At 42.2% G+C, this 57,671-nt stretch carries 54 protein-coding genes and 1 riboswitch (2 of these 55 running past the window's edge); of the genes, 18 read left to right on the top strand and 36 right to left on the bottom strand.

The annotated features are described in order from the left end of the window. On the top strand, nucleotides 1–691 hold the 3' portion of the coding sequence (gene sdaAA, locus P0G38_RS06690) for an L-serine ammonia-lyase, iron-sulfur-dependent, subunit alpha (protein WP_081118463.1). The gene continues 182 nt to the left of window position 1, outside the view; the window shows 691 of its 873 coding nt (coding positions 183–873); its start codon lies beyond the left edge, outside the window; its stop codon occupies nucleotides 689–691. A 152-nt stretch (nucleotides 692–843) separates the two neighbouring features. Here the strand turns inward: sdaAA and P0G38_RS06685 are convergent, their stop codons facing one another. The 4 genes from P0G38_RS06685 to rpmG all read right to left on the bottom strand — a co-directional run bounded on the left by P0G38_RS06685 (nucleotide 844) and on the right by rpmG (nucleotide 3,459). Beyond that, nucleotides 844–2,334: a DUF1576 domain-containing protein gene (locus P0G38_RS06685; protein ID WP_015509956.1), complete on the bottom strand. Its 1,491-nt coding sequence runs from the start codon at nucleotides 2,332–2,334 to the stop codon at nucleotides 844–846. Between the two features lie 128 nt (nucleotides 2,335–2,462). After that, the gene (gene nusG, locus P0G38_RS06680; protein WP_005229769.1) at nucleotides 2,463–3,005 is read right to left on the bottom strand and encodes a transcription termination/antitermination protein NusG; all 543 of its coding nucleotides are present in this window, start codon (nucleotides 3,003–3,005) and stop codon (nucleotides 2,463–2,465) included. A 118-nt stretch (nucleotides 3,006–3,123) separates the two neighbouring features. Beyond that, on the bottom strand, nucleotides 3,124–3,294 hold the full coding sequence (gene secE / locus P0G38_RS06675; protein WP_005229766.1) for a preprotein translocase subunit SecE: 171 nt from the start codon (nucleotides 3,292–3,294) through the stop codon (nucleotides 3,124–3,126). A 12-nt stretch (nucleotides 3,295–3,306) separates the two neighbouring features. Further along, the gene (gene rpmG / locus P0G38_RS06670; RefSeq protein WP_005229764.1) at nucleotides 3,307–3,459 is read right to left on the bottom strand and encodes a 50S ribosomal protein L33; all 153 of its coding nucleotides are present in this window, start codon (nucleotides 3,457–3,459) and stop codon (nucleotides 3,307–3,309) included. 155 nt (nucleotides 3,460–3,614) lie between these two features. Here rpmG and cbpA point away from each other — a divergent pair, with 155 nt between their 5' ends. Then, nucleotides 3,615–4,253 (top strand): cyclic di-AMP binding protein CbpA, encoded by a 639-nt coding sequence (cbpA, locus tag P0G38_RS06665; protein WP_005229762.1) that lies wholly within the window; start codon nucleotides 3,615–3,617, stop codon nucleotides 4,251–4,253. An 85-nt stretch (nucleotides 4,254–4,338) separates the two neighbouring features. On the opposite strand, the gene P0G38_RS06660 is transcribed toward cbpA, so the two are convergent. Next, complete coding sequence (locus P0G38_RS06660) at nucleotides 4,339–4,848, bottom strand: QueT transporter family protein (protein ID WP_005229760.1); 510 nt, start codon at nucleotides 4,846–4,848, stop codon at nucleotides 4,339–4,341. A 504-nt stretch (nucleotides 4,849–5,352) separates the two neighbouring features. On the opposite strand from P0G38_RS06660, the gene P0G38_RS06655 reads away from it, so the two are divergent. Then, nucleotides 5,353–5,805 (top strand): hypothetical protein, encoded by a 453-nt coding sequence (locus P0G38_RS06655; protein ID WP_275854661.1) that lies wholly within the window; start codon nucleotides 5,353–5,355, stop codon nucleotides 5,803–5,805. Nucleotides 5,806–5,978: 173 nt separating this feature from the next. Here P0G38_RS06655 and P0G38_RS06650 read toward each other — a convergent pair whose 3' ends face one another. Continuing rightward, entirely contained in the window at nucleotides 5,979–6,362 is a 384-nt protein-coding gene (locus P0G38_RS06650; RefSeq protein WP_081343849.1) for a sunset domain-containing protein, read from the bottom strand. Nucleotides 6,363–6,419: 57 nt separating this feature from the next. Continuing rightward, complete coding sequence (locus P0G38_RS06645; protein ID WP_275854659.1) at nucleotides 6,420–6,677, bottom strand: hypothetical protein; 258 nt, start codon at nucleotides 6,675–6,677, stop codon at nucleotides 6,420–6,422. A 390-nt stretch (nucleotides 6,678–7,067) separates the two neighbouring features. On the opposite strand from P0G38_RS06645, the gene P0G38_RS06640 reads away from it, so the two are divergent. Next, nucleotides 7,068–7,595, top strand: a complete 528-nt coding sequence (locus P0G38_RS06640; protein WP_005229754.1) for an FUSC family protein — start codon at nucleotides 7,068–7,070, stop codon at nucleotides 7,593–7,595. Between the two features lie 60 nt (nucleotides 7,596–7,655). Here P0G38_RS06640 and bsh read toward each other — a convergent pair whose 3' ends face one another. Continuing rightward, the gene (bsh, locus tag P0G38_RS06635; RefSeq protein WP_151195002.1) at nucleotides 7,656–8,630 is read right to left on the bottom strand and encodes a choloylglycine hydrolase; all 975 of its coding nucleotides are present in this window, start codon (nucleotides 8,628–8,630) and stop codon (nucleotides 7,656–7,658) included. Between the two features lie 646 nt (nucleotides 8,631–9,276). Here bsh and P0G38_RS06630 point away from each other — a divergent pair. Then, nucleotides 9,277–10,248 carry a diacylglycerol/lipid kinase family protein gene (locus P0G38_RS06630; protein ID WP_060792252.1) on the top strand — a complete coding sequence of 324 codons (972 nt, stop codon included), beginning with the start codon at nucleotides 9,277–9,279 and terminating at the stop codon, nucleotides 10,246–10,248. Nucleotides 10,249–10,301: 53 nt separating this feature from the next. Here the strand turns inward: P0G38_RS06630 and P0G38_RS06625 are convergent, their stop codons facing one another. The 3 genes from P0G38_RS06625 to P0G38_RS06615 are packed head-to-tail and all read right to left on the bottom strand — an operon-like array spanning nucleotide 10,302 to nucleotide 13,553. Further along, nucleotides 10,302–11,474, bottom strand: a complete 1,173-nt coding sequence (locus P0G38_RS06625) for an ABC transporter permease (RefSeq protein ID WP_010749441.1) — start codon at nucleotides 11,472–11,474, stop codon at nucleotides 10,302–10,304. Next, nucleotides 11,461–12,606, bottom strand: a complete 1,146-nt coding sequence (locus P0G38_RS06620; RefSeq protein ID WP_275854655.1) for an ABC transporter permease — start codon at nucleotides 12,604–12,606, stop codon at nucleotides 11,461–11,463. Before P0G38_RS06620 ends, P0G38_RS06625 begins: the two co-directional genes overlap by 14 nt. A gap of 14 nt (nucleotides 12,607–12,620) precedes the next feature. After that, a complete protein-coding gene (locus P0G38_RS06615; protein WP_015509966.1) occupies nucleotides 12,621–13,553 on the bottom strand; it encodes an ABC transporter ATP-binding protein in 933 nt (310 codons plus the stop codon). A gap of 86 nt (nucleotides 13,554–13,639) precedes the next feature. Here P0G38_RS06615 and P0G38_RS06610 point away from each other — a divergent pair, with 86 nt between their 5' ends. Both P0G38_RS06610 and P0G38_RS06605 read left to right on the top strand, forming a co-directional pair. Then, the gene (locus tag P0G38_RS06610) at nucleotides 13,640–14,749 is read left to right on the top strand and encodes a sensor histidine kinase (protein ID WP_420842489.1); all 1,110 of its coding nucleotides are present in this window, start codon (nucleotides 13,640–13,642) and stop codon (nucleotides 14,747–14,749) included. Next, entirely contained in the window at nucleotides 14,746–15,369 is a 624-nt protein-coding gene (locus P0G38_RS06605; RefSeq protein WP_275854650.1) for a response regulator transcription factor, read from the top strand. The genes P0G38_RS06610 and P0G38_RS06605 overlap by 4 nt, the downstream gene beginning before the upstream one ends. Before the next feature lie 103 nt (nucleotides 15,370–15,472). Here the strand turns inward: P0G38_RS06605 and P0G38_RS06600 are convergent, their stop codons facing one another. The 5 genes from P0G38_RS06600 to P0G38_RS06580 form a co-directional block, all read right to left on the bottom strand. Further along, nucleotides 15,473–15,700 carry a hypothetical protein gene (locus P0G38_RS06600; protein WP_005229738.1) on the bottom strand — a complete coding sequence of 76 codons (228 nt, stop codon included), beginning with the start codon at nucleotides 15,698–15,700 and terminating at the stop codon, nucleotides 15,473–15,475. Nucleotides 15,701–15,801: 101 nt separating this feature from the next. Then, a complete protein-coding gene (gene recD2, locus P0G38_RS06595) occupies nucleotides 15,802–18,456 on the bottom strand; it encodes an SF1B family DNA helicase RecD2 (RefSeq protein ID WP_275854648.1) in 2,655 nt (884 codons plus the stop codon). Between the two features lie 20 nt (nucleotides 18,457–18,476). Then, nucleotides 18,477–19,130: a histidine phosphatase family protein gene (locus P0G38_RS06590; RefSeq protein ID WP_015509969.1), complete on the bottom strand. Its 654-nt coding sequence runs from the start codon at nucleotides 19,128–19,130 to the stop codon at nucleotides 18,477–18,479. A gap of 17 nt (nucleotides 19,131–19,147) precedes the next feature. Continuing rightward, complete coding sequence (trmL, locus tag P0G38_RS06585; protein ID WP_015509970.1) at nucleotides 19,148–19,651, bottom strand: tRNA (uridine(34)/cytosine(34)/5-carboxymethylaminomethyluridine(34)-2'-O)-methyltransferase TrmL; 504 nt, start codon at nucleotides 19,649–19,651, stop codon at nucleotides 19,148–19,150. 353 nt (nucleotides 19,652–20,004) lie between these two features. Continuing rightward, on the bottom strand, nucleotides 20,005–20,847 hold the full coding sequence (locus P0G38_RS06580; protein ID WP_005229724.1) for a methyltransferase domain-containing protein: 843 nt from the start codon (nucleotides 20,845–20,847) through the stop codon (nucleotides 20,005–20,007). A 102-nt stretch (nucleotides 20,848–20,949) separates the two neighbouring features. Here P0G38_RS06580 and P0G38_RS06575 point away from each other — a divergent pair, with 102 nt between their 5' ends. Further along, nucleotides 20,950–21,591, top strand: coding sequence for a copper homeostasis protein CutC (locus P0G38_RS06575; protein ID WP_275854644.1), 642 nt, complete (start codon nucleotides 20,950–20,952; stop codon nucleotides 21,589–21,591). Between the two features lie 61 nt (nucleotides 21,592–21,652). On the opposite strand, the gene P0G38_RS06570 is transcribed toward P0G38_RS06575, so the two are convergent. Together P0G38_RS06570 and P0G38_RS06565 are read right to left on the bottom strand one after the other, a co-directional pair. Beyond that, a complete protein-coding gene (locus P0G38_RS06570; protein ID WP_275854642.1) occupies nucleotides 21,653–23,434 on the bottom strand; it encodes an ABC transporter ATP-binding protein in 1,782 nt (593 codons plus the stop codon). Then, nucleotides 23,421–25,172, bottom strand: a complete 1,752-nt coding sequence (locus P0G38_RS06565) for an ABC transporter ATP-binding protein (protein ID WP_275854640.1) — start codon at nucleotides 25,170–25,172, stop codon at nucleotides 23,421–23,423. Before P0G38_RS06565 ends, P0G38_RS06570 begins: the two co-directional genes overlap by 14 nt. 144 nt (nucleotides 25,173–25,316) lie before the next feature. On the opposite strand from P0G38_RS06565, the gene P0G38_RS06560 reads away from it, so the two are divergent. Continuing rightward, on the top strand, nucleotides 25,317–26,153 hold the full coding sequence (locus tag P0G38_RS06560) for an AraC family transcriptional regulator (protein WP_275854638.1): 837 nt from the start codon (nucleotides 25,317–25,319) through the stop codon (nucleotides 26,151–26,153). Between the two features lie 52 nt (nucleotides 26,154–26,205). Here P0G38_RS06560 and mgtE read toward each other — a convergent pair whose 3' ends face one another. The 4 genes from mgtE to yjbM are packed head-to-tail and all read right to left on the bottom strand — an operon-like array spanning nucleotide 26,206 to nucleotide 29,963. Further along, nucleotides 26,206–27,570 carry a magnesium transporter gene (gene mgtE / locus P0G38_RS06555; protein WP_010749430.1) on the bottom strand — a complete coding sequence of 455 codons (1,365 nt, stop codon included), beginning with the start codon at nucleotides 27,568–27,570 and terminating at the stop codon, nucleotides 26,206–26,208. A 17-nt stretch (nucleotides 27,571–27,587) separates the two neighbouring features. After that, nucleotides 27,588–28,487 (bottom strand): RluA family pseudouridine synthase, encoded by a 900-nt coding sequence (locus P0G38_RS06550; RefSeq protein WP_074932946.1) that lies wholly within the window; start codon nucleotides 28,485–28,487, stop codon nucleotides 27,588–27,590. Between the two features lie 4 nt (nucleotides 28,488–28,491). Then, nucleotides 28,492–29,289, bottom strand: coding sequence for an NAD kinase (locus tag P0G38_RS06545; RefSeq protein WP_262120036.1), 798 nt, complete (start codon nucleotides 29,287–29,289; stop codon nucleotides 28,492–28,494). A 5-nt stretch (nucleotides 29,290–29,294) separates the two neighbouring features. Then, a complete protein-coding gene (yjbM, locus tag P0G38_RS06540; protein ID WP_005229708.1) occupies nucleotides 29,295–29,963 on the bottom strand; it encodes a GTP diphosphokinase in 669 nt (222 codons plus the stop codon). Between the two features lie 196 nt (nucleotides 29,964–30,159). Between yjbM and P0G38_RS06535 the strand changes: the two genes are divergently transcribed. Further along, nucleotides 30,160–30,735, top strand: a complete 576-nt coding sequence (locus P0G38_RS06535) for a CYTH domain-containing protein (RefSeq protein WP_151194996.1) — start codon at nucleotides 30,160–30,162, stop codon at nucleotides 30,733–30,735. A 108-nt stretch (nucleotides 30,736–30,843) separates the two neighbouring features. Continuing rightward, nucleotides 30,844–31,500 carry a ClpXP adapter SpxH family protein gene (locus P0G38_RS06530; protein WP_142968249.1) on the top strand — a complete coding sequence of 219 codons (657 nt, stop codon included), beginning with the start codon at nucleotides 30,844–30,846 and terminating at the stop codon, nucleotides 31,498–31,500. A gap of 130 nt (nucleotides 31,501–31,630) precedes the next feature. On the opposite strand, the gene pepF is transcribed toward P0G38_RS06530, so the two are convergent. The 5 genes from pepF to P0G38_RS06505 form a co-directional block, all read right to left on the bottom strand. Then, a complete protein-coding gene (pepF, locus tag P0G38_RS06525; RefSeq protein ID WP_016610833.1) occupies nucleotides 31,631–33,448 on the bottom strand; it encodes an oligoendopeptidase F in 1,818 nt (605 codons plus the stop codon). A 68-nt stretch (nucleotides 33,449–33,516) separates the two neighbouring features. Beyond that, a complete protein-coding gene (locus tag P0G38_RS06520; protein ID WP_275854632.1) occupies nucleotides 33,517–34,506 on the bottom strand; it encodes a competence protein CoiA in 990 nt (329 codons plus the stop codon). Nucleotides 34,507–34,606: 100 nt separating this feature from the next. After that, nucleotides 34,607–35,257, bottom strand: coding sequence for an adaptor protein MecA (locus P0G38_RS06515; protein ID WP_275854630.1), 651 nt, complete (start codon nucleotides 35,255–35,257; stop codon nucleotides 34,607–34,609). 152 nt (nucleotides 35,258–35,409) lie between these two features. Then, nucleotides 35,410–35,808: a transcriptional regulator SpxA gene (gene spxA, locus P0G38_RS06510; RefSeq protein ID WP_003127030.1), complete on the bottom strand. Its 399-nt coding sequence runs from the start codon at nucleotides 35,806–35,808 to the stop codon at nucleotides 35,410–35,412. Nucleotides 35,809–36,517: 709 nt separating this feature from the next. Further along, the gene (locus P0G38_RS06505; protein ID WP_275854623.1) at nucleotides 36,518–38,254 is read right to left on the bottom strand and encodes an ABC transporter ATP-binding protein; all 1,737 of its coding nucleotides are present in this window, start codon (nucleotides 38,252–38,254) and stop codon (nucleotides 36,518–36,520) included. 244 nt (nucleotides 38,255–38,498) lie between these two features. Here P0G38_RS06505 and P0G38_RS06500 point away from each other — a divergent pair, with 244 nt between their 5' ends. Further along, nucleotides 38,499–39,233: an HAD family hydrolase gene (locus P0G38_RS06500; protein WP_275854621.1), complete on the top strand. Its 735-nt coding sequence runs from the start codon at nucleotides 38,499–38,501 to the stop codon at nucleotides 39,231–39,233. A gap of 46 nt (nucleotides 39,234–39,279) precedes the next feature. Here P0G38_RS06500 and P0G38_RS06495 read toward each other — a convergent pair whose 3' ends face one another. Genes P0G38_RS06495 through P0G38_RS06485 form a run of 3 tightly spaced genes read right to left on the bottom strand, consistent with a single transcriptional unit; the run spans nucleotide 39,280 to nucleotide 46,713 of the window. Further along, nucleotides 39,280–42,444 carry a DEAD/DEAH box helicase gene (locus P0G38_RS06495; RefSeq protein ID WP_275854619.1) on the bottom strand — a complete coding sequence of 1,055 codons (3,165 nt, stop codon included), beginning with the start codon at nucleotides 42,442–42,444 and terminating at the stop codon, nucleotides 39,280–39,282. A gap of 16 nt (nucleotides 42,445–42,460) precedes the next feature. After that, nucleotides 42,461–45,589, bottom strand: coding sequence for an AAA family ATPase (locus P0G38_RS06490; RefSeq protein WP_275854617.1), 3,129 nt, complete (start codon nucleotides 45,587–45,589; stop codon nucleotides 42,461–42,463). 2 nt (nucleotides 45,590–45,591) lie between these two features. Beyond that, the gene (locus P0G38_RS06485) at nucleotides 45,592–46,713 is read right to left on the bottom strand and encodes an exonuclease SbcCD subunit D (protein ID WP_275854615.1); all 1,122 of its coding nucleotides are present in this window, start codon (nucleotides 46,711–46,713) and stop codon (nucleotides 45,592–45,594) included. Between the two features lie 254 nt (nucleotides 46,714–46,967). On the opposite strand from P0G38_RS06485, the gene anmK reads away from it, so the two are divergent. The 3 genes from anmK (at nucleotide 46,968) to P0G38_RS06470 (ending at nucleotide 50,655) form a co-directional block, all read left to right on the top strand. Next, on the top strand, nucleotides 46,968–48,128 hold the full coding sequence (gene anmK / locus P0G38_RS06480; protein WP_275854613.1) for an anhydro-N-acetylmuramic acid kinase AnmK: 1,161 nt from the start codon (nucleotides 46,968–46,970) through the stop codon (nucleotides 48,126–48,128). Nucleotides 48,129–48,149: 21 nt separating this feature from the next. After that, a complete protein-coding gene (locus tag P0G38_RS06475; protein ID WP_005229683.1) occupies nucleotides 48,150–49,445 on the top strand; it encodes a PTS sugar transporter subunit IIC in 1,296 nt (431 codons plus the stop codon). A gap of 118 nt (nucleotides 49,446–49,563) precedes the next feature. Then, on the top strand, nucleotides 49,564–50,655 hold the full coding sequence (locus P0G38_RS06470) for a DUF871 domain-containing protein (RefSeq protein WP_275854611.1): 1,092 nt from the start codon (nucleotides 49,564–49,566) through the stop codon (nucleotides 50,653–50,655). Nucleotides 50,656–50,708: 53 nt separating this feature from the next. Here the strand turns inward: P0G38_RS06470 and P0G38_RS06465 are convergent, their stop codons facing one another. Continuing rightward, nucleotides 50,709–51,344 carry a lysophospholipid acyltransferase family protein gene (locus P0G38_RS06465; protein ID WP_005229679.1) on the bottom strand — a complete coding sequence of 212 codons (636 nt, stop codon included), beginning with the start codon at nucleotides 51,342–51,344 and terminating at the stop codon, nucleotides 50,709–50,711. Between the two features lie 137 nt (nucleotides 51,345–51,481). Between P0G38_RS06465 and P0G38_RS06460 the strand changes: the two genes are divergently transcribed. Further along, nucleotides 51,482–52,216 (top strand): tRNA1(Val) (adenine(37)-N6)-methyltransferase, encoded by a 735-nt coding sequence (locus P0G38_RS06460; protein ID WP_142968257.1) that lies wholly within the window; start codon nucleotides 51,482–51,484, stop codon nucleotides 52,214–52,216. Continuing rightward, nucleotides 52,206–52,484 (top strand): GIY-YIG nuclease family protein, encoded by a 279-nt coding sequence (locus P0G38_RS06455; protein WP_060792234.1) that lies wholly within the window; start codon nucleotides 52,206–52,208, stop codon nucleotides 52,482–52,484. The genes P0G38_RS06460 and P0G38_RS06455 overlap by 11 nt, the downstream gene beginning before the upstream one ends. An 86-nt stretch (nucleotides 52,485–52,570) precedes the next feature. Here P0G38_RS06455 and P0G38_RS06450 read toward each other — a convergent pair whose 3' ends face one another. Then, nucleotides 52,571–53,263 (bottom strand): hypothetical protein, encoded by a 693-nt coding sequence (locus P0G38_RS06450; RefSeq protein ID WP_142968258.1) that lies wholly within the window; start codon nucleotides 53,261–53,263, stop codon nucleotides 52,571–52,573. 231 nt (nucleotides 53,264–53,494) lie between these two features. Beyond that, nucleotides 53,495–53,567: riboswitch (Fluoride riboswitch) on the top strand. Nucleotides 53,568–53,658: 91 nt separating this feature from the next. Here P0G38_RS06450 and P0G38_RS06445 point away from each other — a divergent pair. Then, nucleotides 53,659–54,870, top strand: coding sequence for a chloride channel protein (locus P0G38_RS06445; protein WP_142968259.1), 1,212 nt, complete (start codon nucleotides 53,659–53,661; stop codon nucleotides 54,868–54,870). A 58-nt stretch (nucleotides 54,871–54,928) separates the two neighbouring features. Here the strand turns inward: P0G38_RS06445 and efp are convergent, their stop codons facing one another. The 4 genes from efp to P0G38_RS06425 all read right to left on the bottom strand — a co-directional run. Beyond that, complete coding sequence (gene efp / locus P0G38_RS06440) at nucleotides 54,929–55,489, bottom strand: elongation factor P (RefSeq protein WP_005229668.1); 561 nt, start codon at nucleotides 55,487–55,489, stop codon at nucleotides 54,929–54,931. 74 nt (nucleotides 55,490–55,563) lie between these two features. Next, on the bottom strand, nucleotides 55,564–56,502 hold the full coding sequence (locus P0G38_RS06435; protein WP_005229666.1) for a cation diffusion facilitator family transporter: 939 nt from the start codon (nucleotides 56,500–56,502) through the stop codon (nucleotides 55,564–55,566). 103 nt (nucleotides 56,503–56,605) lie between these two features. Continuing rightward, entirely contained in the window at nucleotides 56,606–57,175 is a 570-nt protein-coding gene (locus P0G38_RS06430) for a DUF2179 domain-containing protein (protein ID WP_005229664.1), read from the bottom strand. Between the two features lie 362 nt (nucleotides 57,176–57,537). Next, on the bottom strand, nucleotides 57,538–57,671 hold the 3' portion of the coding sequence (locus tag P0G38_RS06425; RefSeq protein WP_275854603.1) for a WxL domain-containing protein. It continues 2,884 nt past the right edge of the window; 134 of the gene's 3,018 nt are visible here — the last part of the coding sequence; its start codon lies off the right edge, out of view; it ends in the stop codon at nucleotides 57,538–57,540.

The following is a 57,671-nucleotide window of genomic DNA, read 5'->3' as shown; positions in this document are numbered from 1 at the left end:
GGTGACGGGATTGACCGGCGGCGATGCGACACGTATGAACGACTACCTTGCTGCCGGTGATTTTTTAAGCGGAGAAACCATTCTACAAGCAGTCCAAAATGCCATTGCAGTCAACGAAGTCAATGCGAAAATGGGCTTGATCTGTGCAACACCGACTGCCGGTAGTGCGGGTGTTGTTTCTGGTGTCTTGATGGCCGTACGTGAACGTTTAGCACTGACTCGAGCGCAACAAGTCGACTTTTTGTTTACAGCCGGTGCCTTTGGTCTGGTGATTGCTAACAATGCCTCGATTTCTGGAGCCGAAGGCGGTTGTCAAGCGGAGATCGGTTCTGCTAGCGCAATGGCAGCAGCAGCTTTGGTTTGTGCAAAAGGTGGCACCCCTCACCAAGCGGCTCAAGCGGTGGCGATCACCCTCAAAAATATGATGGGCTTGATTTGTGACCCTGTCGCGGGCTTAGTCGAAGTCCCCTGCGTGAAGCGCAATGCCCTGGGATCTTCCCAAGCCTTTATCTCTGCCGACATGGCACTGGCAGGAATCGAAAGTGTTATCCCACCTGATGAAGTGGTCTTAGCGATGTATCAAGTCGGTCGCCAAATGCCTAGCATTTTCAAGGAAACGGCTGAAGGCGGTCTAGCCATGACACCGACTGCCCAACGCTTGCAGGCAGAAATCTTAGAAGCCAATCGTTGATTTTTTTAGAAACGAACACGAATAAAAACCAACCAAGAACAACCAATCGTTGCTTGTTCTTGGTTGGTTTTCATTTTCCCATGATTTCCAGCGACGAAAAGACAAGTAATCCACACTTGTTAAACAAGTAACAAACGACATTGGCGGTTTTTCTACTCCCACTCGCCTAACCTATAGTGTTTCTTTTGGGCAACGGGTTTTAATACCTTCACAGGCTCGGAAAATTTAGGTTTCCCTTCTGTTTGATCCAACGTGACCAATGGCTGCTCGCTTTCTTGTGCTTTCAAGTCCATTTGTGGTTTTTCTTCCTGGGTAGCTTGTGCCTGATCGGCTGATTTTTGCCAGAGCTGTTTGCTGAGATCCAATAAGGGAATGATCATCATGGCGACGAGCCCGCCAGAAAAACCATTGTTATACAGATTCAAACCTCCATGTAAGAAATCAATATTCAGTACCATTGAGGCGTGGACAAAACCGACCACCAAGCCGCCTTTCCAGCCATAGGCATTTGTTACTGCACAGAGCATCATCGCAAAAATCGCTGACGTGACTGTAACCGTCTCGTTGATGGTGTATACGCTCAATAGATTGGCGATCGTCACCCCTGCCAATAAAGGCAGCGAGTTAAACACATGAGAGCCACAAGCAGAAAAGCCGATGACACAAAAGATCGCACCGATAACTGGTCCATTTAAAACCGCACCAATACTGACAACGTAAGCCACTAACAAGAATGTCATTAACCCCATATTGATCATCGTATTATAAACGCCAGTATCCCTTAAAATATCGCGCTCGATTTTGCCACTATGCGACCAAATCGCTCGCATATTCAATCGTTTTTTCTTGATCGCCATCAACAAGCCATAGCCGACGAATACCCCTCCTAAAACCAGCATCATAAAAATCAATCGAGGTTGCTGCTCTTGAGATACTAATGTTCTTAGCTCGATCGTCAAGCCAAACATTCGGCAGATGGCAGCGACCAGTGTACATAGCATCCCTGAAGTAAATCCCGCACTGTATAGACTGACGCTTTGAAACAGCGCTTGAAAGTATAAGGCCATAGGAACCATCAAAAAACCGGTGAAGATCCCAATGCCATACCCCATCACTAGACTAAAGTATGGTGGTAAGGAATCATTGAAAGCAAAATAGCTGACGATTGGGGAAACCGATGACCCATAGAGGGCGATCAACAGAAATTTTTTCAATGGTTCGTTCATAAAATACGAATACAGGCGAACGCCTAAAAATATTGGGATAAAATTCAGGAGATTTTTCCCAAAAAAGCCATAGCCAGTCACCATGAAGATCGCAGAGACTGCACCGCCCGTGATCGGTACCCGATAGTGATAGCAAATCGAGATCGCTACAAAGGTCATCAGACTGCTATTTAACAAAGCCGTTCCTACCGAGGTCATGGCAATATAATCGGTGACTAAATGACTTTCCGAAAACAAAATCAACTTGAGCTCTTCGATTGCCACCATTGGATCAAAAAACAACATAGCAAAGAAAAATAGCAGCAAATTGAAAAGAAATAACAAGCTATATCCATTATGTACAGAGATCATCCCTTTACCATGGGGATGAAAATCATTGTGAAACTTTACTCTAAAAAAAGTGACTAGTTTTGACATAGGACCCCTTCCTCTTATAAAGCGCTTACTGATTTTGAGAAAAAAAGTGGGCCAACGAATTGGTCCACTTTATTCTCATTACTGTTATTTTACCGTAAAAGAGTCATTCTTGCTAGTGAATCCAGTAGTTAAATCTTATCTACTTGCTCAAAATCAAGTTCTGTACTCGTTTCACGACCGAACATATCGATGTTCACTTTTAGTTTTTGTTTTTCTTCATCGATTTCTGCTACTTGTCCTTCTAGACCAGAAAACGCACCTTCGATGATTTTGACGGTTTCGCCAATTTCTACTTCCAGTTCAACTGTCCGAGTGCTCATACCGATCGAACGTAAAATTGAATTGATTTCTTCTTGTAATAAAGGCGCTGGCTTGCTTCCTGCACCATGGGAACCAACGAAACCTGTTACCCCAGGAGTATTACGTACAACGTACCAAGATTCATCCGTCATGACCATTTCAACTAATACATAGCCAGGAAATGTTTTATGAACGATTTCTTTGGTTTTGCCGTTTTTTTCTTCTGTTTCTACTTCTTCGGGAACGACGACACGGAAAATATAATCACCCATACCCATGCTTTGTGCACGTGACTCTAGGTTCGCTTTTACTTTGTTTTCATAGCCAGAATACGTATGCAGTACATACCAATTTTTTTCAAAAGATTCCATTTTTTTCGGACTCCCCATCTTTTTGTAAAATAAAAAAACCTCAGCTGCACCGAAGTTTTTCCTCAAAGCGATTATAGCATGATTTGCGATAAATGACTAGCGCTATCAGTAAGAAGTCTTACTTTAGGATCCAATTGAAGACTGTTTGAATCAGTGTGTCCATCACAAAGAACATCAATGCAAAAATAATGGTTGTTTGAATCACCACAAAGGTATCTTTACGTAATTGCTTTTTCGATGGCCAAGAAACGTTTTTCATTTCTTCAACAACATTTTTCAAAAATTTCATTTGATTCCCTCCTTACTTCGTTTCACGATGCAACGTATATTGATTACAATACTTGCAAAATTTGTTGATTTCAAGGCGTTCGCCTTTTTTACCTTCACTGACTGATTTTGAATAGTTGCGGGATCCGCAGACAGAACAAGCCAAAGCAGCTTTTTTTGTTGCCATCTTAGTGTCCTCCCCCTTTTTATAAAGTTTTCCAACACTAAAAATACCATTTATTTAAGAATGTGTCAATTTTTGATTTTCTGTCGTAAAAATATAGTTTCTTCTAATTTTGTGGTATGATAATGGTGTTAAATGGGTATTTGGGAGGGAAAATTATGTTATTAAAAACAATGGTTTACAAAAAACGCGATTTAACAACGGTAAAAGAAACAGCTACTTTAGAAGAAGCGCTGGCAATTTTGGAAGAATCTGGTTATCGTTGTGTGCCTATCCTAGATGAATCAGGCAAGATTTTCAGAGGAAATATTTATAAAATGCACATTTATCGCCACAAAGCAAACGGCGGCGACATGACTTTGCCAGTCACTTATCTACTAAAAAATGCGACCAAATTTATTTATGTCAATTCTTCTTTCTTTAACGTTTTCTTCACGATCAAAGAATTGCCTTATATTGCTGTATTAGATGAAAACAATCAATTTTATGGCATCTTGACACACAGTTCTTTGTTGAACATGTTGTCACAGTCATGGAGTGTTGAGCAAGGAAGCTATGTGTTGACGATCGCATCAACTGGTCAACAAGGCGACTTAGCAGTCATCGCAAAAATAATCGCAAAATACAGCAGTATTGCCAGCTGTATCACACTGGATATCGGTAAAGATGAATTTATCCGTCGTACGATGATCACTTTACCAGCGAACACATCAAAAGAATTATGCGACAAGATCGTTTCTCAACTGGAAGCAAAAAATTTCAAAGTTGTGGAGATCGAAGACCTAAAAGCAGAATAAAACAAAAGATCATTCCTAAGAAAGAAAGGAATGATCTTTTTTCTTGTTTTTTGAGAACCATCAAAGCAAAAAACAAGATTTTTTTTTAAACGCGTTTATCGAAACGAACGGCACGATTGATGATATACATCACAGGTGCAGTGATCGTCATCACGATAAATTCACTCAATGCCGTTGTTGCAAAGGTTGGCCAGAAAGGTAATGCTAAGGTGATGTTTAGCATAATCGCAATCAGGAACATGCTTAATGAAAAAACAATTGTATTAAATGCGAGTCTTAAGAAAACATTTGGAATCTTCTTATGTACCAAGGCAGTTGCTCCTAAGGCTAAAAAGCTTCCGAAACCGCCGAATACGACATCCAAGATCCCCATTCCAAAGAACAAGTTATACACAACGACCCCACCGACGACACCCCACATCAATTTTCTGTTGAAAACGACTAAGTGATTCAACCCTTCAGATATTCTGAATTGAATCGCTCCTGAGGCGACTGGTGCGACCAGAACCGTTACAGCAACATAAAGTGCCATAATGATCCCATTGGCTGCGACGACACGCAAACGTTGATTGGTTAGATTTGTTGATTTTTCCATTTGATCCCTACTTTCTCCGAGTTTTGATTACGCGGGATGGTTGATGAACCGCGGTGCGCTTCGCACAAGTACTTATTATACACATTAATAGCCATATATCAATGTTAAACCAGCCAAATCCTTTTCTAAATCACCTTAAAAGCTTTTTCTAAGTCAAGTTTCTCACCGATTGCCATTCATTCAGTGCTTCTTTATTCTACTTAAACAAGCTAGTCACGACTCATGGGGTAGCTTTTCTTTTTGGCTTCCAGTAAAAGCATACTTTTGGAAAGCAAACTCAATGAGAAATACTCTTGCAAAGCCTACGCTTACTAATAAAAAAGTACCGCTAGTCATGCTGATCTTTCAGATAGAAAACTAAAAAAAGAAGGGAGAGAAGCACTTGTAATCGATGTCGCAAATCACGTGATGGATAATCATATTTTTTTACTTTAACGAGGTACGCAATAAATATGTTACAATATACTCATATAAACAAAAACAAAAGGAATAAAAGGTGTAATAATGAAAAAAATAGCAATAAAATTAACAATTCTCCTTCTGATGGTCATAGCTGTTGGTTGTGGAAATGGTAATGGTAATGAAAATATCACAAAAGAAGACTTACAAAAAAATGACTGGCTTATTGAGATAGATGATGATGATGGTGAGTATGCAGTGATGACAGCCACATTTAGTGAAACGAATCTTACTATTGGTACCGATAATAGCTCGCTACAATCAGAAGAAGATGATGAACTGGAAGAGCTTGGAGTAGCTTTTGATGGGGTAGTCTGGGAAGAATTCGAGTATACCTACAACTATACCCTTGAAGACAATCAGCTAGTGATGCAAGATCCAGAATATGAAACTGAGATGTCCTACTTCTTCCTTGAAAGAGATGGTAAAAATATTATTTTTACGTTTATTGAAGGAATGAACGATGAAGATGGTAGCTTTGTGCTGAAACCTCGCTAAAAAAAGGATCAGCCTATAAAGAGGGCAGCCAGTAAACTACTTTGTGAATCCTCATATCTAGCAAAAAATACTATGGAATAAAAAACTCCTTTCCCGCTGAGGGGAAGGAATTTTTTATAGTGATCGAACCAGTTTCAAATGCCCGATTGTGTACACATTGACTGAGTCCTTCTCTATTTAGCTGGTCGAAAGCCCGCTTTGTAAGCTTCCACCTCTGTCTTGAACATACGAATCGGACTGGTCGTTTTCTTATAATATTGACTGCCCGGCAGGTGATAAATCTTTTGTTTTGACCCTTTGATCAACCCTTTGCCCCGTTTATCTACATATTTTTTTCGTCCATCTCGAAAGCCATTATTCGTCGTTCCAGGTGCTTTCCCACCTTTTTTTACCAGCTTAATCTGAATTGCTTCCAATTGAAAGCCAAAGCCAGAAGTTCCTGAGGACTGCCCGTTTTTTGCCCAGCCCATCCAGCCAAATTGTTGTGCATTGACTCGATAATAGACATCATAATATTTAGCGATCTCACCGGTAAGTTTGATTTGGATCGCTTCCAAACGTTGCCCCTTACCGCTTGTACCAGATAGCGCACCATTTTTTCTAAAAGATTTTTCTCATCCTTGTTTCTGAATGGATGTTTTATATTCAATACTTCCTTTATATTTTTCGTTTGTAATTTTTATTTTGATTGCTTCAAGTCGCTTCCCTTTTCCTGTAGTCCCTGGCGTCTGAGCGTTTGTTTTCCATGATTGCCACCCTTGAGACTGGACATTCGTTTGATAGCTCACGCTCGGTGAAGAAGCAGCGAAAACTGTCACTGGAAAAACAACAAAACCAAGTAAGAAAACAAGTAATACAGAAACTTTTTTCATTTTATCCCATCCTTATTTTTGATTATCTCAATATAATATCTAAAAAACAAACTTTTTATAAACAATAAGTAGTTTTTTATCAAAATAACTTATATAAATGATAACAGGACTGAAAAATCAAAAGAAGGATCACTCATGGAAATGGAAAGGAGCTTTAAACGAGGAATGCGAAAATCAATTCATTTTAAGTTAGGTTTACTTATTGTATTCCTTTCAATACTCAAAGTTGAAAAGTGCATAGGATAAAACTAGCTTTTCGACTACTGGTAGAATTTACCTCTCAACGCACGATGAAAGAATCGTTGTTCATTTTTCTGAAAATCTAAAATATGAGTGCTTGCGATATGGTATAATCTATTTCGTTGAAATTGTTTTGAGAGGATGGCATGATTGAAATTATTTGGATTGACCTTTGGCTTAAGAAATGTAAAAACTGGCATTAGTGTATTTCTATGTATTTTGATTAGTTTTCTTTTGAATCGTGAAACGTATGTTGTATCGACGATCACAGCTGTTTTCACATTACGAGAAGACCATGAAAACACTGTCAAATACGGGAAACATCGGATTGCCGGCAACAGCTTTGGCGCAATCGCTTCCGTGTTTTGTATTGCGATATTTAACTTTTTCGGACATTCGTCCGTTATACAAATCATTGCGATCCCTTTAGTGATCATGTTGATGATCGCTTTATTGGTCAAATTTGATTACTCCGAGGGAACAGTTGGCGCCTGTGCCACACTATTGACGATTTTATTTATGATTCCTCAAACTGAATCATACTTGTATGCCTTTAATCGGATTGTTGACAGCTTCATAGGCATGACGATCGCCATACTGGTGAATCGCTTTTTCCCATTCCCCAATAAACGCACTGCACAAACGAAGGCAACACCGAATCAGAGCGATTCGGTTTGAAACAAAGCAGAAAAAGAACCCCATCTCAAAACGGCATTGAGATGGGGTTTTAAAAATGGATCAGTTACTGAAAAATACTTGTTGGTCTTCAACTAATGGATACGAGATCGGTACATTGCCTTCCAAATCTTCTTTATTCATATCGACTGCAACGATTTGACTATTTTCATACGTACGATAGTAATAGATCCCTTTGTCTGTATTGCAGCAAGAAGTATAAATCGTGTATTCATAGTTTTCATTTCCAATATCACATAGTCCTTTTTGCTGTTCGACAGAACCTAGAATATGGAAAAACTGACTAATGCTTTCGGATTCAGATTCTCCAGAAACGGAATTCAATCGGGTAAATGCCGCTTTGACAAAACGGGACATTGAAGAAAGATCTCCTGGCAGACCTAAGCCCCCCATTCCACGACTGTACTCATCAAAATCCAGCTTGTCAGAAAAATGCGTTTCTGGTGTTTTCGATGATAACACACGGTAGTTATTCAAATTGAATAACTGGTAGTCAAATGGCGGATTATTCGTTAAGACCCCTACCGGATTTTCATGAATATGAAGACCATCACTCATACTCTCAACAACGATGGCACTTTTTTTATCAGCAATCATCCAATGCAATGGCGATAATGGTAGTTCTTCACTAAAATTGATCTTTACCAGATTAACCTTCGTCAACAGGGCTTTTGCCTCTTCCACGGTAGCGCATTGTCCTAGTAACCATGGGATGAATTCAAAAGGCGTGACGTTTTCTTTCCCTTCTTGAAACTCATTGTATACAGCATTTTCTGGAAAATTCAAACCAGCGATACCTAAGCCTTTTTCGTTGACCGCATCATAATAGAGTGGGTATTGAGCGACTCCAGCAGCAATCCCGATCATCGCATAATGGTGATCTATTTCACTTACTTTGCGAAATTTCAATTGGTAATTTCTCGGAGTAATGGTCACCACTTCTTTATAAGAAACATCGTAATCAAAATTTCTGCCAAAATAATGATCCTTCGTTACATACGTTAGCGCAGTACACATCCTAATTCCTCCTAAAATAAGTTTTTTACACCTTTAATTTACTCCTATCGCATTTTTTTAACAAGTAAAACGGAAGAAATATTAATAAAAAGATAATTAGACATTTTATAATTATTTTAATATGAACTAAAATTCAAAAAAAAATTTCAGCTTAAATGCCTGCCTTCTCACAGCTTGCTCACTTCGGGAACACTTGGACGACAGCTTCCGAGTTTGGTGCGAAAAGAGGAAGTTGCTATTATTTTTACCTTTCCTTTAGAAAGTTTAAAATTCTCTAAAATGCACAAAGTAAACATTGTAAGCGATTGCTAAAATAGGAAAACCTGCTATACTGTAAGTGTAAGGAGCAAGGATTCCCAGTAAAGCAGACGAAGCAGGTTCTGCAAGAAAAGAATTGTTGTCAACTTAGAATAAAAGACAAAGGATGTGGGAATTTGAGTTACTCCTTACTAATTGAATAGGATTCGGCGATGGGCATCGTTACCTGAGGATCAAAGTGGACATAAGAACCTTTGAGAACCTAGAAAGCACAATCGTCGAATCTATTTTTTTGCTCTTTTTTTCAGGCATCGTCCCCCCTCCTTCTGTCGAAACATGCTATAATTAATCGCATTGAACGAAAAAACGATATGGAGCTATTCATAAAATGAACTATTATTATCACTTCCTCGTGAACCCTGTCTCAGGCAGTGGACGAGGAAAAAAAGCGGTGGAACGTGTGCAAAAAATCGTAAAAAAACATCGTTTCCCCCATCAAGTCTATTTAACAAAGTCTCCAGGTGATGAACGAACGATTACACGAAAACTCTTAAAAGAGCGCCTCATTCCTTGGGATGAGGTCTATTTAGAAAACGGCGAGATGCTTTATCCATTATTGGTGGTTATCGGCGGTGATGGAACGTTGCACCAAGTAGTATCAGAGTTACAACTTGAACAACAACAAATCCCCGTTGCCTATATCCCTGCTGGTTCAGGAAATGATTTTGCTCGGAGTATCGAGTTGCCGCGGGAACCAGAAAAAGCATTTTGGAAAATTGCTGGTACTACTAAGCCTCAAGAATTGACCATTATCCGTTATGAGGAGCAGATCCAAGAAGAAAATGGCATTGCTCTTAATAATGTCGGAATTGGTCTTGATGCGGCAATCGTCTATACCACCAATCACTCTGTGGCAAAAAGCAATCTAAATAAGTTTAATCTTGGCTCCTTTTCCTATATCGCTGCGATTATTCGGGTTTTGTTTCGCCAAAAAGGTTTCCCGATCTTAGTTGAGTGCAATGGGCAGCAGTTCAGTTACAAAAAAGCTTTTTTATGTACCACGACCAATCATCCTTACTTTGGCGGCGGTGTGGCGATTGCTCCAACCGCTTCAGTCAAAGAGAAAAAGTTTGATTTCGTTCTTGTCGAACGTGTGTCGCTTTTTAAGATTTTTTGGCTGATCGGCTTACTGATGCGAAAGAAACACATGAATTCACGTTACTTTCACCATCTTTCCACTTCGAAGCTGAGAATCATCTCCCCCGTTCCTCAACATGGACAAGAAGATGGCGAGGAAATGGGGCAACGCCCCTTTGATATTACCTTTACCACGGCTTCACAATTATTTTGGTGCCCATAAAAAAACGATACAAATCGCTGCTGATTTGTATCGTTTTTCTATCCGTTCGATCATTAATTTTTCGCCGAATGGTATTGCCAACGACGGCTTCCTTCTCTTCCCAAAATAAATTGGAGCATTGAAAATACGGCAGCAAAAGCAACTAGTACGAAGCCATTGAACCAAAAAGATTCTGTGAACGCTTGATTATAAGTGAGGGTTTCACTGATCAATGTATTGTTTTGTACAAACCAATAGGTTGGCGTAAACGCTGCAATTTTATTGACGATATCTGGCAGGAAATTCGCGGATACAAAGACACCACCGACAAAACAACTTCCTGTTATGAAGATATTGCTGATCCCACCGATTGCTTCTGAGTTTTTCACCAGGGAAGTGACACAAGCTGAAAAGCTGATAACTGGCAATAAAAACAAGAACGTATTCAAAATGTGGTACCAGGCTGCTGTATCCCAAGACGTGCGAATCACTAATAACACCATCAGTAGTAGAAAGCCGAAGGTCAAGAGTAGCGAGTAGCTGATCAAACTTAGAAGGATTTTCCGCTGCAATACACGCTTCGGAAGTGGTGCACTCTGGTTTCGCTTGCTGATTTCTTTGCGATTGAATGCCAAGTTGATCACACCAAACCCGCTAAATACCGAGAGAAAGAGCCCATAAGACAATAAGTTAAAGGTCATGCCAGTCAACAGTTTTTTCATTCGCTGCCCATACTCTGCACTCAGCTTCACATCCCCTGTGACCGCTAGTGCAGATTGCGCTTGTTCTATCGCCGCTGCGACGGTTTTGCCTTCCTCCTGAAACAAAAGGACTGTTTGTAAAAAAGTGTTCACTTGCTGAGTGACGACTGTTTTAGAAAAGGCATCGGGTCGACTTTGAATCTCGATCGTCGGCATCTTGCCTGCCTCAACTTGATAAGTGAAATCTGCTGGCACATGCAAGACAATGTTTACACGATTAAAATAAAGCGCATCATCAATTTCTTTTTGCGAGGTGCCATCCAACGTGACCAAGGTTTGCTTTTCTTTTAAATAGGCTCGGAGACCATCCACGACAGGCGACTCCTCCTCACTGATCAAAGCAATTTTTGCCTCTTGCAAAGAGGTGTTTTCGACATCGATGCTTTGTGCATAAAAGAATGTGACAACAACAGTGATCAATACCCCAATCAGTAAGTTCGACTTATTTGCTTTAAGCAAAGTCCAAATCGTTTTATAAAGCGTCATAGCGCACCCCTCTTTCGATCCAAGCATTCCCGATGGCAAATAGGACGATAAAGCCAGTCAGCCATAGAAGATTGGTATAAAAGCTAGTCAAATCTGTATAGTAGTACAATTGATACAGGCTTTCACTGATCAAATTGACGAGATTCACTTGCCCCAACAGTGGCACATGCAGATCAAGCCAATACTTGATTTGTTCCGAGCCCATCATCCCGGCAAAAAAGCTCATTGCCATCGTCACGGAGACCAAAATTCCGTCCTTTTGCACCAAATTCATTTTTGGTGTCAGATTCCCAATCAATGTCCCTAGCAAAATCGCACACAATGATCCTAATGCGGCAACCAGCAGTAACCACTGCCAACGTTCGCCGAAGTCTACTTGATAGACAAAACGAAAGACGGCTAAGATAAGATAGATTTCGACTAACACAATCGTAAAACTTGCCGCTAAATTCGCACTTGAAACCAATGTCCGTTTCCTTGGTATCAAGGAAAGCCGAATACCATTCGCGGATTGATTGGCTTGCTGATCCTGGACATTGCGGACACCCCACATCGTCCCGTAGAGGATCGCCATCCCGATCAACGTAAAGAAATAGAAACTTTTGAAACTCATGTCACGATCAGCATTCACTTCTTGAAAAGTCGCTTCCTGCTCAAAAGCCGATAGAATTGGTGCCAGATCAAGGTTCTCAAGTTCTGCCGCTTTACTAGCGATGATCGCTGTGCGTTGTAAAAATTGATCCATTACGTTTTTCATCAACGACTGGCTCATGCCCGCTTGGCCCACATGCAGAGAAATGGTTTCATCATCAATCAGATAATACCCAGCTAAATCACCAGCAGTCAGCTTTTCAGCTGCCTCTGCCTCTTGTAATTCCTCGAGTTCAAATAATGGTTTTTCATTGATTTTTACTTGTTCAAGGACGGTGGAAAAATTTTCCGAAAGCGCTGTTTGATCTCCAGTCTTTACGATCCCCGTTGTGATCGTTTCAAGATTGCCCGCTTGATCGATCTCCCCGAAGGCAGCCATAAACATTAGACCTAAGAGGATAGGAAACGCCAACGTCCAAAACAGCATGGATTTATTTCGCAGCAGCACTTTTGTACGGTATTTATAAAAATGCCAAAACATTGTGATTCCCTCCTTTAGTCTCTCAATTCCTTGCCCGTGATCTCTAAAAAGACATCATTCAAAGTGGCTTCTTTGGTTGCAATTTTTCCATACGTGATATGCTCTGCTTGTAAGAGCGTCAGAATCGGTAATAAAACTGTATTCAGCTCCGTCGTTGTTACTTCAAGCTGACCGTTTTTATAGGCGATCCCATCAGAAGCAATGGTTTGCTGAATCGTTGTCAATACAGGCTCAGGTAGTAAGGGGATATCGATGGTCAAACGATCCGCTGTCCGTACCATATCTTTTAGAGATTCCTTGGTTCCTTTAGCAATCACCTGTCCTTGATCCATAATCACGATCTGATCACAAAGAATCTCCACCTCTTCCATGTAATGGGTCGTATAAACAATCGTCGCTCCTTGACGATTCAGTTCTTTGATACTTTCTAAAATTTTGTTCCGACTTTGAGGATCGACCGCTACCGTGGGTTCATCTAAAAAGATCAAGCGCGGCTTATGAGCGATCCCGCAGGCGATATTCAATCGTCGCTTCAACCCACCGCTGAGCTCGCCTGGGTGAAACGTCACAAAATTTTCCAATCCCACTAATTGAATCACTTCTTCGATCAAGGCTTGGCGTTTCTGTTTGTCAGCAACATATAAACCGCAAAAGTAATCGATATTTTCTTGCACACTAAGTTCTTCAAAGACGGCAACATCTTGAGGAACGACGCCAATCATTGCCTTGACGGCATAATTTTCCGGCGTCATGATTGATCCAAACAGTTTAATGGTGCCTTTGTCATAATTTAACAAAGAGAGCATACAGTTGATGGCGGTGGATTTTCCGCTTCCGTTTGGTCCCAATAATCCTAAAACTTCTCCTTCTTGAACTTGCAGATCAAAATGGTTCAACGCCACAAAATCACCATAGCGTTTTACTAATTTATCAATTTCGATAATCATGATGAAAAACTCCTTCCAAATTTCTTGTTAATCTGACTATAATAAAGTTCAAGGAAAGAAACTAGTGACGATTGGCTAAACCAACCATGACATTTGTCACAATGAAGGAGTCTCCTATGACGAACTATCGACCACTCACCGAAGCGGGCTTTTTCCTCGCTATCTCATTGTTCTTATTGGTAAACCAAGGATTTGTTGCTGTGCAAGTCATCTATCTGCTGATCGCTGTTTTATTTACTGGCGTCAGTTATTTGCTGCCTAAGAAACCAAGCTGGTTTTTTCAAGTTATTCTGTTGCTGCTATGTGCCTTTTGGCCAGCGCTTGCCCTCTTTTTGCCCGCAATGATGCGGGTGATCGCTCCAAAAGAAAGACAAGATGATGGTTTATTCCTATTAGGTTTTTTGTTGATTTCGACGGTTGGCAACCATTCACCCACTGAGCTCGCCTTTATCATCCTGCTACTGCTTTTCGCTTTTTATTTACGAAAAAAAGAGCAGCGAATGATCGATCTTGAGAAAAAATATATTGCTTCAAAAGATACCCATTGGGAAAAGGAGCAGCAGTTATCGGAACAAAACAAAGCATTAGCCCTGTCACAAGAGACAAAATTAGCCTTACAAATCGCGGAAGAACGAAATCGAATCGCGCGAGATATCCATGACAATGTCGGCCATCTACTTTCGAGTGCCATTTTACAAATTGGTGCGCTTGAAATGATCAATCAAGAGCCGAAATTAAAGGTGCCGTTAGCAAATTTAAGTGCAACGGTTCACACTGGGATGGATCGCATTCGGCAAAGCGTTCATGATCTCCATGAAACATCGATTTCTTTTCCGCAGGCCATAGAGTTTCTGATTACTGATTTCCCCTCTTCCGTAACGATTGAAGGAAACTTGTTTGAAGGATTGAACGATGCCCAGCAAAACTGTTTCTTAATGGTCATCAAAGAAGCCTTGACCAACAGCATCAAACACAGTCATGCCAAAACCGTTGTCGTGCATTTTCGCACGCTGCCCGCCTTTTACCGTCTGCAAATCACCAACGAGGACGTCAAATCACCCCAAACTGCAAACAACGGGATCGGTCTGAAAACGATGCGTCAACGGGTCCAGGAGCTGCAAGGTCAAGTTCATATTTTGCAAGAAAACCAACGCTTTCAGTTGACGATCATTTTACCAAAGGAGGAACACCAATGATTACTGTAGTCATTATTGATGATGACCCGTTTGTGACGACCTCATTGCAAACCATTTTAGAAAGTACAGAAGAGATTCAGGTGTTGGGTATCGGTCATTGTGCTAAAGACGCCATTGATCTCTACGAAGCCCATCGTCCTGACGTTTTGTTGACCGACATCCGTATGCCGGAACAAACTGGGATCGCTGCTGCCAAAGAAATACTGGCTAAATTTCCGCAAGCGATCCTCTTGCTTTTGACCACCTTCAAAGATCAAGAATACATTCGTGAAGCCTTTTCTATCGGTGTCAAAGGATATTTGATCAAACAGAACCTGCAAGCGATCATCCCTTCTGTCAAAGCCGCATACAATGGGCAAGTCGTGTTTGGGAATGAGATCGTCGAGACCTTCACGCAAATGATGAAGAACGAACCAGCGATAGATAATCAAGCATCTTTTAGCGAACGTGAACTTGCGATCATCAAAGAAGTAGCAGCGGGTAAAAACAATAAAGAAATCGCCGATGCCTTGTATCTAAGTGATGGAACCATTCGTAATTACATCAGTCAATTACTAGAAAAGCTGGAGTTGCGGGATCGCACGCAATTAGCGATCTATTATTATCAGCATTTACAGTAAACCTCATCGATTGCAAAAAAGCCTGAAGAATGCGAAGCTGCATTCTTCAGGCTTTTTGTTTTCTACTCGATTATCCGACTGTCATAGTATTTTTGTGGACAAGCTATGGATTTCCAGGACTGCCAGGATTCGTTGGGTTATTCGGTGTGTTAGGCGGAAAAATCGGCGCCTTATCTAACGTTTTTTCTAACCCTGATTCTTCCCGATCGCCTCGTTCTGACTCAGGACTTTCATCCAATTTGAATTCTTTTTCCATCTCATCTAATTTTTTAAAGTCGTTGCCAGATTCTTTTGCTAATTTTGCTAATTTATCTTCGGTTTCTTTCGCCATAACGTAACGCCTCCTTTTGATTTTAGCTTAGCATAAGAAGCTAAAAAACCAAAAGAAAGCGCTCACTAACGACCCTTTTTTTGTATTTTCTCATCTTTGAATCAACCATTTTTTGCGGGCATAAAGTCGTATGGAGAACAATCCTTCATGCCAATCATTGGATCCACTAAATGCTTTTTGACCATCGTTAAGGTCAATACACCATCGTTTGGCGTTTCTTCGATGAGTGCTTCTTCCCCCGTAGTCCCTTCACTTAGAACCTTATCCCCTGAAAGAGGCTTTGCCATTTCTGTCTGATTTGATGCTGACGGTTCCGTCTCGGCAAAAGCAAACAAATCAAGCCCACTATCTGAGGTCTTTTCTACCGCTTGCTTGTTAGCACTAACTTCAGTGCTGGATTGCTCCTTTATCTTCGTCGAAGACGTTTTTACTTTCGTGTCAACAGAGGAATCCTCATAAAATGGATCATCCGCTTCTTCAAATTGGGCCAATTTTGCTCGTTGTAACGGCGTCATTTTTTCTGTGCCATTGATGCGTTCTTTCAGCGTCGTTAAACGAGTCGCAGATTCGTGGTTGACACAAGTTTGGTACGCTTGTGGTTCACCAAGTAAAATCAGCATCTCTTTGCTACGGGTCACAGCAGTATATAGCAAATTGCGCTGCAGCATGCGTTGGTATTGATGAACCATCGGCAAAATAACCATTTGAAATTCACTGCCTTGAGATTTATGGATCGAACAACAGTAGGATAACGTGATCTTGTTCCATTCATTCCGCTTATAGGTCACTTCGTTGGCATCAAATTGAATGACCAGCTCGTCGACCTTGTCTTCCGACTGTTTGGCTAGAGTGATCCCAACGATTTGGCCCATATCGCCATTAAACACGTTATCTTCAGGAGAGTTTACCAACTGCAAGACCTTATCTCCGATACGATACACCGTATCATTGAAGGTCACCTCTTTTTTGGTCCCATCATTGGGGTTAAAGATCTCTTGCATCATTTTATTAAGGGCATCGATACCCGCTGCCCCACGATACATCGGTGCCAACACTTGAATATCTTGCGGCGTGTAGCCTTTGTCTTTTGCCCGTTTCACGATCTGAGCGATCAACGGTTCGATTTTGTAAGCATCACACGCAAAGAAAGAACGATCTTTTTGGTTTTGTGTAAAATCTGCAGGCAGCTGCCCGTTTTTTATGGCATGGGCGAGTGGAATAATACTTGACCCATCGCCTTGGCGGTAGATCTCCGTCAATTCTTGTTTCGGGATCGCATCGATCGCTAGCAAGTCATGAAGAACTTGTCCTGGCCCCACAGAAGGAAGCTGATCTTTATCCCCCACAAAAATCACTTGCATGTTCGTAGGAATCGACTTAAAGAGGGTATTCGCCAGCCATGTATCCACCATAGACATCTCATCGACGATCAGTAAGCCGCCTTCTAATTCTTTTGGACTGATCGATGGCGCTTTTTCACGTCCGTTCAAGCCTAACAAACGATGGATCGTACCACTTGGCAAGCCAGTCGTTTCGTTCATTCGTTTGGCGGCTCGACCAGTCGGTGCTGCCAAGAGAATCGGAAAGGTTTCGTCGCTGTATTTTGATGGTTCTAAGTCCAAATCGTTCAATTCAGCAAACAATTGTACGATCCCATTGATCACCGTCGTTTTCCCAGTACCAGGTCCTCCTGTCAAAATAAACAATGGCGAACGAATGGCTTCTTTGATTGCTTCTTCTTGCGAAGACCCATAGGTGATGCCTAAATGCTTCTCAATTTTTCGCAGCGTTTTGCTGATTTTTTTCTCAGGATACACGATCTCTTTTTTGCGGGAAAGCAAGCGTTCGATGGAACTAGCGATTCCCCACTCAGAAAAGTACAAACTGTTTTCATATAAACGAGTTTCTTCTTGCTGGATTTTTCCTTCCTCCACTAATTGAATGATCGTTGATGCCAGGTCGTCTGGCGCGATCTCAATAGGACGACTCGTCTCTAATAAACGCAGTGTCTGCTCTAACAAGTCCTGAGCGTGGATAAAGGTATTACCCGTCTGCAAGGACTGGGCGAAGATTTGATGCAAGACCGCCGCTCGAAACCGTTGCGGTGACGAAGCTTCGATCCCTAGCTGCTCAGCGATGCCATCTGCACGTTTAAAGCCAATGCCTTCAATGTCTTCCACCAGCTGGTAAGGATTTTCTTCGATAATTGCTAATGCTTCATTCTTGTAGGCTTGGTAGATTGCAAAAGAAAGCTGACTACCAAAACCATAACGGCTCAAGCCAACGATCACTTGATCCATCCCATGATTTTGCCGAACGGTATCTAAAATCATTTTTTGCTTACTTTCATTCAATCCTGGAATCTGCTCCAACAATGTTGGTTCTTCCAGCATCCGGTCGATCGCTTCTTCTCCTAAAAGATCAACGATTTTTTCAGCGGTCTTCTTACCGATCCCAGGAAATTTTTCTCCAGAAAGATAGGCGATCAACCCTTGTTCAGAGGTCGGTTGTTCTTGTTGGTAGCTTTCGGCCTTCAACTGGACGCCATACTTGGGATGATTGACCAGCTCACCAAAAAACCGATACTTTTCCTCTTCTTGGATTTCGCCGAAACTACCAGTAACGACAATCTCCGAGTCTTTGTAGTCGGCATTATTCTCAGTGACTTTAACTAATAGTACTTTATAAAAATTGCTGGGATTCTGGAAAAAGATGGCGGCAACATGGCCGACAAAAAACGTTCTTTCTGGAATCATGGTGCCGCTCCTTTCATGGTTTACAATAAAGCGTCTAATCCTGCCTGATTGCTTAAAAAGCTTGCTTCATTCCAAACTTTTAGTTCAAAAGGCAATACTTTTTGTTCATTCGTCTCTAATAAGCTAACGCTGTTATTGACTAATCCACCTTGCTCTCTTAATTCGGCTAATGGTTTGCCTGCAAGCCACTGTATAGCAGCCGTAAAGGATGCGCCATGACCGACGAACAATAATGGGCCTTCATGCTGCATCACCGCATCCATGACGACGGTCTCGATTCGGCTCAATGTTTCTTGGATCGGCTCACCTTTAAAGGCACTGGGATCGTATCGATCCAGGTGATTACGCAAATCAGTCAGTTGTTGGGGATACTTCTCATGCATTTCATCGATGGACCGACCTTCCAATTCACCGAGTCCGATTTCTCGCAGGTTCTCATTATAAATGATTTCAACAGGGTGTTGGAGTCTTGCTTGGATCTCTTGAGCAGTCACTTTTGCTCGCAAAGATGTACTTGAGTAAATCTTCTCAAAAGGAATAGCTGCCAGATAATCACCGAGTAATTTGATCTCATCATAACTTTCTGGCAATAACGGCGAATCCCCCAGCATTCCTTGAAAGCGGCGTGCTTGGTTCCACTCTGTTTTTCCGTGACGGGTAAAGTATAATTGCATCGAAAAAGCCTCGCTTCTTAGTCTAATTTGTCGTTCTCGTAATGATGCGTCAATTCCAACTGCGGAAATCCTTGCTGCCGCAAAACTTCATAAATGATCAACGCAGCCGTATTTGATAAATTTAGGGAACGAACGTGCTCATCATTCATGGGGATCCGCAAGCATTTTTCGGCATGCTCACGCATAAAGCTTTCTGGAAGCCCCGTCGTTTCTTTCCCAAAAATGAAGAACTGATCGTCATCTGCGGTGTAATCGACATCAGAATACACGCGATTGGCAAATTTCGAGATCAGGTACAACGGACGCGCTCCTAAAAAGTCCATAAAAGCAGCTAAATCTTTATGATAGGTAATATTGACATCGTGCCAATAATCAAGCCCAGCACGCTTCAATTGCTTGTCATCCGTTGAAAAGCCTAAAGGCTCGATTAAGTGTAAATGAGTATTTGTTGCTGCACACGTCCGTGCAATATTCCCCGTATTGGCTGGAATCTGAGGTTCAAAAAGAACGATGTGATTCATAGATAAAAACTCCTTTCGATCGGATACTGCCGATCGGTTCTCGCATTGATTTGTGTCGTTAAACGTTACGTTTTCCATTACATGCTCAATAACTACTTCAATAACTTCTATAGTACCATATTTTGGCACGCTTGTTTTTCTAGAAACAACATTTTTTGGGCGCTTTTTTGGGCATAAAAAAAACGTACCAACTCGGTGTCGATCACTGCGAGTCGTTACGTTAGTGAAGCTCTTTTCACTAACTTTTATCAGAACAGGAACCTGATAAAAACCAATGAAAAATGACTTGAGAACAATATATCACTCCCATGGCATGATTGCAAGAGTAAATAACAAAAAAGTTCAAAATATTTTCAGGAAATTTTCGCAATCAACACCTCAACATCAACTGTAATCTGTGTCAAAGGGGTTTGTCGCAGCTTTTCTTTGCGTTCCTCCGAAGCCCCCCACTCTAACGGGGACATGGCAAGTAAATCTTGACGATTTTCTTCAGGGATCGCAAAAACATGCGTCACTCTTTGACGGGATGCGTTGGGATAGTGTTCAAAAAATTTGCTAACGACCCGTTCATTCGAATACTGTTGTTTTGTTTCGTTATCAGGATAAAAAGCGGCTCGTAGTTCTTTTAAATAGTCCGCCGCAGGAACCACTTTGATCAGCTGTCCGCCTTTTCTTAGAATGCGGTTAAACTCCCCATAATTTGACGGCGAAAATAGATTGAAAATCGTATCAAAGCTCGCTTCAGCAAACGGCAGGTTGGTCAGATCCGCTACACACCAAAAAGCTGGTACGTTTTGATTGGTTGCTAGATAGACTCCGTCCTTGGCAATATCAAAGCCGACAGCCGCCTGAGTCTTTTCATTGACCAGCTGAGCCAGAAAACTGCCTTCGCCGCAGCCAACATCTAAAAGATGCTTAGCATCGCCCAAAGCTGCTTTGATGGTCTCAAGGACTGGTGCATACATGCCACTAGCGATCATTCGTTGACGCGGCAAAAACAGTGCTTGATCATAATCTGCTTTGACTTGATGATCCAAAAAGAAAAGTGTGCCTTTCTTTGATAAGTCAAATCGATGACGATTTGGACAAACCAAGCCATTTTCGGTCGGGAAAAATGCTTGGCGGCACAATGGACATTCAAACAAGTGATAATGGGCGTTTAAAAATAGGCGCCCGCGATCGATTTTTTTTAACATTCAACTTCCCTCATCTCTGCTCTACTTTAGCATATTCTTGTGGTAGAATGCTAGTGGATAGAATAACAAATCAATTGAACACCCATCAAATGGAGGTAAATCATGTTAAAAGAATTTTGTGCAGAAAACTATACCAATATTCCCTTAGCAATCGCCCGAGGTGCAAAGCGCATCGAACTCTGTGATAATTTAGCAGTCGGCGGAACAACACCAAGTACCGGCGTGCAAGAAGAAGTTCTGCAATATGCTGGCGAAAAAGGAATACCCGTTATGACGATCATTCGACCTCGGGGCGGTGATTTTGTTTACAATGATACAGAATTGAAAATCATGCATACCGACTTGATCGAAGCAAAAAAATTAGGAACAGACGGCGTTGTTCTAGGTTGCTTAACACCTAGCGGCTGGTTGGACGAAGAAGCATTGGAGCTACTGTTAGAAACCGCAGAAGGCTTGCAGCTTACTTTTCACATGGCGTTCGACGCGATTCCTGCAGCGCGCCAATTCAAGGCGATCGATTGGTTAGCTGAGCATGGGGTACAGCGGATTTTGACCCATGGTGGTGCTGCAGGCACTCCAATTGAAGCAAATTTCGATCGTCTGAAAGAATTGATCGCCTATGCTGGTGAGCGTTTAACGATTTTACCTGGCGGTGGCATTTCCTTTGAAAATGCCCAAGAAGTTGCCGATACACTAGGTGTAAAAGAAGTTCATGGAACCAGAATCGTTGACCTTAACGATTGAGCTTGAAGGACACAAAGAAATCCCCACAAACGATGCGTTTCTATCGTTTGTGGGGATTCTTTTAGATCGCTTGCAATAAGTCGTATTGTGATTGATACAAATGGTGATACAAGCCTTTTTGTGCCATTAGCTGATCATGGTTACCCGATTCAGCGATTGTCCCCCCTGCCACGTAAAAGATTCGATCAGAATTTTTGATCGTGGACAGTCGGTGAGCGATGATAAATGAGGTTCTGCCTTCTAACAGCTTCAACAATCCTTCTTGCAGCAATTCTTCTGTCTTCGTATCGATACTTGAGGTCGCTTCATCTAAGATCAAAATTTTTGGATCAGCCAACAACGCTCGGGCAAAGGAAATCAGTTGCCGTTGCCCTGCAGATAAAGTACTTCCTCGTTCTTCGACGACGGTTTGATAGCCGTCTTTCAACTCCGTGATAAAGTCGTGGGCACGGACGATCTTCGCTGCTTCGATGATCTCTTCTTCTGTCGCATCTAATTTTCCATAGCGAATATTCTCTATGATCGTTCCTGAGAAAATAAAGGTATCTTGCAGCATGACACCCATTTGTGAGCGCAGCGATTCCAGCGTCACGTCACGAACGTCCATCCCATCCACTTTAACACTGCCTTCATTGACATCATAAAAGCGGCTCAGCAAGTTGATGATCGTGGTTTTCCCTGCACCAGTAGGACCAACCAAAGCAATACTTTCCCCAGGTTCAATGTGGAAGTTAACATCAGAAAGAATGTTTTTGCCTTCTTCGTATCGGAAGGTCACGTGTTCAAAATCAACGGTCCCTTTCATCGTCGGCAATACGTTTGCATCAGGTTTGTCTTCGATATCTGGGACTTCATCCATCGTTTCAAAAATCCGTTCAAGATAGGCTGTTGCTGTAATCAAAGAATTATAAAAATTCCCGATATTGATGACTGGATTCCAGAAATTATTGATATAACTGATAAAAGCGATCAGAGTACCTGTGCTGACATCGACACCGATCTGACGAATGCCGACAAAATAAATCAAACAAGTCGTGATGACCGAAATGTTTTGCACCCCTGGCCACATCAGAAATTGAATTTTGACAGCTTTCATCCATGAAGTTCGGTAATCATTGCTGACTTCTTGGAAGATCTCAGCATTTTCTTCTTCTCGCGCAAAGGATTGGGTAATCTTGATACCAGCAATACTTTCATGAATATAAGCATTTAGATTGGATTGTTTATTACTCAACACCTGATAGGCTTTGCGCTGGTTATTCTTGATCACCATCACCATGATGAACAAAATTGGCAGCAACGCAAGGGAATACAAGGTCAATTTGAAGTCGATCGCAAACATAAAGATCAAGGTGATGATGACGTTGAAAACATCCGAGATCAAATTGATCAGGCCGTTGCTCAATAGGTCACTCAGTGTATTGATGTAGTTTACGATGCGAATCAAGATCTTGCCGTGGGGCCTTGTATCAAAATAAGAAAAAGGCAGCCGCTGCAGATGTTCAAAAATATCAAAGCGCATATCCTTCAATACGTCTTGACCAATATTCGTGATATGGTAGATACGATAACGCATGCAGACGCCGATAACGATCAAGGTCACTAGAAAGGCAGCTCCTAGAAGCAGCAATTGGTTGACATTTTTCTCAGGAATCGATGAATCGATCGCGATCTTTGTGAACACGGGCGCCAGCATTCCTGCTAAGTTCGCCAGAATGATCGTAAATAGTACTTTGGCAATACTTTTTTTATAAGGAACGACATATTGTGCCAAACGCTTGAAATCCTTCCAGCTAAATTCCTGGTCTAATTCCTCATCCACATCAAATTTATTTCTCGCCATCGTCTTCACCTCCTGACAAGCCTAATTGTTTTTGATACACTTCGTAGTATTTGCCCCGCAGACTGACAAGTTCTTCATGGGTCCCTTGTTCAACGACTCGTCCTTTTTCCATCATCAAAATCTGATCGGCTTCTCGAACAGAGGAGATCCGATGCGCAATGATAAACGTCGTTTTCTCTCCTGTTAATTTTGTCAGCTCCTGTTGGATCTTCGATTCTGTCTCCATATCAACGGCAGACGTCGTATCATCCAAAATTAAGATCGATGGATCTTTGGCTAAGGCACGTGCTAGGGAGATCCGTTGTTTTTGTCCGCCAGAAAGCCCCACGCCTCGCTCGCCCACGATCGTTTCATAGCCTTGAGGCATCCGAGAAATAAAGGTATCTGCATCAGCGACTACCGCCATTTGCCGAATAAAGCCTTCATCAGCTAAAGGATTTCCAAAAGCAATGTTGTCGGAGATGGTATTGGAAAACAAGAAAACATCTTGCATCACCATTGAAATGTTTTCCCGCATTTGGCGCACGGGATACTCTTTGGCGTTTTTTCCATCAATCAATACTTCCCCTTCCGTCGGATCATAAAAGCGTCCAACTAAATTCACTAACGTCGTTTTCCCTGAACCGGTTTCTCCTAAGATCCCTAACGTTTGACCAGGGCCAATTTTGAAGTTGATGTTTTCCAACACATTTTGATTCGGATCATCCGAAAAGTGGAAGGAAACATCTTTAAACTCTACAAATCCTTTGATCGGTTCTAATTTTTCTTGTTGATGAACAGGAATTTTCGATTCTTGCGCCAACATTTGCCGAATTTTGATACAGGCTGCGGAAAATCGCTGAACGTCGTTGATCAACCAACCACTCATACGCATAGGATTATTCAACATCCAAAGATAGCCATTAAACGCAACAAGATCTCCTAAGGTCATGTCCCCATTGATTACGAAAATTCCGCCTAAGACTAAGGCAATGACTGACAAACTTCCTGCTAAGCCGTCAAGCCATGGCAGATAGGTACGGGATACTTTGGCAGATGCCATATTGCGGGTCTTAAAATCTTCGTTGTAGGAGTGAAATTTTTCGATCTCAAAATTTTCACGAGCAAAAGCTTTCACTACTCGATTGCCGCCGATATTTTCTTCTACCATTGAGTTCAAGCGCGAAAAGCTCTCACGAATGTCAAAAAACAACGGGTGTGCTTTCTTAGACATGCGATTGGTCAACAGAAATATGATCGGTGTGACAGCCACCAGCGCCAACATCAATTTCCAATCAATAAAGCTCATAACCACCACCGCTGAAAAGAACCATAAGATACATTCAGCGATATTGTAGGTCACCCAAGAAACAAAGTGGCGAATGGCATCGGTATCACCGGTCATCCGTGCCATAATATCTCCCACACGAGTGTGATTGAAAAAGTCGAAATCCAATTCTTGCAGCTTCTGATACAAATCTTCCCGTAAATCGTATAACGTATTTTGCCCGACCCGTTCAAATAAAATTTGATAACTGTAGCGGACGATGGTACGAATGACGGTCGTTGCGATCATGATCAACAATAATGGAATCAATAAGTGCGTTTTTTGCTGATTGATGACATCATCGATCACCATTCCTCCCAAGTACGGATTAACAATGATCAGCGCTGCATTGATCACTAAAAACAGGACTGCCAATATGATTTTTCCCCGGTTCTTTTTGGCATAGCGCCAGATCCATTGTGTATTACTCATCTAATTCCCCCTCTCGTTGTTAAGCTTAGCGTTTTGAAAAGCGATTTGAATGGTTTTTCTTACTCATTTTGATGTAAAATATTAGTAAGAAGCACCATTCCCTTTTTTTACAGGAAATAAGCACCCAATTGGAGTGAATCAGCCATGAATTTAGTTAACCCTCGCACGTTTAATCCAGAAATCATCTATCTCTTTGACCCATGGACGCAAGCAGAAAGTCATGGAGAAATGCACCATCATGACTTTTTAGAAATCAGCGTCTTATTAGAAGGAGAAAGTACCTATTATTTTGAAAAAGAACCAGCGAAAAAAATCCGTGCTGGCAGCGTCATGCTTTTCAATCCTGGCGTCGATCACTGCGAATTGCAGCCTAAGGGCACTCGCTCCCATCAGCTGCATATTGGTTTGAAAAATATTTCTTTGGAAGGGTTTAAACGGAATTTCTTCCCGAACAAACACCCCTTGTTGGAGCTAGGCAAATACCATCATCAAGTTTTGGAAAAAGCCTGGCAGTTGGTGAGAGAAAGCAGTGAAGAGCGGGATGAGTTTCAATTGATGCAAAAGGCTGTTTTGATGGAGATGCTCGTCTACATTTTACGTGGACTAAATGAAGACCATATCAATGTCGTGCCTTACCTTTCCAAAAGCCAACGACGACAACAACAGATCGTCAACTATACGGTCTATTACTTGGAAAATCATTACAAAGAAGAAATCACGTTAGAGAAGCTCGCACAGGATCAATTTCTCAGCCCGACGTACCTTTCAAAGATTTTTAAAGAGGCGACGGGTGTCAGTCCCATCAACTACTTGATTGAGATTCGCTTAAAGCGTGCCAAAGACATGTTAAAAAATGAAAACCTCACGATCAAAGAAGTCGCCTCTGCTGTGGGCTATCAGGATGCTTATCACTTTAGCAAGTCTTTTAAAAAACTTTATGGTGTCTCTCCTTCTGGGGTATTGCCAAAACCAAAAAATTAAAGAGCAAGCCGATGATCTTCCTTTGAAGGAAGATTATCGGCTTGCTCTTTTTTCATTGAATAAAATAGTTCATAAAAAGACTGGCAATGTTGAAGTAGATCAAAACACTAGTCAAATCGCTAAGGGTCGTGATAAACGGACCACTTGCCACTGCTGGATCAAAACCCAGCTTGTCCATCAGCATCGGGATCAAACTTCCCGCTAAGTTGGCTACTGTGATGGCACACATCATCGCCATCCCAATCACAAACCCTAGAATCGGATTTTGTTTCCAGACAGCTACGATAGCAAAAATCGTCAACCCCGTGATGGCACCTGTGAACAGTCCTGTCAGCACTTCACCGACCACCGTCTTCATAAAGCTGTTTTCTTTGTCGTCATTGATCGCCAGACGACGAACGGCTACGGCTAAGGATTGGGTACCAGCATTACCGGCGGTCCCAGTGATCAGTGAGATAAAAACAGCGAGAATACTTGCTTCGCTGACCAACTCTTCATAATGACTGATCAGACTGGCGGTGGCCATTCCGAGAAAGAGTAAGGTGATAAGCCAAGGCAAGCGTCTCGAAGACGCTTTGATCGGGTTCTCACTGACTTCTTCCACATTGACCCCTGCCAAACCAGAGTAGTCACTGGCTGCTTCATCATCGATAACGTCGATGATATCATCGACGGTCACGATCCCTAATAGGTGATCGTCATAATCAGTGACTGGCAGTGCGAGAAAGTCATAATCTCGGAAGGTCTGAGCGACATCCTCTTGGTCATCTCCAACATGAACCGACATCACCCGCTCGTTCAAAATATCAGCGATCATGGTATCTTCATCATTGATGATCAAGTCTCTTAAAGAAATAACGCCCACAAGCTTATTATCAGTATCCACGACGTAAATATAGTAAATCGTCTCGGCAACATCTGCGGCATTTTTTAAGACATACATCGCTGAACGAACCGTTTGGTTGGCAACAATGGAAACAAACTCGGTAGTCATCAGCGATCCAGCAGTTTCATCTTCATAGTGCAGCAGCTCTTTGATTTCGCTAGCAGCTTCAGCGGTCATCAAACTCAAATATTTTGCTGTTTGTTTTTTATCCAGAGTATTCAGCAGGTCAACCGCATTATCGGTATACATTTGCGCCAACATATCAGCCGCATAGGCAGGGCGCATCTCTGAAAGATAGTCCACCATGTGTTCATCATCTTCTTCAATGACGTCAAACATGTCTGCCAATTCTTTCGGGGAAAGATACGTATAGACGATTTGTCGATCGGCTGCTTCTAGAGATTGGTAGAACTGACCCTGCTCGTAGATATGCAGATCCAAGAACGCCTCACGAAATCCCTGGATATCATTGTCTTTTAATGCTTGATTCAGTTGATCAAACCGTTCAGTTAATTCTTGATTTTCATCCAATCTCTTCACCTCATTTGTTATTGCCTATCCATGGCTGAGCAAACAGCGGCCATGTCTGCTGGTAAGGGCAGCTTAAAAGCCAACGGTTCATTCGTAAAGGGATGCTGAAATTGCAGCTGACAGCAGTGTAATGCTTGTCGTTTGATCCCAAGAGCCATTGTACCGCCATACATCTCGTCTCCTAATAAAGGACAACCGATTGCAGAAAAATGGACCCTTATTTGATGTGTCCTGCCTGTGTGTAACTGAATATCAACTAAAGCGCAATCTGAATTGCGTTGTTTTAGCCAATACTCCGTCCGTGCTTCTTTTCCTTCGTCACTGACCTTGCGTTTCAATAGCGACGTCAGGTCTCTAGCAATCGGCAGCTCAATCTCACCATGGGCAGAAAGTGCGGGCAGTTCACCAGCAACGAGGGCTTGATATTTTTTTACGACCTGCTTCTTTCGCAACTGGCTATCCAGCTTCGCATGGGCAAACCCATGTTTTGCAAAAAGCATCAATCCTGATGTGTCACGGTCTAACCGCGTGACTACATGAATCACTTGATCTTCATAGTGCTGCGCTTGATAGTAGGCCTTGACGCGATTGGCCATCGTGCCAGTCGGATGATATTGCGCAGGGATCGATGAGATGCCTGCTGGCTTATTCACGACTAACAGATGGGCATCTTCATACACGATCTCAATCGGTGTCGGGTCAGCCAGCATCGTCTCATGTTCCCCTTCAGGAGGAATTACAATAGTTACCCTATCATTTTGCGCCAAAGAAAACAAGACGTTTTGCTCGTGATCGTTGACAAATATCTTTCCGCCTTGAAATTTGATTTTTGCTAACAGTCCTTTGGACACCCCTTGTTCCTTCAAAAAGTATTTGACTTGCTGTCCTTGTCCAGTATAGTGATACGTAAATTCCATGGGTTTATTCTTCTCCAATAAAGGAATCTTTGACCCGATTCCAAAAATGCATATGCCGATAAGACGCAAAATGAATCCGTTCATCGGCAATACGGTAATAGATAGCATCGATTTCTTCTTGTTCGATGGTAAACTGATCGATCGTCACTAAATAGTCGGTGCTTTGCTGCAGTTGTACTTTGACCCATTCATGGTGACCCACGACGATCGGCGAACCAAGGGTCCGAAAGACACGATTGTTCAACGAAGCAATCTCTGCCAATTGAAAGGCATTGATACTTGGGTGCAAGACTGCCCCACCAACACTCTTGTTATAAGCAGTGGAGCCGGTGGGAGTTGAGATCGATAAGCCATCCCCGCGAAACTTTTCAAAGAGGTCTTCTTTAATAGAAATATCGGCAACCATCGTGCGATTGCCGCGCTTGATCGTTGATTCATTCAATGCTAGGAAATGCTTGTCTGATTTTCCATTCGCATACGTAATACGGACATCTAATAACGGATAGCTGACGCTTTTTTGATGGTCATTGCATAATGACTCGACTAGTTCTTCCAATTCATAATCTCGCCAGTCCGTGTAAAAGCCGAGATGACCCGTATGGACGCCTAAAAACTGCACTTGATCCAACTTATGATTGTACAAGTGAAAAGCAGAAAGGAGCGTGCCATCTCCACCAACAGAAATCACTAATTCAGGATTTTCTTGATCGATCATATTTTCTGATTGTTCTAAAAGCGTAGTCAAACGCTTTGTCACTTCTACCGACTTGCTTTCTTGATTATGGACGATTGCCACGCGGATACCTTTCATTCCGTTTCCCCCTTTGGCAACGGGTTCTGATCATGTCCGCCTCGCTTGCCTTTCCCATGTGAAAATAACCGTTGTGCCTCTTGGATCTCTTCACGGATATTGGACATTTCTTCATCTAGCTGATAGGCGGCTTCTGCCGACCGACGCAGCCGTTCACTGATTTCAGCGGGAAATTCCCCTTGGTATTTGTAGTTTAATGAATGTTCGATCGTTGCCCAAAAATTCATCGCTAGTGTCCGAATTTGAATCTCAGCTAAAATAATTTTTTCCCCGTCGATCAGTTGAACGGGATATTCGATCACTAGATGGTACGAACGGTAACCACTGGCTTTTTTATTGGTGATATAGTCCCGTTCAATGATCACTTTCATGTCTTTACGTGTACGCAACAGTTCAACGACTTGGTGAATGTCTTCCACAAATTGACACATGATTCGCAAGCCAGCGATATCAGACATCTCTTCTTCTAGCCGATCCAAAGCAATCCCACGTAATTTGCTTTTCGTTAAAATGCTATCCACTGGCTTGACCCGCCCAGTGACAAATTCAATGGGAACATGCTTGTTTTGTTCCCGATATTGTTTTCGTATGCCTCTTAATTTTACTTTTAATTCTGAAACCGCCTGTTCATAAGGCGCTAAGAATTCTTCCCAATCTCGAATCATTCTTCTCCCTCGATTCTGTTCATAACATACCTCTTATTCTACCATACTCTTGGAATAAAACTGAATGAACAGAAGAGCAGAAACTAAAGATTTTTTGTCTCTCCCCCAACGTCTCAGCTTTTCTTTGTTTGGTTTCTTTGACGGAATAGCTGAAACAGCGTACACTATGGTTGCAATAGAAAGAGAGTGAGAAACGATGGTCGAACAAGTAGAGATTGAATATAAAACAATGTTGACGGAAAAAGAATACCACCAGCTGCTTGCTTATTACAATTTGTCAGAAGAAGCATTTAAGATACAAACCAACTACTATTTTGATACGGTAGATCATAAGCTGCGGGAAAAGCAATTCGGCTTGCGTATTCGCACGACTGCTACCAATGCGGAATTAACGCTAAAAACCCCCATTGAGCACGGATTATTAGAGACGACTGATCCTTTAACGAAAACGTCGGCAGCTGCATTGATTGCTTCAGAAAAAATTCTACCTACGGGTATCGTTGCTCAGCGCCTAAGAGCGGCAGGTATCGAGCCTGACACGTTACGTATGATCGCAGCATTAAAAACGAAACGGGCGGAATTTCCGATTGAAGAAGGATTGCTCGCGTTAGATGAAAGCTGGTATGGTCAACAGCATGATTATGAGTTGGAGTTAGAAGTCAACGAGCCGATTAAAGGAAAAGATGCCTTTTACTCCTTGTTACGTTCCTTTGGCGTTCCTTACCGACCAGCGAAAAACAAGATCATCCGTGCCGTTGAAGAAAAATCATAGTAAGCTGTCCTTTTGCTTACTTTTTTCGCGTTTTTTTGCTATATTTAATAAAACATACTTATTTTGTTTTTCAAGGTACAAAAGAATCTTAATTGGGGAGAGATTCAAATGATCGAACTGTTTTTATTTATTAATCCGATTGGGCCTATTTGTTATGATATCGAAAAAGAGATTCTCAATAAATTAAACACGAGCCGCAAAAAAATCCATTTGCAGATTCTACCTTTCGTTAACTTGTTTTCCGTAGGTGTCTCAATGGACTATTTGTCCATGAATAAGGCGGATTTGGTCTTGCGAAATGAACAGACCAACCAAATCTATGCTGCATCACTGGACTATAAGGCAGCTCAGTTGCAAGGGAAAAAAATTGCGCGGGATTTCTTGTTGAAACTGCAACAACGGATAGGGATCGAAAAACAAGAATACAGCGATGCCTTAGTGAAAGAATTATTTTCTGAAACGAATGGTGATTTAGAGATGTTCCTAGAAGATCGATCCTCTGAGCTAGTGAAAAAGAACTTTGCCACCGATCAGCGTGTAGCCAAAGATATGGGCATCACGATCACACCCTCTGCTGTGGTGTATGATTTTTCAAGTGAAGAAGAATATGGGGTCCTTTTAGAAGGATCAGAGGAACTGAGAAGTCTTCCGCTCGTCTGTGGTACAGCAACAGAACTCGATACATTTTTGCAAAAAGCTCAGTCTTTGAAAGCACCAAAACTTTCCACTATTCATGAAATTGATCGCGGGTTGATTCTTTTATGAAACCCTATTCAATAGCGACGCTGCGCAGCGAGCCAAACGATGATCTTGTGTTTGGCTCGCTGCGCAGCGTTTTTTATTGTGGACAAACAAAAAAACAAACCAATCCTTTACGGATTGGTTCGCTTTTCAATTATGCTTCAATTTCTTTGACGAGTTCTTCCAATTCATTCAAGCGTTGCTCAAATACTTTCATCGCGTCTTCAATATAATCTGCTTTTGTCATATCGACGCCCGCTTTTTTCATGACTTCGATTGGATAATCACTGCGTCCAGCTTTCAAATAGTTCAAATAGTTGGTTAAGGCATCTGGTTCACCTGCTAAGATTTTCTTCGCTAAAGCAGAAGCTGCCGAAAATCCGGTTGAATACTGGTAAACATAGTAATTGTAATAGAAATGCGGAATGCGTGACCACTCAAGACGAATCTCAGGATCCTTTTCAACAGAAGGTCCGTAGTATTTTGCATTTAACTCGGCATAGTTCTCGCTTAAGAACTCACTGGTCAATGGCGTTCCTTTCGCATCTTCCACGTGCATGAAGTGTTCAAACTCGGCAAATTGCGTTTGACGGAAAATCGTTCCTTTGAAGCCATCGAGAAAATGATTCAAGACATAAGCTTTGACCCGTGGATCTGTTTCAGTCTGCAGCATATACTCTGTCAAAATATTTTCATTGGTGGTTGAAGCGATTTCCGCTAAAAAGATCGAATAATCCCCATAGGCATAAGGCTGGTTATTACGTGTAAAGTAACTATGCACACTGTGTCCCATTTCATGAACAAGAGTAAAGAGTTGATCCAATCGATCATTCCAGTTCATCAGGATATATGGCAGCGTATCATAGGCACCAGAAGAATACGCGCCACTGCGTTTGCCTTTGTTTTCAACGACATCGATCCACCGATTGCTGAAGGCTTCTTCAACCACCGCAAGGTATTCTTCACCTAATGGTTTTAACGCTTCTTTCGCTTTTTCGACCGCTTCTTCATAGGTATATCGAATGGGTGCTTCCCCTAAAATCGGCGTATAAACATCATACATATGCAACGTATCGACAGCCAACAGGCGTTTTCTTAATGCCATATAACGATGCAACAATGGCAGGTGCTGATTGACGACATCCACTAATGTATCGTAGACACTTTCAGGAATGTGGTTAGCACTCAAAGCGGCTTGCCGTGCCGAATCAAATTTGCGGGCTTTTGCTTTAAAGTTATGGGCTTTGATATTGGTGCTTAATGTTTGGGCAAAGGTATTGCGGAATTGCTCATAGACACCATAAAGCCCTTTAAAGGCTGCTTCACGGACAGACCGATCCGTGCTTTCCATCAACTCACCGTATACACCATGAGATAACTGTACTTTTTCCCCGTTTTCATCTTCAACTACTGGAAAATCCAAATCAGCATTGTTTAAAACAGAAAAAATGTTGCCAGGTGCCCCAAAAATTTCGCCAGCACCGGCTAATAGCGCTTCTTGCTCCGCTGGCAAGACATGTGGACGCTCGTTGATGGTTTTTTCGATCATATGACGATAAACAGCTAGTTTCGGCTCTTGATCGAAATAGCCCCAAATCGTTTCATCAGACATTGTCAATAGCTCAGGATCAAACCAAGCAACGGCTTCACTTACTTGCGCAACCAAGTTACTTGCTTTTGCATACAAGCCTTGATACGTCGTATTGGCAGTATCTTGGTCGTTTTTCAAATGACTGTATACATAGAGTTTCTCTAAACGACGAGAAAGCGCTAAAACAAATTCTAATGCGGATAAGAAGGCTTGCGGCCCATCGGCTAAAGTGCCTTGGTAACGACTTGCTTCTTTGACTTGTGCTTGGATCTCTTGAAATTCTATGTCAAAAGCCGCATCATCGGCATAGATTTTCGTTAAGTCCCACGTTTTTTCGACTGGAATCGATTCACGTGCTGGTAATTGTTTTGTTTCTGACATTCCCTTCACTCCTTGTTCATTGGTTAAAAATATCTTATCATACTTTTCAGTGAAACCAAATCATTGGCTTAAAAAGAAACCGAATTTTCTAAATATTGGCATTCTTGAAAGAGCCCGCGCAAAATTTCCCGTTGATCCAGTAACGGGAACTGCCATTGCCAATCCAGCTGCCGCAGCCGTGCTACCCATTGATCAAAACGAAGGGGACAGTCACTTAAATAAAGAAAGCGAAAAACCAATATTCGATGCTCAAATAAAATGCCAAAGCTGCTTTTACAATAGCACCACATAGGCAGCTGGGAGACATTGCCTTTTAACGGATACAATATTTCTTGGATCACACGGATTTTTGGCAGGTTCTTTCGCAGTTTTTGTATCAACCAGACCTGATAGTCTGCAGCAAGCCATTCAGGAGGACGGTGATGGTTTGATCTTTGTCCTTTGCACAAAGGGCGAAGAGTTTCTTTATGGTAAGGCGCCCCTTTTCGAGCATCGCTTTGTTGACTGCTGACTCCTTCTTGATAGTGCCAGTTGATTTGATCTAACTTCATTAAGGATTGATTTTGCGTATCAATCAGCCACAAACAAAAACCAGTTGCCTGATAACTACAGCAGGCTTTTGCCAAAAGTGACCATTGGCGTTTCGGATGCAATTTCTCCCCTAAGATCCACCATGGTCGATAGCCGTTTGCTAAATACGTGCTGGTTCTTTCAAGAAATCGTGAAAACTTGAGGGAAGAACACTGTACTTCAATGGCGATATTCTTATAACAAAGGTCAGGACGCTGTTGGAGTTTAGGCAAAAAGGCTTCGATCTCAATCCCTGTATCTTGAAACCATTCAAACAATAGTTGTTTGGCTTCCAAGTGTTCCTTCGTCTCCCCTTCGCTGTAAGTCTGACAATCAGCAGTTGCTTGATGGGCAAAGTGGGGCTGTCGTTTGGTTCCTTGCCGCAAAGTCACTTCTTGGTGACACCCTGGGCAATAAAAAGGACCTGAAGCTTTCTTTCTCCCTTTCGCTGCAATGACTTCTTTTCTTTGGTTCAATGCTTTCAGCATCTAACTCACCTCAATAAAAGATACGCCATTTTCATCAAACACAATTGAAAAAGCCAAGAACATTAGCAACATGTTCTTGGCTGGAAATGAATTTCATTCATTAATCATTCTTGAAGTAGAAACGAGTCAATTCAAGTGCATCGTTTTCCATGATCAACTGACCATATTCAGATAAAACCTCTGGCGTCACTGATGTCCGTTGGGCAAATTCCATCAAATAAGAAAGTGCATTTTCCACTTCAATATCAGTAACCTCTGCATCCATGAATCGAATTTCAATATAATAATGGTTACCCATTTGGTAAAGATTGGTTGCAACGGAATCCAAATATACTTCGGATGCCAATTGAATCATATCTTCGAATCGCAACAACTCGAATACAAAACGATTGCCGATGTCTTCTGCTTGCTCCGACTCTTGTAATTGAGCCGCCACATGCTTTTTCAACATGTCGGTAATGTCTTCATTCGCTTCATCGTTCATCTCCTCAAAATTTTCCATTCCTTCTGGTGGAAGATTTTTGCTAATAAACAATTCTAACCCATCGCCTTTAGGCAAGACTTGGAAAGTTACAGCTTCACTGCCCTTAAATTCTTCGTCAATATCAACTTCTTCAAGAATACTGTAAAAGAAGTTTTCAATTTCATTGTGATTTCCTAGAAGGTCAAGAAAAGTGATGCCTCTCGCAGCTAAGTCTTCACTTTTGATCAATACACGAATGGTGTTCTCATTGATATGTTCCATTTCCATATTAGCTACACCTCACTTTTGCTACTCACTATAGGTTCATTGTATCGAAACCTGATAAAAAGTAAAGAGAAAACGAATATCCTCTTAAGAAAAACATAAAAACTCAAAAAAAGACTCACTTTCAAAGAGAAAGCGAGTCGATGAAGTCAAATTTATAATCCTGCCATTAATTGCGCTTGTCTTAGTTCCAGTTGGCGAACATCCCTAGGTAAGAACCGACGAATTTCATCTTCGTTGAACCCAACTTGCAATCGTTTTTCATCAATCATGATCGGACGACGCAATAATCCTGGGTTTTCTTGAACAAGTGTCAATAAATCTTTTAGGGGCAGGTCATCTAGATCCATATTCAACTTTTGGAATACTTTGGATCTGGTGGAAATAATTTCTTCTGTGCCATCTTCTGTCATCTGTAGAATTGCCTTAAGCTCAGAAATATTTAACGGTTCTGAAAAAATATTTCTTTCAACAAAAGGGATTTCGTGCTCTTGTAACCACGCACGAGCTTTGCGACAAGATGTGCAACTTGGGGAAGTGTATAGTGTCAACAACGTGCATCTCTCCTTTTTAATTTTCAATCAAGCAAGTCCTGTTCCCTCGCTTGATTTCAATTATACAGGTTTAACTAAAAAAAATCTAGTCTAAATCTCATATTTTTTAATAAAACTCGAAAGTTATATTAAAAGCGAAACCTTTAAGGCAAAAGGTTTCCTTCAAAAAGTTTATTTTTAAATGAGAAAACTCAAATTTTTTTTTAATATTACTCCTTTTATACAACAGTGTGTCAAAGGTGTATCAAAAAGATGTCAGAATATTAAAATATTCTTTTAACAGAAGGCAACGTTTTTTAATTTTACTACGACAATTACAGATGTAATCAAAAACTGAGAGAAAAACCAAGGCAGTCGCTCAATCGTTTTCAAAAGAACTTTTTCACGATCCTTCCTTTGCCGAGAAACGATCGCGCTACAATGAAAATGAATGTTATTTTTTTGTGCTAGTAATCGCAACCACTCTCTTTCTTCTTGGTTTTATTGTATCACATTCCTTTTTAATCAGAAAACCATAGAAGCATTTCTGTCATAATCTGCTATAAAACAGCAGCAGAAATGAACATCTGCTTATAAATGAAAAGGGTTTCTCACAAAAAACTCAGTAAAAAACGATCAATCCAAGAAGCCAGCCAATTTGTTGCTTGGTCACTGACAAAGCATAATAGACTGTACTATTCTTGAACTGATCGTTTACCATGTCTTTCTTCTAAGCGAGTGTTGGTTCTCGGTCACGAGCAAATTGAGCATCATGCAATGCACGATAATGCCCTTTTCTCGCCATCAACTCTTCATGGGTTCCTTCTTCTAAGATCCCCTTCTCACTAACGACAATGATTCGTGTCGCATGTTTGATCGTTGCGAGGCGATGGGCAATGATCAAGGTTGTACGCCCATCTGCCAAAGAATTCAATGATTCTTGGATCACTTGTTCCGTTTCGGTATCTAACGCTGAAGTTGCTTCATCTAGAATCAAAATCGGCGGGTTTTTCAAGAACATCCGAGCAATCGCTACCCGCTGCTTTTGGCCACCCGATAATTTGACGCCTCGTTCACCGATGACCGTATCCAAGCCATCCGTCATTTGATCAATGACTTTTTCTAAGTGTGCCAATTTGACTGCCTTTAAAATCTCCTCTTCTGTTGCATCAAGTTTGCCATAAGCAATATTTTCTCGAATCGTTCCTGGGAAAAGAAAAACATCTTGCTGCACCGTACCAATCTGCTGACGTAAAGATGCCAAGGTCATCTCCTGAATATTGATGCCATCAATCGTAATGGCGCCTTCCGTGACTTCATAAAACCGCGGCAACAAGTTGCATAACGTTGTTTTCCCTGAACCACTTTGTCCAACGAAGGCGATCGTCTCACCCGCTTTGATCGACAAGTCGATGTGATTCAAGACTTTCGTCGCATCCGCATAGGAAAAAGAAACATCATGGTAGACGATGTCTCCCTTTAAGGAAGTTACTGCCCGTGCCCCCGGCTTGTCTTTGATCGTCGGTTCTTTATCCAACTCTTCGGTCAAGCGTTTGAAGCCAGCGATGCCTTTCGGATAGCTTTCGATCATCGTATTAACCTTCTCAATTGGTCTAACAAAGACATTTGACAATAAAATAAACCCTACGAACTGACCGTTCGTCAGTTCACCACGAATCACGTAGTAGGCACCAAAGATCAGAGCAAACAAGTTGATCAACCGAATCAAGAAATAATTGTACGCTGAACTGATTGCCATTACCTTATAAAAAAGGATCTTAGACTGCCGATAAATCTCACTTAACCCGTCAAAGCGTTTATGTTCAAACGTTTCATTGGCAAATGATTGTGTCACTCGAATGCCACTGACAGATGCTTCCACTCCGGCGTTGAACTCACCGAGATTATCATAGATCTGTGTGTTGACTTTGGTCATTTTCTTATTGAAAAAAACCAAGGCGATCGTGATCAAGGGAATCAACGCAAATGTTGCCACAGCTAATTGAACATGCATATTTAACATCAATAGGAATGAACCGACCAAAGTCATGATGGTAATAAAAACATCTTCTGGCCCATGGTGAGCGACTTCAGAAATCTCAAAGAGATCCGTAGTCAAACGACTGATCAGCTTGCCAGTCTTTTGATTATCATAATATTCAAAAGATTGCGTTTGCAGATGTCGAAATAACTCTTGACGCATATCAGTTTCAATATTGACCCCAAGTTTATGACCATAAAAAACCACGATATATTGCAACACAGTATTGATCACATAAAACAAGAACAAGCCTAAGCAAGCCAACAGTATTAGGTGAAAGTTGTTCTGGGGCATGATCTTATCGATTACTTGGTTGACGGCAACTGGAAAGGCTAGTTCCAATAAACCAGCAAATACCGCACAAGTAAAGTCAAGTATAAATAGTGACCGATACGGTCGATAATAACGAAAAAACCTTTTTAACACATTTCCCCCTCCTCAATAGCTATCATTATAAGCAACTCTCAGTAGAAATGCAAAATGAGAAACATGTGAAAATGGGTAAAATTCACTATAATTTTGAAAACCTATGAAGACGCGGATTTCTAAAAACAGTAAATAAAACCTTTATTTTACAGGGGTTTTCCTCTTTTTTTTACAGGAATAATGGCTTATGATTGATTCGAAAACAAACTGAAAATTTTCACTAACTCTGAAAGGCGTGTCTTTTTTGATCACTAGTATTCTTTTTGATGTCGATGATACCTTATATGACCAGCAACAACCATTTCGCAATGCCGTAACCTCATGTTTCCCACAAATAGCCCACAAAGATTTAACTGCTCTTTACTTACGGTTTCGGGTGCACAGTGACGAGCAGTTTGGACGGGTATTGGCAAATGAATGGACGCTAGATCATTTTCGTTATTTTCGACTGACCCATTCATTAACGGATTTAGGGTACTTACCTATTACAATGGAAGAAAGCTGTAAATTTCAGCTGTGTTATGAACAAGAACTAGATGCCATCACGCTGCATCCTGAAGTTGAGTCAACTTTGAACTATTTGTCCACATTGCCAGTCAAACTAGGAATTATTACCAATGGTCCCACTGACCACCAGCAAAAAAAATTGGATCAGTTGCAACTGACTCGATGGATCAAACCAGAGCATATGATCATTTCCCAAGCAACTGGTTATCAAAAGCCGCAACTTGAAATCTTTCAATTGGCAGAAACCGCCTTTGCTCTTGATCCGGAAACCACACTGTACGTTGGTGATAATTTTGATAATGACGTGATTGGCTGTAAGAAAGCCGGTTGGCAAGCTTTGTGGTTCAATCATCGTCTCCGTCAAGCGCCTAGTGGATTGGAAGACTTACCAGATGCATCGATCACTGCTTTTTCACAGCTGCAAGACAGTATTGACACACTGATGCAAGTGCCTGCATACATGTATAACTAAAAAAGATGGACCTTCGCTCCTGCGGCAGGTCCATCTTTTTGATTGGCTAACTTTCTTCGCCGATACTCAATATCAAGCGAATATCTTCTTCTGTCATTTGTTGAAGCTGTGTTTCATTGCCTTGGATCACTTTTTGGAAAAGCTCACGTTTTTCTTGTTGCAACGCATCCATTCGTTCTTCAATGGTTCCTTCAGCAATCATTCGCCAGACTTCGACAACATTTTTTTGACCGATCCGATGGGCTCGTCCAGCGGCTTGTTCTTCCACCGCCGGGTTCCACCACAAATCGTATAAGATCACGGTGTCTGCGCCGGTCAGATTCAGTCCTGTTCCTCCTGCTTTTAACGAGATCAAGAAGACGTCCTTTTCTCCACTATTGAAGGCATCGACCATCGTCAAACGATCTTGCGGCGGTGTGCTGCCTCGCAAATAAAAGGACTCAAACCCTTCATGTGCTAGCTCTTCTTCAATGATCGAAAGCATGCTAGTAAACTGAGAAAATAGCAGCACACGACGCCCATTTTCTTTGGCTGCTAAGAGTAAATCTTTGACCTGTTCAAGTTTCCCAGAAGACCCTTCATAGTCCTCCACGAATAATCGTGGGTCACAACAGATTTGCCGCAGTCGAGTCAAACCAGCTAAGATACTGATTCGATTTTTACGGAAAGACGTAGAATCCATCTGCGCGATTTCTTCCCGCATTTGCCGCAAGTACGCCAAATAAATTTTCTTTTGTTCTTCTGTTAAAACGCTGTAATAATTTGTTTCCAATTTTTGCGGCAAATCATGCAGCACGGATTTTTTGTCTCTTCGCAAAATAAAGGGTTTGATCATTTTCGCAATTTCTTGCGTGGACAGTTCTTTAAATTTTTGCTTGTTCGGGAAAAAGCCCGGCATGATCATTTGGAACAAGGACCACAATTCTTCTAAATTGTTCTCGATCGGTGTGCCACTGAGGGCGAACCGCTGTGGAACTTCCAAGGAGCGCAAGGCCTGTGCCGTTTTGGTCGCACTGTTTTTGACCATTTGCGCTTCATCTAAAATCAAACAAGTCAGATCTAATGCTTGATAGGCATCAATGTCTTGCCGCAAGCTTGCATAAGAAGTGATGCGGACGTCCGCTGGCTGCGCCATCTGCCCTTCGCGCTCTTCTTTCGTTCCGCTGATGACAGACGCGGAAATCGTCGGCGCAAACCGTTTGATTTCTTGCTGCCAGTTGAATGTTAGACTGGCAGGTGCCACGATCAGCGCATTTAATTTTTGTTTCTCTTGTTTTTCTGAAAGTAAGTAGCTGATCGTCTGAACGGTCTTCCCTAATCCCATTTCGTCAGCAAGGATACCGCCAAATTGATAGTGGCTCAACATTTTTAGCCAACGGAAGCCAACTTCTTGGTATTGCCGCAACTCAGCATGCAAGTTTTCTGGCAGCTGCGCCTCAAAGTTTTCTGGATGGATCAAGTCTTCCGTCATTTGCTGAAAACCGGCGCTAAAGCTGGCTTGATCAGCAAACTGCTCTTGCAGGAGCAGCCCTTGATTCAAAGGAACTTGGATCGCCCCATCCTTCGCTTCGAGTGAAAGACGCAATTTTTTCAGGGCAGCACTTGCTTCTTGAAACTCTTCTGATTCCAATGAAAGGACTTGCCCATTTTCAGTGGTATAAAATTGTGCAGACTGTAACAGGCTGCGCAAGACCTCATTGATCTCTGACTCTTGAATGCCGCTGACATCAAACTTGATATCCAACCAAGAACCATTTTCTTCGATAACGATTTCTGGTCGATGGTGTTGGGCGTCAAGGTAAAGTTCCCGCAGCTTCTTGCCGATACGGACTTCACCTAATTGCCTTAAAACAGGGATCTCCCTTGTAAAAAAGGTATAAAGTTGTTCCCCCGCAGGTAAGCTTTTTTGCCAATTTTTAGTGCTTGCTTGATAGCCAAAGGTTTCAATAATCGCTTCAATTCGTGCTTCTTGTTGAAAATCACGTAAAATCTCGGGATGATTTTCTGGCATATAGTGATGTTTTTCATCACTTGAAAAAACGACTTCTCCATAAGTGAAGTCTACTTGTAAATCGACTTGTCCTTTGATTTTCCGTAACGAAAAGACAGCTTTCAATTCAGACTCTTCGATTTCATTTTGAACTTCAGGTGCTACTTGGACACGCCCGATTTTTCGCAAATAAGGCAATACTTTCATAAAAAGATTCGCTAGTTCTTCTTTCGGATAGTCGATGACTGGCTGTTCAAATCGTTTAAACAACTGTTGCATCGTGACATAGATTTCCTTTTGTTCGACAGTCAGTTCATAAAAGGTTCCATCCAGCAGACCCCAATTATAATAGCTAAGTAAATGGTCAAAATCTTTCACGAATTCCAGCGGAAAATGATCCTTCTGTTTTGTGACTGAAAACGACAAAGGTTCACCGATTTGAAAATCGGCTTCATTGACTTTTGTTTCACCAATGGTTATTTGCGTATAGACTTCGTTTAACTGTAACAACAATTCTTTGCCGAACTCAACTGGTAGCAGCAAATACTTTTTGTCAAGTTTACCACTGATCTGAATACCTGCTTGCCCGATTAACTGTTGCGTTTGCGCGATTCCTGCCAATCGATTCAACAAGGCTCGATTTTTCTCATCAAAGGCATCCGCAGATAGAAAGAAGGTCTGCTGCTTATTCGCTGCGTACTGCTTGTTTTCTTGGTACATCTGCAAAAATTTATAAATGTTTTTAACGACATAGGCCCGTGCGGTGCCACGATGGCCGACTTTGAGGGAAATCCCTAAGATATCCATTTCTTGATGGTAAGGATTGGTGGCGATGGTATCTATCCGAAATTCAACCTGTAAGGGTTGGCTCGTTTCTTTTTCGCTCCCTAAGCGGGCAAAGCCGTTGGAAAACATCTCTGAAGCAGAAAAGGCTTTTTTGATGGGGGTTTGCTCATTGATTTTTCGTGTTTTCCCTTGTTTGCGTAGATAAAGTTCGACTGCCACCGTGTGTTTGCAATAATGATGCTCTTCCCAGTACGGACATTGGCAATAATCTACCTCTTTGGCTGTAGCATCTAAGGTCACTAAATACAATTCTGTCCCCAATACTTCTGCGTGCCACACATTTTTTTCTTTGTCTGGTGTGACAGATAAGACGCGATCTTCGTTGACATACGTTCTGCCACGCTCAATTACTTTTTCTGGAATACTCCACTTCATAAGAGCCCTCCTCTCCTTATTCTTTTATTCGGATCCGGCTTTGCCCGCTGCCGTTAGTTTCTACGAAAACTTGCTGCAGGATTCTTGCCCGCAGTTCTCGAACATGACTGATGATCCCAATCATGCGCCCTTCATTTTCGATCATTTCTAATGCTTCCATCGCCATTTCCAATGATTCTTCATCAAGCGAGCCAAAGCCTTCATCGATGAAGAGGGCTTCGATCTCGATCCCACCAGCTCGTTGCTGGATCACATCTGCCAAAGAGATCGCCAACGCTAAGGCTGCAATAAAGCTTTCGCCGCCTGAAAGTGTATGAGCTCTTCTGACCTGTCCCGCATTATCGTCATATATGTCAATTTCTAAGCCTGTTGAGCTTCGATAGCTGCCGACTTTATCCGCTAATTCAAATTGATAGCGGCCACGAGTCAACCGAGCCAAGCGTTCATTGGCGACTTCTAAGATCTCTGTCAGAAATTGCTGCAGTACATACCGTTCCAAGCTGGTTTTTTTGACGTTTTCACCGTTGATGGTTTCTGCTAACTGCTGAAGTTGGCCTAATTGGGCAAGTTCTTCGACATTTTGCTGATAAATGACCTGCAGCTCGTCAAACAACCGTTGATTGCCGTTGACTTTCTCCTGTTTGCGAACTGTTTCTTGCTGTAGTTCCTCCATCACGGTCTGCAACTGAAGGTAGTCAGCTTCCAATTGGTTTAAATCTATTGCAGCTTGCTCTTTTAACTGTGAGTCTAAAAATGCTAGTCGTTGCTGAACAAACGCCGTTTCTTGCTCATAGGTTTTGATTTCTTCTGAGAGAACGGTTGTTTGAGCGGCTTGGGCAATCAACTCCCGCATCGTTTCTTCAGTCATACCAGCTTCTTGGAGTCGCTGCGTCAGTCGTTGTTCTGCTTTTGTCTTAGCCGCTTGCTTTTCTGCAAAAAATTGCTGCAGATTTTTCAGCTTCTCTGAAAGAATCGCTTGCTGTTCGTTTAGCTGCGCTTCTTGTCGGGCATCAGCCTCAATTTGTTGCGTATATTCCCTCAGTAAACCATTGGTTTTTGCTAAATCGGCTTGTAATTGTTCATACGTTGCGCCTGCAAGTTGTTCCTGTAAAGAAGCCAATTTCCCCTCCGCAAGCTGGCACGCTTCTTGGGCTTTTTTCGCTTGCTCACTGACTTGCTGATAGGACTCATTTAACGTTGCTAATTTCTCATTTACTGCCTGATGTTTCTTCTGCGCGTCTTCATAAGAAGCAGCTTTTTGTTGATTGAAAGATTGCCGTTTCTTTAGTTCCGCTACCGTCGTTTCCTCGGTAATCGTCTCTTGGTTTTCTATCGGCTGCAAGGTAGCAAATGCCTGTTGAACTGTAGTCCAAGCGAATGCCACTTGCTTCTGCGCAGCAACACTGGTGGCTTGCCATTCGCTGATTCGCAATGTGGCTTGCTCCTGCAGCGTTTGATTTGCCGATACTTGCTGTTGGATCTTCATCAATTTTTCTTGAGTTTTCTCAAGTCTTTGCTCACTGGCAATGATGTCTTCGATGCGATAGGTCGTGTGCTCCTGTGTATTCGGATGATCCAAGGATCCGCAAACCGGACAGGGTTCATTTTCTTCCAGTAATAGACGAAGCCGAGCAATTTGCATTCGAGCATTTTGACTGGTTTCTTGTTTTAACGTTTTTTGCAGCTCCAGCAAGGATGCTGCTAATTGCTGTTGTTCAAGAACCAACTCCGAATGAATTTGTTGCTGTTCCCCTGCTTTTTGCTCGGCTTCACGAAACTGCGCTTTTGCTTGCTGCCATTTTTCTACCAGAGCCTGCGTTTCTACTAATTTCACCGCTTCTGCTTGAAACCCTCGCAATGCTTCGATTTCTTCTGCCAGATGCTGCGCTTGCGCTTTGGCACTTGCTTGCGCTTGGTTTATCTTCGTTAATTCGGTGGTCTGTTGCTGTGCGGCTTTTTCAAGTTGCACCACTTCTTCTTGCTGCGCTTGTGTGCGCTGTGCTAGCGGGATCTGCTGCTGGATTCGTTGAACTTTTTGACTAGCAGCTTCCTGTTTTTTCTTGATGCCGTCAATCAACGCTCGTTGGTCTTGCCAGCTTACTTGTTGCTGCTGAATTTCTTGCAGCTGCTGTTTTGTTTCGTTGATTTGCTGAGCAGCTTGCTGTGCTTCTTTCACTCGTTCTTCTTTTTGCTGCATGATTTCTTGATGTTCAAGCGCCCACACCAACTGGTTCAACTGTGCTTTTTTCTGAGCGATCTCGGTTTTTTTAGCATGTAGCTCTCGGGCTTTTTCTTGTAGACCTTGCCATTCGATCCGTGCATTTTCAATTTCTTTTGCACGGTAAAAAGCGTCTTGCGCAGCTTTCATTTCTTGGATCGCTTGGTCTTTTTTGTGCAATAACTGCTGAAGCTGCGCCTGTTGTTTTTCTAAATCCTGCGCCCACAAAGTCAGACCTTCCGCAACCGTTAAAACCTCCTGCGCTTCTTCCCATTCAAAGCGCTCCATGATTTGCGAGGCGAGCAGCTGCTGATGCTCAAGCTTTTTACTTTGTGCTTTGACTTGCTCTTTCAACCATTCATTAAATTGTTGATACATTTCCGTGCCAAATAAATTCCGTAAAACGCGTTCTTTCTCATTGCTGCTGGCAATCAAAAAATTACGAAATTCTCCTTGCGGCAACATCATGATTTGAAAAAACTGTTTGGCATCCAGCTGCAGCAGATCCTTGATAAACGCATCAACTTCTGTCCGTTTACTGATTTGCTTTTTCTCTTTGCCCTCGGCGTCAAAAATCGTCAACTGGACTTTTGCCGTTTGGTTGGTGACCCCGTCACCACGTTTTTTTGCTAACGTCTGTTCCGGTTTCCGTTGGATCTGGTAGGTAAAACGCTGATGTTCAAAAGTAAACGTGACGCTGGTCTCTTCGGTTGGTGAAGCAAACATCGAGCGCATTTCTTTGCCTGAGCGCAGATTCCCCGATGTTTCACCGAACAAGGCAAACGTCATGCCATCGAAAATCGTCGTTTTTCCTGCACCAGTTTTGCCGCTGATCAAAAACAAACCGCCAGCTTGCAGCTGACTAAAATCCAATTTTTCATCAATGAATGGACCAAAATTTTTCATTTGTAAAGACTTCGGTTGCATGACTATTCCCTCTTTTCCACGACAAATGCTTCATTTAATCCTTGTTCGATCCACTTGGTTTGTGCATCGAGCAAGGAATCTCCCGTCATCTCTTGAAAAAAATGACTGATCAAGGCCTGCGGGTCGGTTTCTCGTGTCGTTAGCTGTCTTTTTTTCGTCTGTTCTCGTCCATTCAACCGTTCGACAGACAAAATAAATGGATAGATTTTTCGCAACTGATTCATCATATTTGGAATCACAGCACGATCCGTCAGCAGAAAATGCCAAAACGCCTCACGATTTAGATCACGGTAAAAAACCGGATCGATCAACTCCTCAAAGGAAGCCGTCAGTTGCTGGATATCCCTTTTTGGTGTGAGGGGAATAAATTCATTGGTGTCTTTTACAGTATCCACAAGATAGACCCCTTTTTGGTTCGTCCGTTCAGAAAGGGAAAATTTCAGCGGAGAGCCACTGTACCCGATTTTCGGATGTTTCAGGGCGGTATTGGCATGTAAATGCCCCAAAACGACTCGATCAAATGGCGCAAAAGCGGTGGTCGGTACGCTGTCCAATCCGCCAACTTGAATTTTTGTTTCTGAATCTGTTTGGCTAGAACCCGCCACAAAAAAATGGGTCACTAGCACTTGCTTTTTGGACGAGTCAAAGTGCTTGGTCATCTCCTCAATGACTCTTTGGACACTATCAGAAATCTTCATTAATGGTTCATCAAAAAACAAGCGCGCCTCGATCGGTTCAAAATAAGGCAGTAAAAAGAACTGTGTATCGTCAAACTCAACCGGGTGCAAACTTTGTTCGATGCTGGTGGACAGGTAAAAGCGTGTTTGCTGAAACCACTGACTACCAGTTTCTAGCCGCGTTGGGCTATCATGGTTTCCTGAGATAGCCAATAAAGGCAGTTCATTCGTTAGATTGATTTCTGCGATTTTTTCATTCAATAATTTGACCGCATCGACAGCGGGAACGGAACGATCATATAGATCACCTGCAATGACGATGGCAGCGACTTTTTCTTCTAAAGCGATCGCAATGATTTGATCGATAATTGCTCGCTGGTCCTCCAGCAAATCATAGCCATGTAGTTTTTTTCCGATGTGCCAATCAGCTGTATGTATAAAGCGCATTTCTTCACCTTCTTAAAAAATATCCTTCCAACCATTATACCACTTTCCCTGATCGTTAGACATCTCTCTGCCAGCGAAATTTCACTTACCACCCATTTTTGATAAAAAGAGCGAACACCTGACATCATTATGTTGAAATGTTTTTTCAATTATAAATTTATATCTTGAAATATAATTACACTTCATTTACAATGAGTGTGAAATCGAATTCAACAATCGCTTTCATCACTATTCTAAAAGAAAGGAGAAACGCTATGCTTGCAATAGGACTCATGTCAGGAACCAGTTTGGATGGGATCGACGCAGCTTTAGTAAAAATCAACGGCTGCGGCACCGAAACTGCCGTACAGCTGATGGAAATGGTCACACTGCCTATTGGTGAAGAATTGAAGGAACGAATAAAAACTGCTTGTGATCCGGTGGAATCAAATGTTCCCCTCATCTGCCAATTAAATACGGAATTAGGGTATGAATTTTTGAAAGCGTGTCAAATCCTCTGCCAAAAAGCTGGTATTGAAGAAAAAAGCATTGATTTTGTTGCCAGCCACGGACAAACGATCTGGCACTCCCCCGATGCTGACCCAGCGAAAAACAGCACCTTGCAAATTGGCGAACCTTCAATTATCGCTTATGGCTTACAAACGAAAGTCGTCGCCGATTTTCGAGTGATGGATATGGCTGCTGGCGGTCAAGGCGCCCCTCTTGTTCCTTATACAGATTATCTGCTCTATCAATCAGACAGCAAAAATAGTTTGCTGCAAAATATTGGCGGCATCGGCAATGTTACTGTACTACCAAAAAGTGGCAGCTTAAACGAGCTGTATGCCTTTGATACAGGTCCAGGAAACATGGTCATCGATGAATTAATGGTTCAGCTATTCGGTCAGCCTTATGATGCGTTTGGTGAAACAGCCCGTGCGGGAGCAATTATACCAGCCTTGCAAAAGGAATTAAGAACTCATTTTTATTTGTCCCAGCAACCGCCGAAAAGCACCGGGCGTGAGCTTTTTGGAAAACAATTCGTGCATCAGTTATTGACCAAGTATCCCGAAGCAGTACCTGAAGACTTGGTGAGGACTTTGACCGATTTCACCGCTTTTTCCATTGCTGACAGTTACCAACGGTTCATTTTTCCTCAGTTGGGAACAAACGATATGGAAGTGATTCTCTCGGGCGGCGGTGCCCACAATCATCTGCTGATTGAACTGATCCAAGGCTATTTACCAGAATCAGTAGCCGTTGGAACACAAGATGACATTGGCGGTTCCAACGATGCCAAAGAAGCGGTGGCTTTTGCCATATTAGGAAATGAAACCCTTCACAGCCGTGTCAACAATGCCCCTGCAGCAACCGGGGCAGCCCAAGGCGTGATTTTAGGGAAAATCATTCCGAATCCATGGGAAGCAAAAATGTAAAACACCTTAGGAGGATAAACCATGTTAGATAAATTCACTCAATTCATCGAGCGCCATTTGGCAGGACCGATGGAAAAACTTGGCAGCCAGCGTCACTTGCGGGCGGTTCGTGACGGGATCGTCTCAACCTTGCCATTGATCATCGTCAGTTCGTTCTTTATGATTTTAGCCTTTCCACCGCTGCCTCAAAGTTGGGGCATCTATCAATTCTTGTCTAGTAATGCCACAACGATCTTATTGCCTTATCGAATGACGATGTACATTATGAGCTTGTATGCGGCATTCGGGATTGGATACAGTCTTTCTCGCTCTTATAAGCTTGATGGTCTTTCTGGCGGGATCCTAGCTACGACCGCCTTTTTACTGACCTTCACCCCGGTCAATATCCCAGCAGAAGCCTTGGATGCTGCTGGAACGGTCGGCTTTGTCTTGCCAATGGCCAACTTAGGGAGTGCTGGTATGTTCGTGGCGATCATCACCTCGATTCTTGCCGTTGAAATCTATCGGTTAACGGACAAATCGAAATTTAAAATCACGATGCCAGAACAAGTCCCACCTGCAGTCGCTCGCTCTTTCGAAGCCTTGACCCCTACCTTAGTCATTATTTTAGGAATGGGCGCGATCACTTACTATATCGGCTTTGACTGGCACACGATCGTGGCAAAAGTCGTCGATCCTTTAGTCAGTGCCGCAGACACCTTGCCAAGTGTGCTATTGATCACCTTCTTGACGACCTTCTTCTGGTCATTCGGGATCCATGGTGCTTCTATCGTTGGATCATTGGCTCGACCATTATGGTTGCAGTTGTTAGAAGGGAATACAACTGCGCTTGCTTCAGGAGATATGATTCCCAATATCGCAGCCGAACCATTTTATCAATGGTTTATCTGGATTGGTGGGGCTGGTTCAACGATTGGTTTGGCGATTTTGCTAGCGTTTCGCACCAAATCAGAATTCGGTTCAAAACTAGGAAAAACAGCCTTAATTCCAGCAATTTTCAACATCAATGAACCACTGATTTTCGGTACACCGATCGTCTTGAATCCAATCTTGATCCCACCATTCATCATTGCGCCTTTAATCAATGGTGTCATTGCATGGGTCGCCACCTCAGCAGGTTTAGTCAATGCCGTCACGGTCAATGCCCCTTGGACATTGCCTGGACCAATTGGTGCTTTCTTAGCAACTGGCGGCGATTGGCGTGCCATCGTGCTGAATGTTCTTTTGATTCTTTTATCGATCCTGATCTATTACCCATTCGTAAAAATCTATGACAAAAACGAATTAGAAAAAGAAAATCAACCAGTCGCACAATAATTTGTTTATAAAGGTCGGACGAAGCACCCACCAAGACAAACAGAAGAAGCCTTACTCAGCAGCTTTTTCCAATGCCAAGAGGTACTTCGTACGATTTTTTTAGAAAGAAGGAAAACCATTGAAACGAGAAATTGGCCTTTCGATTTACCCCGACCATAGCGATCCTTTACTGGATCAAGACTATTTAAAAAAAGCTGCTGCCCTTGGTTACTCGCGCTTATTTATGAGTATGCTAGAAGTCAGTGAAGGCAAAGAGACCGTCAGAAAAAAATTCTCTTCGATTATCGGCTTTGCCAAGAACCTTGGCTTTGAAACGATATTAGATATTTCACCAGCTGTTTTTAGTGATCTGGCGATCTCTTATGATGATCTAAGCTTCTTTGCAGAATTAGGTGCGGACGGTATCCGCTTGGATCAAGGGTTTGATGGCAGTAAAGAAGCCCAACTGACCTTCAATCCATTCGGCTTGGCGATTGAATTGAATATGAGTAATGATGTGAACTATTTAGAAAATATCCTTTCTTATCAAGCAAATGAACCTTTTTTATATGGCTGCCACAATTTTTACCCCCAACGAGGCACAGGCTTAACGGATGCTTTTTTCCGCAGCTGCAGCCAACGTTTTAAAAAATACGGGTTGAAAACAGCCGCCTTCATCACTAGTCAATCAGCCAAAATTGGCCCTTGGGAAGTCAATGATGGCTTACCGACCTTAGAATCTTGTCGCGATTTACCATTGGCGCTGCAAGGGAAGCTGCTTTTTGCTTCTGGGTTGATCGATACCGTGATTATCGGCAATGCTTATGCGTCGGATGCAGAGCTGAAAGCTCTGGCGGCGATCGATCGTTACAAGCTGACCTTTGGCGTTCTCGTAGACGCAGACGCCAGCGAAATCGAACGAAGAATATTAGCCGAAACCAATCATTTTCGGCGTGGTGACAGTAATGCGTTAGTCGCTCGTTCCACACAATCACGGGTGAAGTACCGTCCCATCGAAAACCTCCCTCATACAAACCAAGAACCTTTTGCCTATGGGGACATCGTTATCGGCAATGATACCTTTGGCCAATACAAAAACGAATTGCAGATCGTTTTGACCCCTCACCAAGACACACGGAAAAACAAAGTCGGCGCCATTTCAAGTGACGAGCTGCCTTTGTTGGAATATTTAAAACCGTGGACCAAATTTGCTTTCGAATTATTGGATTAACTCTTTAGAAAAAAGCCGCTGATCACAAAAGGATCAGCGGCTTTTCTTAGGTATTAATCTTCTCTTTTGGACTCATCGATTTGATAAACAAATGACGGATCAATCGCTTGATCCAGTGTGTCAAATGCACCCTGGATGCGCCGTTCGACTTCCGCCAAGCCCTCTTTGTCCATCTTTTTGATGTCACTGATGTCAATGGGCTCCCCAAAGCGGACGGTTACTCGCTTGCGTTTAAAAAGATCTTTTAACGTCAGCGGTCCTTGATAAACAGAGGGAACGATCTTGACCTTAGCCATTTTTGCGATCAACGCCATGCCGCCTTTTAAAGCCGTTGCGTGTCTCGTACCACTTGGAAACATGATCAAGCTAAGATCCGTTTCCTTCAAAATTTTGACTGGCGTCTTTACCGCGCTCGGTCCCGGTTTGTCTCGTTTAACTGGAAAAGCATTGGCATGGATCAAAATGAACCGTAAAATCGGGTTTTTGAACAGCTCTTCTTTCGCCATAAAACTAAATTTCTTTGGTCGAGCAGCCACTGCTAGGTACAATGGATCCCACCAGGTTCGGTGAGGAGCCACTAAAATGTAGTTTTCATTTTTAGGTAAAACCTCTTTGTTTTGATAACGAGCATTGCCGTTGATCAAAAATAATACTACGCGAACCACACCGCGCATAAAGCGAAAAAACATACTCATTTTCCTTTCTATTTCTCTCCTATTCAAGTATGCAAAAAAACGGTTTAAATGACAAGCATTTTTTAGCGTTTCCCATTATTCTTAATCGTAGTATAATACATTGAAATGAATTTAGAACAGGAGTATGCTTCATGTTGCAACCGAACGAACGCATCGACCAATTGTATGCCGATGACATCAAGATCATTCAAAGTTCCGAAGTTTTTTCTTTTTCATTAGATGCTGTCTTATTAGCAAATTACGCTAGAGTGCCAAAAAGAGGTGTAATCGTTGACCTTTGTGCAGGGAATGGCGCAGTCGGTTTATTTATCAGCAAAAAAACGACCGCTCATATTTATCAAATCGAATTGCAGGAACGCTTAGCGGATATGGCGCAGCGCAGTATCGAATTAAACGACTTGCAAGACCAGCTGACGGTCTATCCTATGGACTTGAAGAACCTCTTTCAAAAAATCAAACCTGATTCCGTTGATCTTTTGGTCTGCAATCCGCCTTATTTTAAAAATGTACCGACGGCGATCAAAAATCCGAATCCCTATTTAGCGATCGCCCGTCACGAAATCACCACAACTTTAGATGAAGTGATCCAAACCGCCAGTAAAGCGTTAAAAATGAATGGACGGTTTGCGATGGTTCATCGCCCGGATCGCTTTCTCGATATTTTGGACCATATGCGCACCCATCGAATCGCCCCAAAACGCGTCCGCTTCGTCTATCCGAAAGTAGGCAAAGAGGCCAATATTTTATTGATTGAAGGAATCAAGGACGGCAAGGCGGATGGCTTTAAAATTGATTCCCCTCTCATTACCTATGATGAAACAGGTGCCTATAGTCCAGAAGTGAAGGCGATGCTCTATGGCTGCTGAGAATCATTATTTTTATGTCTTGCGTTGCAACGATCAGTCCTTCTACGGTGGCTATACCACAGATTTGAGTCGCCGCTTATTAGAGCACAACAAAGGGATCGGGGCAAAATATACCCGTCCTGCTAGTCGCAGACCTTTGCAAATGATTCATGCAGAAAGCTTTTCCACTCGCAGTGAAGCCACTCAAGCAGAAGCCGCCTTCAAAAAATTGTCTCGCAAAAAGAAAGAGGACTACCTAATCAGTCATAGGAAAAGCAATGTTATCTGACTAAATATACAAAAAAACTACCTGCGCACGGAAGATTCCCTCTTGAGAGAACTTTCTTTCGTGACTTAGGTAGTTTTCTTTTATCGTTATTCATTCCTATTCGGTAACGCCCATTGGGTTTGACTTTTCCCAAATTCTTGCGGAATCACAGAATCGACGGATTGATATTCGAGGGTTTCTTGAGTCTTTGGAATCGTAATTGCCGTCAAATAGTTGTTGGTTTCGGAATAGAAGCCGATCGTTTCAAAGGAAGGATCAGTCAAATGGTATTGAACCCCCTGCAGTTTAGCGGTTGTTTCCTCTTCCACAAATGTCGGTTGATAGCGAGCATAGTAAACCTGGGCGCCCATTTTAAAATATACGGAGTTATGAGCAGATCCAAGAAATTCAATCTCCCGTTCCACTGGTACTGCTTGATAGATCCCTAAAGTTTCAATCGCTTCATTGCTTTGGATGCGCTGATAAACTGCTGTAGTATCAGATTCGTAATATTTATAGCCTAAAAACATTTTTTCGCGGTCTCGGATATTCGGTGTGACCAGCGCATTATACGTTTTGAATTCACCATACACTTGATCTCCAATAAAAAAGCCTAGCAGACACGCAACGACTATGCCGCCAAGCAATAGTGTCACTTTTGGGTTGCGGTTTTCTCGATAAAGCAAAACCATCAGGAACCCTAATAACGCAATTAGACCAACCACCATGAGAATTGGTAGGATCACGTAATAAAAACGCTCACTTTGCAGCCATTTTTCGATCGTCATAAATGCAATCATACATTTTTCCTCTTCGATTCCTCACTACCCACTGTTTTCCCCTTGGTCAAACAGTAGAAGGATCGTCCTTTCATCCCTTTTCTTGCCAGTGACTCTTCCGATGCTCAATTCACATATAAGTTCTTATGAGATTAATTTTACCATAACTATGTAGAAAAGATAAGTGTTAGAGGAATTGCTTTTCGCGACCAGCATCCATTGACAAAACGAGGGTTTTATCAGATAATATTGATGCTAATAGGGAATGAATGTCTCCCTCAGTTCTTACTGAAACCGCAATTTTGCTAATGACTTCTACCACTTTTTTTAGTGTGTAGTAGTCATTTTTTATTTTCACTCGTTCGTCATAGTTGCAAGAGCATTATTCCTATATTTTTTAAAGGATCGTGATAGAAATGAAGAAACAAAAAACAACGTATTTTGAACTGACTGCATTAGGTTTGCTCAGTCTGGTGATTGGGGTGCTTGCTGGAGCCGTTGACACTTTCTTTGGCAAAATTTTGCTATTCTTAAGTGCCTTCCGAGAAAGTCATTTTTTGCCATTGATTCTCTTCTTACCAATTATCGGTATTTGCTTTACTTACCTTTTCCAAAAGTATGGCGATCGGAGTCCTCAAGGAATGAACTTAGTGTTTTTAGTCGGGCAGGAAGAAGAAAAAGATATTCCGCTGCGCTTGATTCCTTTTGTAATGGTGGGAACCTGGCTGACGCATTTATTTGGAGGAAGCGCTGGCAGAGAAGGGGTTGCGGTTCAGTTAGGTTCCACCATCGCCAATCGCTTAGGAAAATGGCTGCGACTAGAAAAGTACGCCAGCACCCTGATCATGATTGGGATGGCTGCGGGATTTGCTGGTTTATTTGAAACCCCCATCGCTGCGACGTTCTTCGCACTGGAGGTACTTGTCATCGGTAAATTCAGTCATCATGCACTCTTACCAACTTTGCTGGCTGCTTTCACTGCTAGTACGACTTCTCAATGGTTAGGCTTAGAAAAATTTAGTCTTATGTTGCCTCAATCCGTCGATTTGACGATACCTGTTTTTCTGAAATTACTTGTGATTGGGTTGATTTTTGGTATGGTTGGCGGTAGCTTTGCGGGCTGTTTAGAAACGATGAAACGCATCATGAAGCGGCGCTTCCCGAATCCACTGTGGCGTATTGGGATTGGCGCATTGGCGTTAGTCTTACTTTTTGTTTTGTTGTATCAAGGGCGTTATTCAGGCTTAGGAACAAATTTGATCAGCGCGAGTTTCACGAATCAACCGATCTATTCTTATGATTGGCTGCTTAAGTTGGTGTTGACCGTATTGACCATCAGCATTGGTTTTTTGGGTGGAGAAGTCACCCCTTTGTTTGCGATTGGCTCTTCTTTGGGGGTCGTGTTGGCGCCACTGTTCGGACTGCCTATCGAACTGGTAGCAGCACTAGGCTATGCCAGTGTTTTTGGCAGCGCCACTAGCACCTTATTTGCACCGATCTTTATTGGTGGAGAAGTCTTTGGCTTTCAAAATCTACCCTTCTTTGTGATCGTCTGCTCCGTCGCCTACTTTATCAGTAAACCTTATAGTATCTATCCTTTACAAAAAACATCGGCAATGGGACAATGAGCCACTTCTGAACACAACAAGAGCAAAGAAAAAACCGCGAACAAGTCGCGGTTTTTTGCTATTTTGCACGTTTTAAATAGGTACCTTCAGCTGTATTGATTTCTAGCATTTCGCCTTCTTCAACAAAGTCAGGAACATTGACAACTAAGCCCGTTTCCATCGTTGCTGGCTTACCAGAACCAGTCACAGTTGCCCCTTTGATCGATGGCTGTGTTTCAACAACTTTCAAGATTACGCTTGAAGGTAATTGCACGCCAATCACTTCGCTGCCGAAGAATTGGATTTTTACTTCCATGTTTTCTAGAATGAACTTCATTTCTTCTTCAACCACTTCAACTGGAATTTCATATTGTTCATAGGTTTCCAGATCCATAAAGAATGCGGTATCGTCCATTGTATATAGGTATTGTACAGCTTTCGTATCGATATGCGCTTTTTCAAATTTTTCTTCTGGACGGAAGGTTGTATCGTAAGTCGAACCAGTCCGAACGTCACGTAATTTCATACGCATAACCGTATTTCCTTTACCTGGTTTGTGGTGGCTGGCATCCAATACTTTGATAAGTTTGCCGTCTTGAACAAACGTCATTCCAGCTCTTAAGTCACTTGCATTGATCATAATTTTGAAATCTCCTTCACTATGTGATAATCCTTGTCTATTGTATCAAAAAAAACAGCTTTATTCTAGCTAAATCAGTGGGAAGGTCGCACAAGTTTGCGCCGCTTCTCCATGTAGTGAGGATCGTACTCATCCGTTTCAATATAAATATAGACTTTTTTATCTGCCATTTGATGTCGGATCTCGGCTTCGATCTCATTAATGATCTCATAGCCGACCTCTTCTTGTTTTGCGGCAATATCGACTTTCGCTGCAATCAAAATTTCTGCTGGCCCTAAATGGACTGTTTTCACATCGATCAAGCGATCAACATCGGGACGTTCAAACGCTTGTTTGATCACCGCTAAATCACGTTTGGTAACACTTTCCCCAATCAGTAGACTGTAAAATTCGCGGGCTAAGAAGATCGCTGCTACCATCAATAAAAGACCAATCAATAAGCCGCTGAAGGCATCAAAAAATGCGTTCCCGGTAATCATTGTTAAAACCGTTCCGATCAGTGCGATCATCAGACCGATCACCGCACAAAAGTCTTCTGTGAAAATGATCAAAATCTCACTATGCCGACTTTCTTTCAAAAAACGATAGATTGGTTGACGTTCGACGTTTAGCTCGCGGATCTCCTTGATTGCGATCCACAACGAACTTCCTTCAACGATCATCCCGAAAATCAAGATAGCGATCACTAACCAGGTATTGCCGACTTCATGGGCGGGATGCAGCAGCTTTTCCACTGCTTCCATCACGCCTAGTGCGCCCCCACCAAAGAAGAGCATCATCGCAACGATCGTGCTGAAAAAATATTTCGCCCGACCTTCACCAAACTGATGCAGTTCACTTTGTCCCTTTGTTGCCCGTTTATCACCGATCAATAAAAAGATCTGATTGCTGCAATCTACGACACTATGAATGCTTTCATTCAGCATGGCCGCACTACCGCTCAAGGCATAACCGACAAACTTACTGATCGCTACCAAAATGTTTGAGATCAGTGCAGCGATGACCGCCATCATGCCATTTGCTTTCTTTTCCACACCTAACGCTTCCTCTCATCAATAAACTCCCTGCTTATTATGCAACTATTCTTCACGAATGGATCAAGCTGCCTCTAGTTCCTCAATCAACAGGTGCTTGCTTTTTCAACTTCGCCTCTCTACGGCTGATTTTTTTGGTCCAAAAACCGCCCGAAATATACTTGGGTTCATAGCTGATGATAAACGCTCGCTCTTCCACCGCTTTGATCGTTTGATAGAGCTTTTTCTCACTTTTTCTTTGGGAAAGAATCTCTAAAATCAGTCGCGGGCCTTCCAATCCTTCACCAAAGCTTTGTGTCACACCATAACCCTCTTGTCGCAAAATCTTCGGCAAACTCTTTTCTTCATCCGTATTACTAGGTAGGATCACTGTGACCATTGTATAGCCCAGAGCCAGCTTATCTTCGATTTTGATCCCGATACTGACTCCTGCAGCATAGCCTAGTGCATAGAACAAGAGATTCAGCGGGTTATCCAAACGATCCAATACCATAGATAAGCCTAAAATATAGATCGTGATTTCGATCATACTCACTAATGGGGCAATCACGCGATACCCTTTCATTGTCAATAAAAATCGCAGTGTGTTCAATGTGACATAGGCGAGATTGATAAAGAAAATCATCGCCAGCATTTGTAGATCAACTTCCATCTTTGATTCCCCCTTGTTCTTAGCATATCAAAAGGCAAGCGAAAATTAAAATATTTGAGCAGGATTTAATTACTAAAATAGCTAAATAAAATTTATGCTGGAGAAGACACAGTGCTTAGGTGATTTTGTTGATGGCTACCATGTTATGATTTTGCTCATCGATACACTACCTGTGGTTTCACTCACTTCTATTGATTGAAAAGCGTATCTACCAAAGTGGGAAAAGTAGTGTAAACCACTACTCGTTTGTTTCAGACAAAAAAGAAGTCCAATGGCAAATGGACTTCTTTTTGTCTGATCAACTTTTACAGTGTTCGATCATATTCACGATTGCAGAACATACTTACTTGTTTTCCAAGGGGTTATTCGTCAGCACCAGGTACGAAACTCAGCTCCCAATGGATGGTTCCTTGATAACTTGTTGCTTGCGGCCTCGCGCCAATAGGGATTTCCAGCTCGACACTTTTTTGCATGGTATCCTCGTTTCCATAGCGTT

The organism is Enterococcus casseliflavus (genome assembly GCF_029215545.1).
GTDB classification, from domain to species: Bacteria; Bacillota; Bacilli; order Lactobacillales; family Enterococcaceae; genus Enterococcus_D; species Enterococcus_D casseliflavus.
This window is presented reverse-complemented; position numbering and strand designations above follow the sequence as displayed.

What these genes read in the sequence shown, in the direction of transcription:
- P0G38_RS06685 (WP_015509956.1), bottom strand. Translation starts at nt 2,334, where the DNA reads ATGTCAAAACTAGTCACTTTTTTTAGAGTAAAGTTTCACAATGATTTT.
- nusG (WP_005229769.1), bottom strand. Translation starts at nt 3,005, where the DNA reads ATGGAATCTTTTGAAAAAAATTGGTATGTACTGCATACGTATTCTGGC.
- secE (WP_005229766.1), bottom strand. Translation starts at nt 3,294, where the DNA reads ATGAAATTTTTGAAAAATGTTGTTGAAGAAATGAAAAACGTTTCTTGG.
- rpmG (WP_005229764.1), bottom strand. Translation starts at nt 3,459, where the DNA reads ATGGCAACAAAAAAAGCTGCTTTGGCTTGTTCTGTCTGCGGATCCCGC.
- cbpA (WP_005229762.1), top strand. Translation starts at nt 3,615, where the DNA reads ATGTTATTAAAAACAATGGTTTACAAAAAACGCGATTTAACAACGGTA.
- P0G38_RS06660 (WP_005229760.1), bottom strand. Translation starts at nt 4,848, where the DNA reads ATGGAAAAATCAACAAATCTAACCAATCAACGTTTGCGTGTCGTCGCA.
- P0G38_RS06655 (WP_275854661.1), top strand. Translation starts at nt 5,353, where the DNA reads ATGAAAAAAATAGCAATAAAATTAACAATTCTCCTTCTGATGGTCATA.
- P0G38_RS06645 (WP_275854659.1), bottom strand. Translation starts at nt 6,677, where the DNA reads ATGAAAAAAGTTTCTGTATTACTTGTTTTCTTACTTGGTTTTGTTGTT.
- bsh (WP_151195002.1), bottom strand. Translation starts at nt 8,630, where the DNA reads ATGTGTACTGCGCTAACGTATGTAACGAAGGATCATTATTTTGGCAGA.
- P0G38_RS06630 (WP_060792252.1), top strand. Translation starts at nt 9,277, where the DNA reads ATGAACTATTATTATCACTTCCTCGTGAACCCTGTCTCAGGCAGTGGA.
- P0G38_RS06625 (WP_010749441.1), bottom strand. Translation starts at nt 11,474, where the DNA reads ATGACGCTTTATAAAACGATTTGGACTTTGCTTAAAGCAAATAAGTCG.
- P0G38_RS06620 (WP_275854655.1), bottom strand. Translation starts at nt 12,606, where the DNA reads ATGTTTTGGCATTTTTATAAATACCGTACAAAAGTGCTGCTGCGAAAT.
- P0G38_RS06615 (WP_015509966.1), bottom strand. Translation starts at nt 13,553, where the DNA reads ATGATTATCGAAATTGATAAATTAGTAAAACGCTATGGTGATTTTGTG.
- P0G38_RS06610 (WP_420842489.1), top strand. Translation starts at nt 13,640, where the DNA reads ATGACATTTGTCACAATGAAGGAGTCTCCTATGACGAACTATCGACCA.
- P0G38_RS06605 (WP_275854650.1), top strand. Translation starts at nt 14,746, where the DNA reads ATGATTACTGTAGTCATTATTGATGATGACCCGTTTGTGACGACCTCA.
- P0G38_RS06600 (WP_005229738.1), bottom strand. Translation starts at nt 15,700, where the DNA reads ATGGCGAAAGAAACCGAAGATAAATTAGCAAAATTAGCAAAAGAATCT.
- recD2 (WP_275854648.1), bottom strand. Translation starts at nt 18,456, where the DNA reads ATGATTCCAGAAAGAACGTTTTTTGTCGGCCATGTTGCCGCCATCTTT.
- P0G38_RS06590 (WP_015509969.1), bottom strand. Translation starts at nt 19,130, where the DNA reads ATGCAATTATACTTTACCCGTCACGGAAAAACAGAGTGGAACCAAGCA.
- trmL (WP_015509970.1), bottom strand. Translation starts at nt 19,651, where the DNA reads ATGAATCACATCGTTCTTTTTGAACCTCAGATTCCAGCCAATACGGGG.
- P0G38_RS06580 (WP_005229724.1), bottom strand. Translation starts at nt 20,847, where the DNA reads ATGTTAAAAAAAATCGATCGCGGGCGCCTATTTTTAAACGCCCATTAT.
- P0G38_RS06575 (WP_275854644.1), top strand. Translation starts at nt 20,950, where the DNA reads ATGTTAAAAGAATTTTGTGCAGAAAACTATACCAATATTCCCTTAGCA.
- P0G38_RS06570 (WP_275854642.1), bottom strand. Translation starts at nt 23,434, where the DNA reads ATGGCGAGAAATAAATTTGATGTGGATGAGGAATTAGACCAGGAATTT.
- P0G38_RS06565 (WP_275854640.1), bottom strand. Translation starts at nt 25,172, where the DNA reads ATGAGTAATACACAATGGATCTGGCGCTATGCCAAAAAGAACCGGGGA.
- P0G38_RS06560 (WP_275854638.1), top strand. Translation starts at nt 25,317, where the DNA reads ATGAATTTAGTTAACCCTCGCACGTTTAATCCAGAAATCATCTATCTC.
- P0G38_RS06550 (WP_074932946.1), bottom strand. Translation starts at nt 28,487, where the DNA reads ATGGAATTTACGTATCACTATACTGGACAAGGACAGCAAGTCAAATAC.
- yjbM (WP_005229708.1), bottom strand. Translation starts at nt 29,963, where the DNA reads ATGATTCGAGATTGGGAAGAATTCTTAGCGCCTTATGAACAGGCGGTT.
- P0G38_RS06535 (WP_151194996.1), top strand. Translation starts at nt 30,160, where the DNA reads ATGGTCGAACAAGTAGAGATTGAATATAAAACAATGTTGACGGAAAAA.
- P0G38_RS06530 (WP_142968249.1), top strand. Translation starts at nt 30,844, where the DNA reads ATGATCGAACTGTTTTTATTTATTAATCCGATTGGGCCTATTTGTTAT.
- pepF (WP_016610833.1), bottom strand. Translation starts at nt 33,448, where the DNA reads ATGTCAGAAACAAAACAATTACCAGCACGTGAATCGATTCCAGTCGAA.
- P0G38_RS06520 (WP_275854632.1), bottom strand. Translation starts at nt 34,506, where the DNA reads ATGCTGAAAGCATTGAACCAAAGAAAAGAAGTCATTGCAGCGAAAGGG.
- P0G38_RS06515 (WP_275854630.1), bottom strand. Translation starts at nt 35,257, where the DNA reads ATGGAAATGGAACATATCAATGAGAACACCATTCGTGTATTGATCAAA.
- P0G38_RS06495 (WP_275854619.1), bottom strand. Translation starts at nt 42,444, where the DNA reads ATGAAGTGGAGTATTCCAGAAAAAGTAATTGAGCGTGGCAGAACGTAT.
- P0G38_RS06490 (WP_275854617.1), bottom strand. Translation starts at nt 45,589, where the DNA reads ATGCAACCGAAGTCTTTACAAATGAAAAATTTTGGTCCATTCATTGAT.
- P0G38_RS06485 (WP_275854615.1), bottom strand. Translation starts at nt 46,713, where the DNA reads ATGCGCTTTATACATACAGCTGATTGGCACATCGGAAAAAAACTACAT.
- anmK (WP_275854613.1), top strand. Translation starts at nt 46,968, where the DNA reads ATGCTTGCAATAGGACTCATGTCAGGAACCAGTTTGGATGGGATCGAC.
- P0G38_RS06475 (WP_005229683.1), top strand. Translation starts at nt 48,150, where the DNA reads ATGTTAGATAAATTCACTCAATTCATCGAGCGCCATTTGGCAGGACCG.
- P0G38_RS06465 (WP_005229679.1), bottom strand. Translation starts at nt 51,344, where the DNA reads ATGTTTTTTCGCTTTATGCGCGGTGTGGTTCGCGTAGTATTATTTTTG.
- P0G38_RS06460 (WP_142968257.1), top strand. Translation starts at nt 51,482, where the DNA reads ATGTTGCAACCGAACGAACGCATCGACCAATTGTATGCCGATGACATC.
- P0G38_RS06455 (WP_060792234.1), top strand. Translation starts at nt 52,206, where the DNA reads ATGGCTGCTGAGAATCATTATTTTTATGTCTTGCGTTGCAACGATCAG.
- P0G38_RS06450 (WP_142968258.1), bottom strand. Translation starts at nt 53,263, where the DNA reads ATGATTGCATTTATGACGATCGAAAAATGGCTGCAAAGTGAGCGTTTT.
- P0G38_RS06445 (WP_142968259.1), top strand. Translation starts at nt 53,659, where the DNA reads ATGAAGAAACAAAAAACAACGTATTTTGAACTGACTGCATTAGGTTTG.
- efp (WP_005229668.1), bottom strand. Translation starts at nt 55,489, where the DNA reads ATGATCAATGCAAGTGACTTAAGAGCTGGAATGACGTTTGTTCAAGAC.
- P0G38_RS06435 (WP_005229666.1), bottom strand. Translation starts at nt 56,502, where the DNA reads ATGATGGCGGTCATCGCTGCACTGATCTCAAACATTTTGGTAGCGATC.
- P0G38_RS06430 (WP_005229664.1), bottom strand. Translation starts at nt 57,175, where the DNA reads ATGGAAGTTGATCTACAAATGCTGGCGATGATTTTCTTTATCAATCTC.